A 55633-nucleotide genomic window follows, 5' to 3' on the forward strand; every position below is an offset into this window, starting at 1 on the left:
CGCCGCAGGTCGGGGTGAGCGCCCAGGTGTTCGCGGTGGACGTGACGGGGCACCCGAAGGCGGTCACCGTGCACGGCGCCTTCGTGCTCTGCAACGCCACCGTGGTGGAGGCGAGCCGCTGGAAGGCCGGGCGGGAGGGCTGCATGTCGGTGCCCGACCTGACCGGCGACGTTAAGCGGGCCAGCCGCCTGGTGGTCGAGGGCGTGCTGCCGGGCAGCGGGGACCCGGTGCGGCTGGTGACCGACGGGTTCGAGGCGCGGGCGCTCCAGCACGAGATCGACCACTGCGCCGGCCTGCTCTTCCTCGACCGGGTGGCCGGGGCGCACGCGGTCTACCAGCGCAAGGTCTACCTCTGACCGGCCGTGGTCCGGCGGTGCCTGTCGGTGACCTCCGCCGTCCATTGTGGACCCGGGAGGGGCCGGGGCGAAGGGCCTCCGGCGCGTCGCGCCAGCGGGCCGGGCGTCGCGCCGTTACGGTGAACGCATCATGCGTATGACGGTCGGCCCGCTGCCTCCCGCCGTGTACTGGCGGCGTCGAGCCGTCGTCTTCGGAGCCGGGCTGCTTTTCCTGATTGTCCTGCTCTATTCGTGCACCGGCCCCGACCGGAACTCCGGCGCCCCCACGGGCAACCCGGGTGGGTCCCCGTCGGCCGCCGCGCCCGGCCCGACCGGTTCGCTGCTGACCCCGCAGTCCGGCAGCCCGTCGCCCACCCCGGGCGACTCGGGCGGCGGCAGCGGGACGAACGGCGGCAGCGGGACGAACAGCGGCGGCACGGGCACCGACAACGGCGGCGGCACGAGCGACGGTGGCGCGCCGGCCGCCCCGGTGGTCGACGACGGCACCTGCGCCGACTCGGAGCTCCAGGTGACCCCGGTGGCGGTGCCGGCCACCGCGCAGCGCGGCACGGTGGTCACCCTGCGCCTCAAGGTCAAGAACGTCTCGGAGCGCACGTGCAACCGGGACGTCGGGGCCGACCTCCAGGAGCTGTACATCAAGGCCGGCGCGAACCGGATCTGGTCCTCCGACACCTGCGGCACCGGCAAGGGCTCGGACCCGCAGTCGTTCACGCCGAACTTCGAGCGCTCCTACGAGCTCGGCTGGAACGGCAAGCTGGACAGCCGCTGCGCCAACGGGGTGGCCAACGGCCAGTTCGCGCCGATCGGCACGTACCAGGTCTTCGCCCGGGTCGGCACCAAGCTCAGCGAGCCGGTGAAGCTGACGATCACCGGCTGACCGGCTCAGACGTACCGCTCCAGGATGGACGCCTCGGCGAGGCGGGACAGCCCCTCGCGGACGCCCCGGGCGCGGGCGTCGCCCACCCCCTCGACGGCCTGCAGGTCCTCCACGGTGGCGCCCAGCAGCCGCTGGAGGCTGCCGAAGTGCACCACGAGCCGGTCGACCACGGCCGCGGGCAGCCGGGGCACCTTGGCCAGCAGGCGGAACCCGCGCGGGCTCACGGCGGCGTCGAGCGCGTCGGAGGCGGACGGGTAGCCGATGGCCTTGGCCACGGCGACCAGGTCGATCAGCTCGGTGGCGCTGAGCAGGTCGAGCTCGACCAGGGCCTCGTCGAGGGTGCGCGACTTCCGGCCCACCGGCAGGTAGTCCCGGATGACCAGGGTGCGGTCGGCGTCCACGCCCGCCATCAGCTCGTCGAGCTGGAGGGCGAGCAGGCGGCCGTCGGTGCCCAGCTCAACGACGTAACCGGCGATCTCGTCGGCGATCCGGCGGACCATCTCCAGCCGCTGCACCACGGCCACGGCGTCGCGGACGGTGACGAGGTCCTCGATCTCCAGGGCGGAGAGCGTGCCGGAGACCTCGTCCAGCCGGAGCTTGTAGCGCTCGAGGGTGGCCAGCGCCTGGTTGGCCCGGGAGAGGATCGCCGCCGAGTCGTCCAGCACGTGCCGCTGGCCGTTGACGTAGAGGCTGATGATCCGCATCGACTGGCTGACCGAGATCACCGGGTAGCCGGTCTGCCGGGCGACCCGCTCGGCGGTGCGGTGCCGGGTGCCGGACTCCTCGGTGGGGATCGACGGGTCGGGCATGAGGTGCACCGCGGCCCGGACGATGCGGGTGCCGTCGCTGGAGAGCACCACGGCGCCGTCCATCTTGCACAGCTCGCGGACCCGGGTCGCGGAGAACTCGACGTCGAGCGGGAAGCCGCCGGTGCAGATCTGCTCGACGATCTTGTCGTAGCCGAGCACGATGAGCGCGCCCGTGCGGCCGCGCAGGATGCGCTCCAGACCGTCGCGCAGCGCGGTGCCCGGCGCCATGAGAGCGAGGTTGGCCCGCAACGGGTCGCCGCCGGCCCCGCCGACGCTTCCGGTGACGCTCACGCTGATGGCACGGGCGGGGGAGCCCACGGCGCCGGTGCGGGCGTGCGGCGTCGTCGCGGCGGGCTTGGTGGCATCGCGGTCGATCGGCACGGGCACAGTCTACGGACTGCGGTGCGGTGGGTGCTCTCGTGGTTACTGTGATGTGTCACGATGTCCGGCTCCCCCGGTCGTCGACCCGCTGCGCCGGCTGTCCGGAATCGCCCGGCCGGTCCCGCCCCACGCCTACCGACCGTCACTCCGCCGACGCGCGGGCGGCAGCCTGAAGGGCGGCACGGACATCGGTGACCTCCGTCACCCGCATGTTCTCCGGGGCCACGCCACTGCTGCCCGGGCCGCAGCCGGGCGGTACGAGGGCCTGCCGGAAACCGAGCCGGGCCGCCTCGGCCAGCCGCCGCGGCACGGCACCCACGCGGCGTACCTCGCCGGTGAGACCGACCTCGCCGATGGCCACGAGCTGCGGGTTGAGGGCCAGGTTGAGCCCGCCGGAGGCGACCGCCAGCGCCACGGCCAGGTCGGCCGCCGGCTCGACCACCCGGATGCCGCCCACCGTGGCGGCGAAGACCTCGCGGTCGTGCAGCGTCAGCCGCTCGGTGCGGCGCTGGAGCACGGCGAGCACCATGGCCAGCCGGGCGCCGTCCAGCCCGGAGACCGTGCGCCGGGGGGAGCCGGCGACCGTGGCGCCGATGAGCGCCTGCACCTCGGTGACCAGGGCCCGCCGGCCCTCCATGGCCACCGTCACGCAGGTGCCCGGCACGGGCTCGGAGTAGCGGGTCAGGAAGAGGCCGGACGGGTCGGCAAGGCTGCTGATGCCGCCCTCGTGCATCTCGAAGCAGCCCACCTCGTCGGCCGCGCCGAACCGGTTCTTCACCCCGCGGACCATGCGCAGCGAGGAGTGCTTGTCGCCCTCGAAGTGCAGCACCACGTCGACCAGGTGCTCGAGCACCCGGGGGCCGGCGACCTGGCCGTCCTTGGTGACGTGCCCGACCAGCACGGTGGCGATGCCGCGCTCCTTGGCGACCGCGACCAGCGCTGCGGTGACCGCCCGGACCTGGGTGACCCCGCCCGGCACGCCCTCGGTGCCGGTGGTGGAGATGGTCTGCACCGAGTCGAGGACCAGCAGGCCCGGCTCGACCGCGTCGAGGTGCCCGAGGACCGCCGACAGGTCGCTCTCGGCGGCCAGGTAGAGCCGGTCGTGCAGGGTGCCCATCCGCTCGGCGCGCAGCCGCACCTGGCTGACCGACTCCTCGCCGCTCACCACCAGCGACGGGCTGCCCGCGTTGGCCGCCCACTGCTGGGCGACGTCGAGCAGCAGGGTCGACTTGCCGACCCCCGGCTCGCCGGCGAGCAGCACCACGGCGCCGGGAACCAGGCCGCCGCCGAGCACCCGGTCGAGCTCGCTGACCCCGGTGGCCCGGGCCCGGGCCGGCGCGGCGCTGATGGTGGCGATCGGGCGGGCCGGCTCGGCGGGCATCCGGGAGCTGACCACCCGGCCGGAGACCAGCGGGCCGGTCACCGTGCACTCGACCACCGAACCCCACTCGCCGCACTCGGGGCAGCGCCCGACCCACTTGGGGGGCTGGTGGCCGCAGGCGTCGCACTCGTAGGCCGGGCGCGGCTCGCGGGCGGCGGCGCGGCCGCGGCCGGCGGTGGCGCGGGGGGAGGTCGATCGGGACGTGCTCACCCCAGGACGCTAACCGGACCGTACGACGAAAGCCCACCCGGAAACGGCGACACCGCCGGCGTGGCGTCGGCCACGGCGGCGGTGCCGTCGAAAGAGTGGTCGGGCGGTCAGCTGTGGCCGCCGCCCTCGCTGCCGCCCTCCTCGAGGCCACCGGGGTGGCCGGCGCCACCCTCCTCGCGCGGCTGCACCACGGGCGAGGGCGGCGCGGCCGGGGTCAGCGGGACGCCGACGGCCGCACCGGTCCTGATCACCTTGCCGTCGCCGAAGTCGAAGGTCAGGTTGACCGGCTGGCCGACGCGCAGGGCCTGGTTCAGGCCGACGAGCCGGAGAGCCTGCGGGCTGCTGGCGGTGAGCTGGACGTAACCCAGGGCCGGGATCTCGAACCGCGCCGGCTGGCCGGCCGGGGCCGAGCTCTCGGACGGCGACGGGTTGGCCGAGGCGGAGCCGCTGGCCGAGGGGGAGCCGCTGCCGGACGGCGACTCCTCGGTGCCGAGCGACTGGCTCGGCGAGGCGCTCGGGTCGGTCGCGGTGGGTGACGCGGAGGCCGGCTCGGTCGGCGAGCCGGTCGGGGTGGCCCCGCCGCTGCCCGCACCGGCGCCGCTGAGGACGACCTCCCGGGCGCTGTCGGTGGTGACGGTCACGGTCACCGGCTCGCGGCTGTCGTTGTAGAGCACGACGTTGACCTGCGCGTCGGCGCCGGCCTTGTAGCCCTCCGGGCCGGGGAACTCCAGGTAGAGACCGCGCACCTTGTAGAGGTTGTCGGGGGTCTGGACGTTGATGCCCTGCACCGACGGGATCTTGTTGGCCGTCTCGGCCACCTGGCCGGCGCCACACCCGGTCAGCAGCAGGCTCGCCGCCGCCGCCGTACCGGCCAGCAACAGGGCCGCCCGCCGGGAACCCCTGATCGAGCGCGTCACGTCGGTCCTCCTCGTCACGATCCCCACCCGGCCGGACGCCGGACACGGGGTGGCCATACCCGCGCAGACCGCGCTCCAGGGTAGTTGGAGCTGATCGAGGCCCGCACGCCGACCCGGTAATGCCACCTGCGAGGGGAAGGGTCAGACCACCCGACCGCTCGCCACCAGGAGCACCACATCGATCAGCGCCACCACCATCACCGCCCGGAAGGCGGCCACCGGCCGGGCGCCGGCCCCGGTCGCCGTGCGTCCGGCGTACCAGCCGAGGGCCGGCACCCCGACGGCGGCGGCGACCGCCGCGAGCCCGGCCCACGACGGCCGCCCGGGCGGCCCGACGACCAGCGCGACCGTGGCCGCGAGGAGCAGCCCGGCGGCGGCCACCCGGCTGCCCGCCGCCCCCAGCCGGTGGGGCAGCCCCCGCACCCCGGTCCGCGCGTCGTCGGCCAGGTCCGGCAGCACGTTGGCGAAGTGCGCCCCGGCGCCGAGCAGTGCCGCGGCGGCGACCAGCCACACCGGGGGCGCGGGTGCGCCCGGCAGCGCCAGCACCACGAAGGCGGGCAGCGCGCCGAACGAGACCGCGTAGGGCAGCACCGAGACCGGGGTCGACTTCAGCGGCCAGTTGTAGAGCAGTGCCGAGACCAGGCCGAGAGTGGCGCAGAGCGCCGCCGCCGGACCGGTGGCCAGCGCCAGCAGCGGCGTGGCCACGGCGGCCGGCACGGTGGCGCGGGCCAGGACCTGCCGCGAGACCGCGCCGGTGGTCACCGGCTTGTCGGTACGCCCCACCGTGGCGTCCCGGTCGGCGTCGATCAGGTCGTTGCTCCAGCCCACGGCGAGCTGGCTGGCCAGCACCGTGAGCGACACGGCGGCGACCCCGCCCGGCCCGTGCCCCACCGCCCGGGCGAGCAGCCCGGCCACCACGGTGACCGCGGCGGCCGGTTCCGGGTGGCTCGCCCTGACCAGCCCTAACACCGACATCGACATAAGGGAAGTCTGGTCGTTACCGGGGAGTCGTGCCACGCTCGGTCCATGCGAGACGCGGCCCCGGTGTCCACCCCGCCCCGGGTGCTGCCGCCCAACGATCCCCGCCAGTACGACGACCTGGCCGGCGAGTGGTGGCGACCGGGCGGCGCGTTCGCGATGCTGCACTGGCTGGCCCGGGCCCGCGCGGCCCTGGTGCCACCGGCGTCCGAACCGGACGATCTGCTGGTCGACCTGGGCTGCGGCGCCGGGCTGCTCGCCCCGCACCTGGCCGGCAAGGGCTACCGGCACGTCGGTGTGGACCTGACCCGTTCGGCCCTCGACCAGGCCGCCGAGCACGGCGTGACGGTGGTCCAGGGCGACGCCACCGCGGTTCCCCTCCCGGACGGCTGCGCCGCCGTGGTCTCCGCCGGCGAGCTGCTGGAACACGTGCCGGACTGGCGACGCGCGGTGGCCGAGGCGTGCCGGCTGCTGCGGCCCGGTGGCCTGCTGGTGCTCGACACCCTCAACGACACCCTGCTGGCCCGGCTCGTCGCCGTCGAGCTCGGCGAGCGGCTGCCGACCGTGCCGCGCGGCATCCACGATCCACGGTTGTTCGTGGACGCCCGTGCGCTGGTCGCCGAGTGCGCCCGGCACGGCGTGGCGTTGCGCCTTCGCGGGATCCGCCCCGAGCTGGGTGGCACGCTGACCTGGCTGCTGCGTCGGCTGAGCGGCGCCGACCGTCCCGTCCGGACGGAGCCGCGCATCGTGCCGACCTGGTCGACCGCGGTGCTCTACCAGGGCCGCGGGCACCGGAGCGGGTAGCGGGGGCCGCCCGGGGTAAAGGGGACGCCGAGAAGGGGGCTACATGACTGTGCACGCGCTGGAGGCGGCCCGCAGGCTGGCGCCGCGACTGGCCGCCCGCGCGGCCGACCACGACCGGGACGGCTCGTTCCCGGTCGACGACTTCGCCGACCTCCGGGAGGCCGGCCTCTTCGGGCTGATGGTGCCGCGCGAGCTGGGCGGCCTGGGTGCCAGCTTCGCCGAGTACGCGGCCGTCGCCACCGAGCTGGCCCGCGGCAACGGCGCGACGGCACTGGTGTTCAACATGCACGCCTCGGTCACCGGCGCGCTGGGCGCGGTGACCGAGGAACTGGCCGAGGCGCTCGGCGTACCGGACGAGGCGCTGGCCGCTCGGGACCGGCTGCTCCGCGCGGCGGCCGAGGGCGCCTGGTACGCGGTGGCCATGAGCGAGCGTGGCGCCGGCGCTCGGCTCTCCCAGCTCAGCACGGTCTACGAGGCGGTCGAGGGTGGCTGGCACCTCAAGGGCAGCAAGACGTTCTGCTCCGGCGCGGGCCACCCGGACGGCTACCTGGTGGCCGCCCGCAGCGCCACCGACCAGTCGGTGGTCTCCCAGTTCCTGGTCCCGGCCGGCGAGGGGATCACGGTCGAGCCCACCTGGGACTCGCTGGGCATGCGCGCCACCTCCTCGCACGACCTGCACCTGGACGTGACCGTCCCGGCCGACCGGCTGCTCGGTGGGGTGGAGGGGTTGGCCCTGGTGGTCGCCCAGCTCATGCCGCACTGGCTGGTGGCCAGCTACGCGGCCGTCTACGTCGGGGTGGCCCGGGCCTCGATCGACGCCGCCGCCGAGCACCTGAACGCGCGCAACCTGGCCGGCCTGCCCGCGGTCCGGGCCCGGCTGGGCCGGGCGGACGCGGCCGCCGCGGCGGCCGAGCTGGTGGTCGCCGAGGCCGCCCGCCGGGTGGACGAGGCGCCCGGCGACGCGGAGACCAACCGCTGGGTGTGGCGGGCCAAGCTGCTCGCCGGCACCACGGCCGCCGACGTGGCGGCGTCCATGCTGGAGGCCGCCGGCACCTCGGCCACCCGGCGGGGGCATCCGCTGGAGCGGCTCTACCGGGACGCCCGGTGCGGCTCGCTGCACCCGGCCACCTCGGACGTCTGCGCCGACTGGCTCGGCATCGCCGCTCTCGGCGGCGACCCGGACCGCGACGGCTCGACGCCTCGTTGGTGAAGCGTGGGGTTGGGGGACGAGAGGTGGGGGACGTGGGGGACATGGGCGTGCCGGTGATCGCGGGCCTGGGCACGGCGCAGCCGCCGTCCGCCGCGCAGGACGAGCTGTGGGCGGGCTTCTTCGCGAAGCACTTCTCGGGGACCACCCGGGCGCTGGCCGAGCGGATATTCGCCAACTCCGGCGTGTCCCGCCGGCAGGCGGCCGTGAACCCGCTGCTGGAGGACGTCTCGGAGTGGCCCACCGAACGCCGGATGCGGCGCTACCAGGTCGAGGCGTTGCCGCTGGGCAAGGAGGCGGTCGGCCGGGCGCTGACCGCCGCCGGCCTGGACGCCGGTGACGTGGGCCTCTTCGTGGTCTGCTCCTGCACCGGCTACGCGACGCCCGGGCTGGACATCCTGCTCGCCCGGGACCTCGGCATGGCCCCGGACACGCAGCGCATGTTCGTGGGGCACATGGGCTGCTACGCGGCCCTGCCCGGGCTCGGCGCGGCGAGCGACTTCGTCACCGCCCGGGGCCGCCCCGCGCTGCTGCTCTGCGCGGAGCTGACCAGCCTGCACATCCAGCCGCCGGGCGCCCGGGTGGACACCCAGCAGATCGTCTCCCACGCGCTGTTCTCGGACGCCGCGGTCGCCGCCGTGGTCGTCCCCGGTGGCCGGGGGTACGCGCTGCGCGAGGTCACCTCGGTCACCGACACCTCGACGGCCGACCACATGACCTGGGACGTCACCGACACCGGCTTCCGTATGGGGCTGTCGCCGAAGGTGCCGCAGGTGCTCTCGCACCACGTGCGGGGCCTGGTGGACGACCTGCTGGCCCGGCACGGGTGGCACCGCGGCGAGGTGGACGGCTGGGCGGTGCACCCGGGCGGTCCCCGCATCCTCAACGTCGTGGAGCGGGAGCTGGCGCTGCCACCGGCGGCGCTCGCGGCGTCCCGGGCCACCCTGGACGAGCACGGCAACTGCTCGTCCCCGACCGTGCTGCTCATCCTCGACCGGCTGCGCCGGGCGGAGACGCCCCCGGAGCGGGTCGTGATGCTGGCCTTCGGGCCGGGCCTCACCCTCTACGCGGCCCTACTGGAGCACACCACCTGACGGGACGGTGGCCGCCGCCCGGCGCCGATACGCTCTGCGCGTGGCTTCCGACGAGCGGATCCGGCGTGCGCTGCTGGCCGGGCTGACCGTGGTGGCGCTGGCGGTCGGCGCGGGCTGGTGGCGGGCGGCGGCGCCCACCCTCGGCCCGACCGCACCGGATCCCACCCCGTCGGCCGACGCCTCCCTCCAACCGGGCATCCGGGTGGTTGACCCGCGGACCGGGCAGGTGCTTCCCGGGCCGGAGGCCGACCCGGGCGAGGCGGTGGTCATCCACCAGGAGCCGGGCGACCCGACCGTGAGCGTGGTGTCCGACGTCCTCTGGCACGACGGTTCCCACCTGCGCCCGGGGGACCTGGTGGAACGGCAGATCAGCGCGTCGCCCGGCCAGCGGTACCTGCTGACTGTCGGCTGCGCCGGCGCCGGCGCCGGCGCACTCACGGTCAGGTGGTCCGGCACGGACGAGGACGACCAGGGGCTCGAGGTGGCCTGCGGGACACGTGTGGACCACCCGCTCACCGCGGGCGGCGGGCCACTGCTGGTGCGGTTCACCGCCACGGGTTCGGCGGTGGACCTGGACGCCCGGCTGGCGTGGCAGTCCTGAGCGGCGGTCAGCCGGCCAGCCGGGCCAGGTCGTCGCGGTAGTCCGCCACCGGCCCCAGCTCGGGCACCATCCGGACGAGGGTGCCCTGCCGGTCCACCAGCAGGGCGGCGGCCGTGCCGGGGTGGGCGGAGAGGTGCAGGTAGGAGCGGAGGCCGCCGGCCGGGTCGGCGAGGGGGCGTACCCCCGGCGCCGTGGCGGAGGCGGCGGTGCGGTCCTCGGTGACGGTGACCACGGTGACCCCCGGCGGCGCGGCGGCGGCCGCGGTGCTGACCTGCTCCGCGCAGGAGCACGCGTCCACCAGGACGATCATGGCGGGCAGCAGGCTGCGCAGTGGCACCGGCGCGTCGTCGGGGCCGACCAGATCGAGCGCGGGCAGCGGCCCGACGGGTGCCGTCGGGTACGGCAGCACGGTGGGCGCGCCCCCGGAGCGGCTCGACCGCGGCCAGGTGACCGCGGCCAGCCCCGTGAGGGTGACCAGCAGGGCGACCAGCAGGACCAGCACCGGCAGCCCGACCGAGGGCCAGGCGGCTCCGGCGGGCCGCCGCCGGCCGGCGGCCGGCCGGCGGGCCTGGCGCAGCTCGCGGCGGACCTGGCGGGCCTCCTCGGCCAGCGCCGAGGCGTCGTCGGGGACGACCACCCGACCCCACTCCGGAGGCAGGTCGGGCAGCCCGTCCGACGGCCCGTGGCCTTCAGCGTCAGGCATGCCCATCGGACCCCCAGGAGCCGTCTCGGTGAGCGGACGTCAGTCCCTCTCCAGCGTCCCGCACCGGTCGTCGTACCGCCACACCTGGGCGCACGTGGAATTCCGGAGCTACCATGGAAGGAGCGCATAGCCCTAGATATGAACGCTTCCGTCACTCTTACCGGGTTGTCATCCGCTGGTCACGGAGCGTGTCGAAACCATCGGCTTGACCGCCTGTCAAGCTGAAGAAATACCTCTCACAGGGCCCCTGAGCTGCGCCAACGGTCAGGACAGCGGTGAGACATCGGTGCCTGAGCGTGTTACCCTAGACACAGCGAAAGGGGTTTCGAACCTATGGTTTTCAGTGTCGGCGAGACCGTTGTTTACCCCCACCACGGGGCCGCACTCATCGAGGCAATCGAGACTCGGGTCATCAAGGGCGAGCCCAAGCAGTACCTCGTCCTGAGGGTCGCGCAGGGTGACCTGACGGTCCGGGTGCCCGCTGAGAACGCCGAGATCGTGGGTGTGCGAGAGGTGGTCGGCGAAGAGGGCCTGGGCAAGGTCTTCGACGTGCTCCGTGCACCGCACACCGAGGAGCCGACCAACTGGTCGCGGCGTTACAAGGCGAATCTGGAGAAGCTGGCCTCCGGTAACCCGCTGAAGGTGGCCGAGGTCGTCCGCGACCTGTGGCGCCGGGAGCGGGAGCGGGGTCTCTCCGCGGGTGAGAAGCGCATGCTGGCCAAGGCGCGCGACATTCTCGTCGGCGAGGTCGCGCTGGCTGAGAAGAGCACCAAGGACGAGGCGGAGACGCTGCTCGACAAGGTGCTGACCGAGGCCTGATCCGCACCAGGTCGTCGTACCCAGCCCGTAGCAAACGAATCCGAGGACCGCGACGTGACCGCGCAGCTCAATCCGCGCGGTGACGTCGCGGTCCTTGTTCCTGCGGCCGGAGCCGGGGTACGCCTCGGCCCGGGCGCTCCCAAAGCCCTCCGGCCGCTCGCCGGCGAGCCCCTGCTCGTGCACGCGGTCCGCCGCATCGCCGCCGCGCCCTCGGTGCACACGATCGTGGTGGCCGCCCCGGCCGCCGACGTCGGGTCGGTCCGGCGGATGCTCGCGCCGGTGGCCCCGGTGACCGTGGTCCCCGGCGGCGCCGAACGCCAGGCGTCGGTGGCCGCCGCGCTGGCCGCCGTCCCCGCCGGCCCGGAGATCGTCCTGGTGCACGACGCGGCCCGGGCCCTCACCCCGCCCGAGCTGGTCGAATCGGTGGCCGCAGCGGTTCGCGGCGGCCACGACGGGGTGATCCCGGTGCTGCCGGTGGTCGACACCGTCAAGGAGGTCGACGCCGGCGAACGGGTCCTCGGCACGGTCGACCGGGCCGCCCTGCGCGCCGTGCAGACCCCGCAGGGCTTCCGCCGGTCGGTGCTGACCGCCGCCCACGAGGCGGCCGGCGACCCGCTCACCGACGACGCGGGCCTGGTCGAGAAGATGGGCGTCCCGGTGGTCTGCGTGCCGGGGTCGGACCTGGCTTTGAAGATCACCCGCCCGTTCGACCTGGCCCTGGCCGAGCACCTGCTGAGCACCGGCGCCTGACGCGTACGCTCGGGTCATGATCGTTCCTCGGGTGGCCATCGGCACCGACGTGCACGCCTTCGCGCCGGGCCGGCCCTGTTGGGTCGCGGGCCTGCACTGGCCGGGCCAGGACGGCCTGGCCGGCCACTCGGACGCCGATGTCGCCGCGCACGCCGCCTGCAACGCCCTGCTCTCCGCGGCCGGCCTGGGCGACCTGGGCGCCAACTTCGGGGTCGACCAGCCGGAATGGGCGGGCGCGTCCGGGGTGGCCCTGCTCACCGAGAGCGCCCGGCGGGTGCGGGCGGCCGGCTTCGAGATCGGCAACGTGTCGGTGCAGGTGGTGGGCAACCGGCCGAAGATCGGCCCGCGCCGGGACGAGGCGCAGGGGGTGCTCTCCGCGGCCGTCGGCGCGCCGGTCACCGTTTCCGCCGCCACGACCGACGGCCTGGGCTTCACGGGCCGCGGCGAGGGGCTCACCGGGATCGCCGTGGCCCTGGTCTACGAGGCGCCGGCGGCGTGACGCGGCGACCGGGGTGGCCCGGTCGCCGCACCCGATCAGTCGACGTCCGTGCAGACGTTGTGGGTCGTGCCGTGGAGCATCGTGATGGTCTTCTCGAAGGTGGGCGTGAACTCCACGGTGAACTGGCCGTCGACGATCCACAGCCCCTTCGGCAGCGAGCCCGCGTTCTCCCGGAAGCCGAGCAGCACCGGCCCGGTCACGTACCAGGTCATCGACCCGTCCGTGCCGTAGACGACCAGGGACGTGCCGCTCGCGTCCGCCGTGGAGGTGGCGCCGGTCTCCAGGTTGGTCACCCGGTCGATCAGCGCGCCGGTGAACAGCTCCCGCCTCGGCGAGCCGTCCGGGTACGTCGCCAGGGTCAGCTTCCGGACCTCGTCGACGATCGGTTCGACCCGCACCGCGAAGTCACATCGGGCCCCGGCGGGCAGCTCGAACGCCTCCTGCGGGGCCGGCTCCCAGGCGCCGGGGGCGATGTCGCCGCTCGCGGCGGACGCCGAGCCGGGCAGGGCCGTGACGATCGCGGCCACGACCGACGCCACCGCGACGCTCATCTTGAAACGCATGGTCACTCCATCCGTGCTTCTGGTCAGGGCCGGACCAGGATCACCAGCCCCGCTCACCACGGACTCACCACTCGTCCAGCCGGAGTCGGGCCGAACACGCCCCGGTGCCGGGCCGGTCGCCGCGGCACTCACCATCCGCTCACCCCCGGATGACAACCGGCGGGCCGCCCTAGCCTGTCCTGTTCGTATGGAGTTCCGCCTGCTCGGACCCTTCGAGGCCCGCCACGAGGGCCGGCCGGTCGAGGTCGGCAGCCGCCGCCAGGAGCGCTGCCTGCTCGGTGTCCTGCTGCTCGACACGGGCCGGGTGGTCCGGACCGACCGCCTCATCGATCTGCTCTGGAACGGCCGGCCGCCGGCGTCGGCGCGCGGTGCGGTGCAGACGTACATCGGTCGGTTGCGGGGGGCGTTGACGCCGTACGGGGTGCGGATCAGCACCCGGGCCGAGGGTTACCTCGTCGAGGCGGACGGGCACCGCGTCGACGTCGACGAGTTCGGCGAGCTGGTGCGGGCGGCCGGCGCCGCCGCCGATCCCGCCGAGCGGGTGCGGCTGCTCGACCGGGGGTTGGCCCTCTGGCGAGGCCCGCTGCTCGTCGACGCGGCCGACGGCGAGCTGCGGGACCGCCTGCACGGCACCGTCGAGGAACTCCGGCTGGTCGCCGTCGAGCTGCGCGCCGAGGCCCAGCTCGCGCTGGGCCAGCACGCCCGGGCGATCGCTGAGCTGATGCCCCTGGCCGCCCGCCACCCGACCCGGGAACAGCTCGTCGCCGTGCTGATGACCGCGCTGTACCGGGGCGCCCGCCAGGCCGACGCGCTGCGGCTGTACCGGACCACCCGGCAGCTGCTCGTGGACGAGCTGGGCGTCGAACCGGGGCCACGCTTACGGGAGGTGCACCGCCGTATCCTGCGCGGCGACGACCGGCTGGACCGGCCCGGGCGGCCGGTGTACGAGGTCCGGGTCCGCGACGAGTGCCTGCCCTGGAGCGTCGGGGGCCACCCCGCGTTGGACTTCTGCAACACCTTCGCCGGGTGGGGGCACGAACCACCGTTGCCCGGCGCCGAGTGGCTGCGCGGCTACCGCACCCTGGCCGTGTGGGCCGGGCACGTGGGGCTGGTCGACGACGTCTCGGTGAGCCGGCTGCTGCACCTGTGCCGGCGTGACCCGGACCAGGCCGAGGCGGTGCTCGCCGAGGCCCGGAGCCTGCGGTACGCGCTGTACGGATGCCTGACCGAACCAAACGACCGGCACGCGTTCGACGTGGTCGCCCGGTACGCGGAGACCGCCGCCAGGGAGCTGGTGTTCCGGCGCGAGACCGACGGTCGCGGGCGCTGGTGGCCGGAGCTCGCGGCCGGACTCCGGATGCCCCTGCACGCGGTCGCGTGGAGCGCCGCCCAACTGCTCACCGACCCGCGCCGGCTCACCCTCCGGACCTGTCCGGACGAGCGGTGCGGATGGCTCTTCCTGGACGGGAGCGGGCTGCGGCGCTGGTGCAGCCTGGGCACCTGCGGGCGCTCGCTGGACCGGCCCCGCTGCCACAGCGCCTGACCGGCGTTCGCGCCAGGCGGCGGAGGCAGCGGCCGGCGGTTACGCTCGCCGGGATGCCGAACGACGCCGCCCCCGACCAGTCCGCCGCCGACGGCTACGTCCAGCGCGCGCAGCTCCTCGCCGAACTGGGCCGGTACGACGAGGCCGCCGAGGAACTCGACGCCGCGCTCTCCGCTCATCCGGGCAACCCCGAGGCGTTGACCATGCTGGCCCGGGTGCACCTCGCCGCCGACCGGCCCGCGGCGGCGCTGCCGGCCGCCGAGGCCGCCGTGGCCGCCGCTCCGGGCGCCCTGTCGCCGCTGGTGGCGCGCGGCCTCGCCCTGATCGACCTGGGCCGGTGGAAGGCCGCCGCGAGCACCGGGGACCGGATCCTGGCGCTCGGCCCGGCCGACGCGTACGCCCAGCGGAGCGCCGCCGCGATCCTGGCCGGCGCCCGCAACGGGCAGCCGGCGCTCAACGCCGCCTGGCGCGGTGTGGAACTCGCCCCGGACACCGCGCAGGCGCACCTGGTGCTCGGCCTGGTCGCGGCGCGGCTGGAGCTGTACGACCTGGCCGAGCGGGCCTACCGGGAGGCGTTGCGGCTGGACCCGGAGGTGGCCGGGGCGCAGCACGACGTGGGCGTGATCCGGCTGGAGCAGCGCCGTTACGCGCAGGCGCTGGAGCACCTGGCCGGGGTGGCGGCCCTGGAGCCGGACGCCCGCGACGCCGGCCGGACCGTCGCCGACGGGGTGCACCGGCTGGTCCTCCGCGGCGCGGGCTGGTCGCTGCTGGCCGGCGTGCTCGTCGCCGTCCTGGCGCCGGTCGCGCCGGGACCGTCCCGGCTCCTCGCGGTGCTGGCCGCGCTCGGCGGGGCGGTGCTGGTCTGGCGGTCCGCCGCCCGGGTGCCCGGCCTGCGGGACACGGTCCTGCCCGGGCTGTTCCGCGCCGACCCCAGCCTGGCCCTGGCCGTGTGCGCGGTGGCCGCCGCCCCGGCGCTGCTGGTGCTCTACGCGCTGGTGGGCGGCCCGTGGCCGCTGGTCACCGGGATCGCGCTGACGCTGGTGGCCGGGTTCGTCGTGCTCGCCCGCACCGGCCACCAGCCCCGGCGCTAGGCCCGGCGCGCCCAGGTCCAGGCGTACGCGTCGTCCTCGCAGGCGGTCGCGGCGTCGCAGAGGTCGAGCGGGCGGAAGGTGTCGACCATGACCGCCAGCTCGTCGAAGAACTCCGCACCGATCGACCGCTCGGCGGCACCCGGCTGGGGGCCGTGGGTGAAACCGGACGGGTGCAGCGAGATCGAGCCCTGCTCGATGCCGGAGCCGCGCCGGGCCTCGTAGTTGCCGCCGGTGTAGAAGAGCATCTCGTCGGAGTCGACGTTGTGGTGGTTGTACGGCACCGGGATGGCGCCCGGGTGGTAGTCCACCTTGCGCGGAACGAACGAGCAGACCACGAAGTTCGGGCCCTGGAAGGTCTGGTGCACCGGTGGCGGCTGGTGGATCCGGCCGGTGATCGGCTCGAAGTCGTGGATGGAGAACGCCCACGGGTACATGTGCCCGTCCCAGCCGACCACGTCGAACGGGTGGTTCGCGTAGACGTACCTGGTCCACCCGCGCCGGTGCCGGACCAGCACCTCCACGTCGGTCTCGTCGACCAGGAGCGGCGTGTCCGGCCCGCGGACGTCGCGCTCGCAGTAGGGGGAGTGCTCCAGGAACTGGCCGCGCACCGAGAGGTAGCGCTTGGGCGGGCCGACGTGGCCGGCGGCCTCGATGGCGAGCAGCCGGGTCGGCTCGTCGCCGGTGGGCACGAGGCGGTGGATGGTCGAGGTGGGGATGATGACGTAGTCGCCGGCCACCGCTTCGAGCACGCCGAACGGCGACTCCACCCGCAGCGTGCCGGACTCCAGGTAGAGGCAGTGGTCGCCGGTGGCGTCCCGGAACAGCGGTGAGGGCCGGTCGGCCAGCACGTACGCGATCCGCACGTCGTCGTTGGCGAGCAGGTACTGGCGGCCGAGCACCGGGTCCGCGCCGGCGCCGTCGAGCTTGTGGGTGCGCAGGTGCCGGGGCTTGAGCGGCAGGTTGGGCACCCGGGTGAAGGCGGGCGGGGTGAACTCCTCGGCGGCCACGATCGCGGTGGGCGCGTGCCGGTGGTAGAGCAGCGAGGAGTCGGAGGAGAAGCCTTCCTGGCCGACCAGCTCCTCGGCGTAGAGCGTGCCGTCGGGCTGGCGGAACTGGGTGTGGCGCTTGCGGGGCACCTCGCCGACGCTGCGGTAGTACGGCATCTCGCCTCCCGATATGTCCCGTTCTCCGGCCGGGAACGTCCGATAATCGGACGCAGTTGTCCGTTCCTTGTAGCGTCCCGTAGATTCTTGTCTCGTGTCAACGCAGGTGCCCCGCCTCTTCGCCGGCCTGGTCGACGACGCGGCGGTCTTCCCGCCCGGCAGCGCCGCGCTGCCGGACGCCGTGACCGCCCATCACCGGCACCGGGCCGGCTGGTACGCCGACCTCGTCGGCCCGCTGCTGCTGCCCGCCTCGACCCTGCCCGACCTGCCCGACCTGCTCGCCGCGGAGGCGACCCTGGCGGTCGGCGTGATCGGCGACGTGCCGGTCGGCCGGCTGGAGGAGTCCCTCGCGGAGGCGGACGCCCGGCTCGCCGTCCGCCAGGTCGAGGCGCCCGTCGCCAAGCGCGGCGAGGACCCGCAACCCGGCCTGGCCGACCTGCTCAAGCTCGCCGAGCGCCTCGGCGGCACCACCGTCTACGCGGAGGTCCCGCTGACCTTCGGGCTGATGGGCGCGCTGGACGCCCTCGCCGAGGCGCGGGCCGGCGGGCTGCCCGTGGCCGCCAAGTTCCGCACCGGCGGGCTGGCCGCCGAGCTCTTCCCGACCCCGGTCGAGCTGGCCGCGGTGATCTGCGCCTGCCGCGACCGGGAGCTGCCGTTCAAGCTGACCGCCGGGCTGCACCAGGCGATCCGGCATCGGGACCCGGAGACCGGCTTCACCCACCACGGGTTCGTCAACGTGCTGGCGGCGACGCTGGCCGCCACCGGGGGCGCCGAGGTGGCCGGCGTGGCCGAGCTGCTCGGCGCCACCGACCCGCTCCGGGTGGTCGAGCCGGCCCGGTCGGAGCGGGAGGCCGAGCGCCCGCTCTGGGTCGGCTACGGCTCGTGCAGCATCTCCGAACCACTGACCGATCTGATCCGGCTGGGGCTGGTGAACGGGGGCTATGAGGAATGAGCGAGCGCAGCGAGCGAATCAGCAGGCTCAGCGCGATGGTGCCTCATGGCGCCACGGAGCGAAGCGGAGTGGCGGCATGAGCTGGGTGTCGGGTGCGGCGGGTTCGCCGTACGGGGTGAGCAACCTGCCCTACGGGGTGTTCCGGCAGGGCGACCGCGAGCCGCGGATCGGCGTGCGCATCGGTGACTTCGTGCTGGACCTGGCGGGCGCGGAGGCCGCCGGGCTGGTGCTGGCCGCCGGTGCGCTCGGCCGGCCCACCCTCAACGACTTCATGGCGCTCGGCCGTCCGCAGTGGACCGCCGTGCGACAGCGGGTCACCGAGCTGCTCACCGACCCGGCGCACCGGGCGGCCGTGGAGCCGCTGCTGGTGCCGCTGCGCGAGGTGGAGCTGCTGCTCCCGTTCGAGGTGGCCGACTACGTCGACTTCTACTCGTCCGAGCACCACGCGTCGAACGTCGGGCAGATCTTCCGGCCCGGCCAGCCGCCGCTGCTGCCGAACTGGAAGCACGTGCCGATCGGCTACCACGGCCGCGCCGGCACCGTGGTCGTCTCGGGCACCCCCGTCGTCCGCCCCACCGGCCAGCGGGCCACCGCGCAGGGCCCGACCACCGGCGCCTCCGTACGGCTGGACATCGAGGCCGAGGTCGGCTTCGTGGTCGGGGTGCCGAGCCGGCTCGGTGACCGGGTCTCCGTCGCGGACTTCGCCGACCACGTCTTCGGGGTGGTGCTGGTCAACGACTGGTCGGCCCGGGACATCCAGGCCTGGGAGTACCAGCCGCTCGGGCCGTTCCTGGGCAAGTCCTTCGCCACCTCGGTCTCGGCCTGGGTCACGCCGCTGGACGCGCTGGCCGACGCCTTCGTCCCCGCGCCCGACCAGGACCCACCGGTGCAGGACTACCTGCGCGACACCCCGCACCTCGGGCTGGACCTGAGCCTGTCGGTGGAGTGGAACGGCGAGCGGGTCGCCGAGCCGCCCTTCGCCACCATGTACTGGACGCCGGCCCAGCAGCTCGCCCACCTCACGGTCAACGGCGCCTCGCTGCGCACCGGCGACCTCTACGCCTCCGGCACCGTCTCCGGGCCGGAGCGCGGGCAGGTCGGCTCGTTCCTGGAGCTGACCTGGGGCGGAGCCGAGCCGGTGAAGTTCGCCGACGGCGCCGCCCGGACCTTCCTGGAGGACGGCGACACGGTGACGATCACCGCCACGGCACCCGGCCCGGACGGCACCACCGTCGCCCTGGGCGAGGTCACCGGGAGGATCCTTCCGGCCCGCTGAGTCACCCTGTTCACTCTCCGTCCCCGGTCGCACCCGCTGTGCGACCGGGGACGTTTCCTTCGCCGTTGATCGTCGCGGATTGCGTACGCCCCGGCGGTGCGGGCCGGGGCGCACCCGAGTGCAACAGAAAGGACAGTGGCGATGACCGAGTTGACCGGCGCCGTCTGGCGCACCAGCAGCCGCTCCAACGATCAGGGCCTCTGCGTCGAGGTGGCGACCAACGTGGTCGCCGCGCACGGCGTGGTGGGCGTACGCGACTCGAAGGACCCCCAGGGTCCGGCGCTCGCGGTCAGCCCACCGGGCTGGACGGCGTTCGTCGCCGCGATCCGGGGTGACGCCCTCCGTCCCTGACCGCTCGCCGCGCCCGGTGCCCCGGTCGGGGCACCGGTGGTGGAAATGTCACCGCAAGGCTCCCCTTACCCGGTGACGGCCCGTACCGTGGACGACACGGGAGGTGCCATGTCGACGGTGACGGTTTCCGCATTCATCGAAGCGCAGGACGTCGACGTCTGGCGGCTCCTCACCGACCTCCCGGCGCGGGCCGACTGGTTGTCCGCGGTCGGCGCGGTCGACGTCCTCAGCCCCGGCGACCTCGGGCCCGGCACCGCCTGGCGGGAGACCCGGGTCCGGCCCGACGGCGTCGCCGAGGCGGAGGAGTTCCTGGTGGTCGAGGCGGTCGCCCCCGCCCGGCTGGTGCTCATCTCGAGCGGCGCGGGCGCGGACTACCGGATCACCTGGACGCTGCGCACCGTCGAGCGCCGGCGGCGCGGCTGCACCGAGGTCACCGTCGAGCACGAGGCCGTGCCGACCCGACCGTACGGGCGGGTGCTGGCGCTGATCCTCGGTGGCCTGGCCGCCCGTGCGGTGGAGGGCGCCCTCCGCCGTGACCTGGCCGACCTGGCGCTCGCCGTCGGGCCCACCCGGTCCGCCGAGGCCGCCTGAGCCGAGCGGGCCGCCGCCCGTCCCCGGCCCGGCGCACGTGACGCCGCGCGGCGTCCGGGAGCCGCCGCTGGGTAGGGTGCCGGGCGGAGGTGCGGCATGGGCAAGCCCGCGGGGCGGCGGATCCTGGTGGCGGTCGTGGCGGTGCTGGCCGTCGCGGCGTCGGCCGCCGTGGTCCTCCGGGTCCTCGCGCCCGCCGAGGTCGAGACGGTCGCCCGGGGCGCGTACCCGGCCGCGCCGAGCCCGCCGGTCGGGGTGATCGGCCGGCTGCCGGTGGCGCCGCTGGTTGTGGACGGCCGCCTCCGCGTCTACGCGGGCGCCCGGCAGGTGTACGCGGACCAGCCGGTCTCCGGCAAGCACCGGGTCACCCCGTTCTGGTCGTACCGCCGCTGGCCGGCCAAGCTGGTCGGGGTGCTCGCCGACGGCACCACGGTGGTCAGCCGCTGGTCCGACGGGAAGCTGGTGGCGCTGGACGCGCGTACCGGACGGGTCGCCTGGCGGGCCGACGGGCCGGAGCCGGGCGCGGTGCCGAAGCCCCGCCGCACCTACGCCGCCACGGTCTGGGACCCGGCCGGGCTGCATGTCACCCGCGCCGCCGACGGCCGTACCGTCCTGGTCGCCGCCGGCCCCGGCGCGGTCGGCGGGTACGCGCTGGCGGACGGCCGCCCGCTGTGGCGGTCGGCGGTGGTGCGTGGCTGCCGCACCGACGTGGGCACCACGGCCACCGGTGAACTGGTCGGGGTGGACACCTGCGCGGGGCCGGCCGCGGTCGAGTTCCGCGACGCCGCGACCGGCGCGGTACGGACCCGCTGGCGACCGCCGGACGCCCCGGACCGGCTCGTGGTGACGCCGGTGGGCTGCCGGGACGGGCACTCGGCGTGCCGCGGGCTGCGCACCTCGGGGCAGGGCGACGAGACCGGCCGGGGCTGGCTGGTCGGCGCGGGCGAGCCGGTGGCCGCCTCCGCCCTGGACGGCCCGGACACCGAGCTGGACGGCGAGCACGCGGTGTCGGCGGCCGGTGGCGTGGTCATCGGAAGGTCCGCCCGGACCGGGGAGGAGCTGTGGCGCCGGGCCGACCTCGGCACGGTCCGGATCCTCGCGACCGAGCCGGGCCGGGTGCACCTGCTGACCGAGCGGCGGGAGCTGGTGACGCTGGACCCGACCACCGGGGCGGAGCGATCCCGGTTCGTCCTGGACATCGGCCGGGACGGGACCGGCTGGCAGCCGGGTCGGGCGCATGCGGTGGACGGCTACGTGGCGGTGGAGCGGCTACGCGAGGAGGCCCGGCCGGACGACGACGACCAGGGGTACTTCCTCATGGCCGAGCCGGTGCTCCTCGCCGCGACCTGAGCCGGTAACTCGACAAAACGGACAAAACCCCCTATACTTCCTACATCCCGCCGGTCGAGGCGTCCGGGGCCGGTCCGTAGGGGGTTGACGGACCGGCCCCGGACCTGCGCGGTCAGGCCAGCGCGGCCTCGGCGGCGGCCAGGAAGGCGTCGTTCTCGGCCGGCGTGCCGATGGTGACCCGCACGCCGTCGCCGGGGAACGGCCGGACGATCACACCGCGCGCCTCACACGCCCGGCCGAACTCGACGGCCCGGTCGCCCAGCGGCAGCCAGACGAAGTTGGCCTGGCTCTCCGGCACGTCCGGGACGAACTTGCGCAGCGCCTCGGTGACCCGGTCCCGCTCGGCGACCACCAGCGCGCAGCGCCGCTCGACCTCGGAGGCCTGCGCGAGTGCCGCCAGCGCGCCGGCCTGGGCGGCCATGCTGGTGGAGAAGGGGGTGACCACCTTGCGCACGGCAGCGGCCACGGTCGGCTCGGCGACCAGCCAGCCGATCCGCAGGCCGGCCAGGCCCCACGCCTTGGACAGGGTGCGCAGCACCGCCACGTTCGGCCGGTCCAGGTAGCTCAGGCCGTCCGGCACCTCGGGGTCGGTGACGAACTCCCGGTACGCCTCGTCGATCACCACGAGCACGTCGTCCGGCACCGCGTCGAGGAAGCGGTCCAGCTCGGCCTCGCGGACCGCCGTGCCGGTCGGGTTGTTCGGGTTGCAGACCAGGATCATCCGGGTCCGGTCGGTCACCGCCGCCGCCATCGAGGCGAGGTCGTGGCCGTGGCCCGCGTCGTTCGGCACCCGCACGCTGGTCGCGCCGCTGGTCGCCGCGATGATCGGGTACGCCTCGAACGACCGCCACGAGTAGAGCAGCTCGTCGCCGGGGAGGCAGGTGGCCCGCACCAGGTGCTCGGCCAGCGCCACCGAGCCGCAGCCGGTGGCGATCCGGTCGGCGTCCACGCCGTACCGCTCGGCGAGGGCCTGCCGCAGCGCCACCACGCCCATGTCCGGGTAACGGTGCGAACCGGCCACGGCCTCGGCGACCGCCTCCACGACGCCGGGCAGCGGGCCGTAGGGGACCTCGTTGCTGGCCAGCTTGATCGCCTCGGGCAGGCCCAGCTCGCGGGCCAGGTCGGCCGGGCTCCGCCCGGGCACGTAGTTGGGCAGCGCGTCCAGGTCGGCGCGGGTGAGCCGCAGCGGAGGCTGGTGACGTCCGGTGTCGGTCATGGGGTGTCTCCCGGAGGGTTGGCGCGGTCGCGCGGGGTGGTACGGGTGTCGGGCCGGGTGCGGGGGAGCTGGACCACCACGGTCTGCGCCCGCTTGTCGTGCAGGGCCTGGCGCAGCGGCTGGTCGAAGAGCGGGGAGACCGCGTCGACGAACTGGAGCAGCAGGCCCAGGCCGCAGCAGTACCAGAGCAGGGTGGGCAGGCCGAGGGTGCTCCAGCGTCGGGTGGCCCGGCCGAAGCCGAGTGGCTGGTCCGCCTCGACCGGCAGGGCGCGGATGCCCACCAGCCGCTTGCCGAAGGTCTGCCCGCGGGCGGCCATCGAGGGCACCTCGTAAGCGAACCAGAGCGCGGTGGCGATCAGCAGGATGGCGATCTGGAGCCCGGCGGCCTGCTCGCCCGGCTGGGGCAGCCCGTCGGTGGAGGTGTCCCCGGCCAGCGACCGGCGCACCGACTCGCGCAGGTACGGGGAGATCTCCTCGATGTAGCGCCAGACGAACCAGCCGTTGACCACGGCGTTGAGCAGGAATACCACGCCGAAGTCGATGAGCCGGGCGACCAGCCGGGCGCCGTACGAGGCGAGCGGCAGCCCGTGCGGGCGCGGGGCCGGCGGCCGCCCGGGCCACCCCGGGTACGGCCAGCCCGGCGGCGGCCCCTGCTGGCCGGGCTGTCCCGGCCAGGGGCCGGCCTGTCCCGGCTGTCCCGGCCAGGGGCCGGGCTGGGTCGGCTGTCCCGGCCACGGCTGGCCGTGGCCACCGGCCGGCGGGCCCGGGAACGGCCCGACGGGGGGACCGCCCGGGGCGGGCTGGGCCGACTGCGGCGCGGCCGCGGCGGGGGCCGGTACGGGGGCGGGAGCCGCCTCGGGCGGCGGTGGTCCGTCGGGCGGGGTGGCGTCGACCGGGATCGGCGCGCCGATCCACCCCTCGCCGTCCCAGTACCGGCGGGTCTCGGGATCGGCGGGGTCGACGTACCAGCCGGGCTGCACACTCACGGCACAACCTTAACGACGACCGTTCCGGCGAACTTGTCGTGCAGGGTCTGCTGCCAGGGCTTGTCCCAGAGCTGCCAGAACCCGTCGAGGTAGTTGGCGAAGGGCACCAGCGAGCCGGCGACGAACTCCACCAGGTACCGCCGGCCGAGGACGCCCCGGGTCAGCGGCGCGGTCGGGTCGAGCGGGACGATCCGCAGCTTCATGGCCTTCTTGCCGAGCGTCTGGCCGGTCCGGCGGGCGTATTCGACGTGGTAGAGCCAGTAGAAGACGAACATCACCAGCAGCAGACCGGCCTCGGCGAGCAGGACCGGCAGGAAGAAATCGGTCAGCACCGTGGCCGGGTCGGGCTGGGGAACCGTCCCGTCCGGGCCCACCGCCATCATGTCGCTGAACATCCGGAACCAGAGCCAGAGGAAGACCGGCAGGAAGAGCACCATGGCCACCGCGCTCGCCACCGCGGTGTCGATCAGCCAGGCCACCAGCCGCTCGCCGAACCCGGCCAGCGGCTGCCCGTTGGGCGCCAGGGTGGGCGGCACGAAGGCGGGGTGCGGGGCGTACCCCGGGGGTGGCGGCGGGTAGCCGGGCAGTCCGGCGTACGCCGGCGGGGTGTGCTGGCGTGGCGGCTGGTACGGCCCGGACGGCGGCGCGAAGCCGCCGCCCGCGGGCGGGGGCCCGGCGGGCGGCGGAGACGCGGGGGAAGGCTCGGTCACGCGGACAGTGTTACAGGTTGCCGCGCTTCTCCTGCTCCCGCTCGATGGCCTCGAACAGGGCCTTGAAGTTGCCCTTGCCGAAGCCGAGCGAGCCGTGCCGCTCGATCAGCTCGAAGAAGACGGTGGGGCGGTCCTGCACCGGCTTGGTGAAGATCTGGAGCAGGTAGCCGTCCTCGTCCCGGTCGACCAGGATCTTGCGGGACTGGAGCTCCTCGATCGGCACGCGCACCTGGCCGATGCGGGCGCGCAGCTCCGGGTCCTCGTAGTAGGAGTCCGGGGTGTCCAGGAACTCGACGCCGGCGGCCCGCATGGCGTCGACGCTGGCCAGGATGTCGTTGGTGGCCACGGCGATGTGCTGGGCGCCCGGGCCCTGGTAGAACTCCAGGTACTCGTCGATCTGCGACTTCTTGCGGGCGACGGCCGGCTCGTTGAGCGGGAACTTCACCTTGCGGGTGCCGCTCGCGACCACCTTGCTCATCAGCGCCGAGTAGTCGGTGGCGATGTCGTCGCCGATGAACTCGGCCATGTTGCTGAAGCCCATGACGCGCTTGTAGAACTCGACCCACTCGTCCATCCGGCCCAGCTCCACGTTGCCGACGACGTGGTCGACGGCCTGGAAGAAGCGCTTCGGCTGGATGCCGGCGTCGATCATCGGCTGCCGGTCCACGATCGGGCCGCGAGCCACGAAGCCGGGCAGGAACGGCCCGGTGTAGCGGGACCGGTCGACCAGGGTGTGCCGGGTGTCGCCGTACGCGGCGATGGCGGCCATCCGCACGGTGCCGTGCTCGTCGCTGAGGTCGTGCGGCTCGACCAGGCCGGTCGCGCCCTGGGCGGTGGCGTGGGCGTAGGCGGCGTCCACGTCCGGGACCTCCAGCGCGATGTCGGAGACGCCGTCGCTGTGCTTCGCCACGTGCTCGGAGCCCTCGGCGTCCGGGCGGACCGCGCCGGTCAGCACGAAGCGGGCGGAGCCGCTGGTGAGCACGTACTGGGCGTGGTCCCGGTAGCCCTGCTCCGGCCCGCGGTAGGCCACGCAGGTCATGCCGAAGGCGGTGGAGTAGTAGTGGGCGGCCTGCTTGGCGTTGCCCACCAGGAAGTGCACGTGGTCGAGGCCCTTGACCGGGAACGGGTCGCGGGTGATGTCGTGGTCGACGGCGCCGACGAGGGCGTCGACGTCGACCTCCTCGGTCGACTGGGGTCGGTCGATCGCCTGGGTCATGGTGGCCTCCCTTGCGCACCGGCCGGCCTCGTGGGCCGCCGTTGGTCTGCTGTTGTGGCGAGGATCGCTGCGCGGCCGCCCGTTGGGCAACAGTTGCCGAAAATGCTGGTCAGGTTGTGCATTCGGTAAAGTGAAACCCCATGAACACTGGTCAGGATGCACAGCTCGATGCGCTCGACGCCCGCTTGATCGATCTGCTCGCCGAGGAACCCCGGATCGGGGTGCTGGAGTGTTCGCGGCGGCTCGGCGTGGCCCGGGGCACCGTGCAGGCGCGGCTCGACAAGCTGGTGGAGCGGGGAGTGATCGCCGGGTTCGGGCCGGACATCTCGCCGGCCGCCATCGGCTTCGGGGTGACCAGCTTCGTGACGCTCGAGATCAGCCAGCGGCACGGCCACGACCCGGTGACCGCGCACCTGGCCGCCATCCCCGAGGTGCTGGAGGCGCACACCATCACCGGCTCCAGCGACCTGCTCTGCCGCATCGTGGCCCGGTCGAACACCGACCTCCAGCGCGTCATCGACCAGATCGTCGCCTCGGAGGGCATCCGCCGCGCCTCCACGATCATCGCCCTGGCCGAGCAGATCCCCTACCGCACCCTGCCCCTGGTCCGGTCGGCCGCGCGCGGCGCATAACACGCCGGCCGACCGAGAAAGCGGCGCGACACGGCCGTTCGGGGGGCCGGCGTGGCCGTGGTCGTCGCTACCGTGTGCGGTGTGAAGGGCCTTGGCGTACGCGGCTGGTTGCTGCTGGGGCTCATCACCGTGGTCGTGCTCGCCTCCACCGGGGTGTGGAACCCGTTCCCGGCCCTGTGGGACTGGGTCGACCGGAGTCAACCGCTCTCCGAGCCGGAGCCGGTCTGGCAGCAGCGGGTCGGTGGCACGCCGAAGAGCGTCACCATCGCCGGCGACACGGTGATCGTCGAGCAGCGCACCCGGGTCGAGGCGCGCAGCCTGGCCACCGGCACGCAACTCTGGGAGCGCAAGGCCGACTGGGCGGCGGTGGCCGGCAGCGACCGGGCCCCGGTCGTCGCCGTGGGCAGGCTCCTGGACAAGGGGTACGAGGTGCTCGACCCCGCCACCGGCGTGGTGCGCCGCCGCGACGAGCGGGCCATCGCGGTCTGGACCTACCGGAACCTGCTGCTCGACGCATACTGCGTGCGGTCCACCGACTGCACGCTGCGCGCCTGGGACCCCCGGGGGAGCAGCCCGCTGTGGAGTTCCTTCCTGCCCGGCGTGAACAGCGGGGTGCTCGCCGACAACCCGGAGCTGCTGGGCACCCGGCGGCTGGGCGCCCCACGGATCGACGGCGGGGTGGCCGGGCCGGAGTCCGTCCCGCCGCTGCTCGGCTTCCCCGTCGACGACCGGGTGCACGTGGTGGACACCGCCACCGGCCGGGTGCTCCAGAACGTCGAGCCCGGCCGCGAGGAGCGGCTCGCGGTGGTCGGCGGCCGGCTGCTCCGGATCGCGGCCACCTCCCGCGACGGGACCTGCCAGTTCGTCCTCACCGCCGTCGACCCGGCCACCGGGCAGCAGGTGTGGCGGCGCAACGGCGTGAACCTGCGGACCGCCGACTACGCCGGCTGCGTCCAGCGGGAGGACCCGCAGGGCGCCCGGAACGTGCTGATCGGGGTCGCCCCGGACGGGCGCGAGGCGGTGCTCGACGGGTACGACGGCCGGCTGCTCCAGGTGGGCGCCGAGGGCGAGAAGCTGCTCGCCGTCGACGACCGCTACGCGCTGGTGCGCAGCGCCGACAAGGGCTCGATCATCGGCCGGGAGCTGTCGGCCGACCGCACCCGGTGGACCCGTCCGGCCGGCGGCAAGACCGGCGCGGCGCTCACCCCGTACGCGGCACTCATCGCCGAGGAGAAGCCGTCGCGGCTCATCGCGGTCGAGCCGCGCAGCGGCCGGGAGCTGGTCCTGCTGCGGACCTCCGCCAACGCCCTGGCGGTCGGCCCGAACGGCATGATCATCGGCGAGGGCCGGGAGATCGGGTACGTCCGCTGGGGCGCCGGCGCCGCCGGGGTGCCCCCGCCGGACGAGGGCGCGGTGCCCGCGCCGGACCCCGGCGACACCTGGCGCCCCCCGGCCGGCCAGGGCAGTTGCGGCCCGAAGAACGAACTCTGCGCCGACGGCAAGTGACGCCGGGTGAGAGCGGCGTCCCAGGACGCACCCGGCGGGTGCCACCGATCGACGGCTCTGCCCTAGGCTTTTCCGTCATGAGCAGTGCCGCCGCCTTCTCGTACGCCCCCCTGCTGCCGACCGGACCCGACCAGACGGAGTACCGCCTGGTCACGGATGAGGGCGTCGACGTCGTCAACGGCCCCGGCGGCCGTCGGTTCCTCACCGTCGAGCCCGCCGCGTTGACCGCGCTGACCGCCGAGGCGATGCACGACATCGCCCACTTCCTGCGCCCGGCCCACCTGGCCCAGCTCCGGTCGATCATCGACGACCCGGCGGCCTCGCCGAACGACCGGTTCGTCGCGCTGGACCTGCTGCGCAACGCCAACATCGCCGCCGGCGGCGTGCTGCCGATGTGCCAGGACACCGGCACCGCGATCGTCATGGGCAAGCGCGGCCGGCACGTGCTCACCGACGGCACCGACGCCGAGGCGATCTCCCGCGGCGTCTACCAGGCCTACACCCGGCTCAACCTGCGCTACTCGCAGCTCGCCCCGCTGACCATGTGGGACGAGCGGAACACCGGCAGCAACCTGCCCGCCCAGGTCGAGCTCTACGCCGAGGACCCGGACGGGCACCCCGACGCCTACAAGTTCCTCTTCATGGCCAAGGGCGGCGGCTCGGCCAACAAGTCCTACCTCTACCAGGAGACCAAGGCGCTGTTGAATCCCACGCGGATGATGCAGTTCCTGGAGGAGAAGCTGCGCCTCATCGGCACTGCGGCCTGCCCGCCCTACCACCTGGCGATCGTCATCGGCGGCACCTCCGCCGAGTACGCGCTGAAGACCGCCAAGTACGCCTCCGCGAAGTACCTGGACGCCCTCCCCACGCAGGGTTCGATGAGCGCGCACGGCTTCCGCGACCTCGAGCTGGAGGCCGAGGTGCTGGAGCTGACCCGCAACTTCGGCATCGGCGCGCAGTTCGGCGGGCGCTACTTCTGCCACGACGTGCGGGTGGTCCGGCTGCCCCGGCACGGCGCGTCCTGCCCGGTGGCCATCGCGGTCTCCTGCTCGGCCGACCGCCAGGCCGTCGCCAAGATCACCCCGTCGGGCGTCTGGCTGGAGCGCCTCGAGACCGACCCGGCGCGCTACCTGCCCGACGTCACCGAGGCCCAGCTCGACAATTCCGAGGTGGTCCGGGTCGACCTCAACCGGCCGATGGACGAGATCCGCGCCGAGCTGTCGAAATACCCGGTGAAGACCCGGCTGTCGCTGACCGGCCCGCTGGTGGTGGCCCGGGACATCGCGCACGCCAAGATCGCCGAGCGGCTGGACGCCGGCGAGCCGATGCCGCAGTACCTGCGCGACCACGCCGTCTACTACGCCGGCCCGGCCAAGACCCCCGAGGGCTACGCCTCCGGCTCGTTCGGCCCGACCACGGCCGGCCGGATGGACGCCTACGTGGAGAAGTTCCAGGCGGCCGGCGGCTCGATGGTGATGCTGGCCAAGGGCAACCGCTCCGCCCAGGTCACCCGGTCCTGCCAGACGCACGGCGGCTTCTACCTCGGCTCGATCGGCGGCCCGGCCGCCCGCCTCGCCCAGGACTGCATCAAGCACGTCGAGGTGCTCGAATACCCCGAGCTGGGCATGGAGGCGGTCTGGAAGATCGAGGTGGAGGACTTCCCGGCCTTCATCGTGGTCGACGACAAGGGTGAGGACTTCTTCGCCGAGGTCACCAAGCCGGTGCTCACCGTCGGGCGGCGCTGAGTTCCGACGTACGTGAAGGGGCGCCGGGTGGGATCCCACCCGGCGCCCCTTCTTCGATGTCGTCGGTCAGGTCGGGTTCGCCACGGGGAACCAGTACACGCCCTCCCCGGAGGTGATGCCGGAGTCCGTCCGGCTGGAGAGGTACAGGTAGTTGTCACCCGCCTCGGTCGGGGTGAGGGTGATCGTGGCGGTGCCGTCCGGGCCCACGGGGACCGTCTTCTCCTCGGTGCCGAAGCGGTAGACGAACTCGGTGCTGCCGGGCACGTGAGCGGTCAGCGTGAAGGTGCCGGCCACCCCCGGACCGCCCGCCTCGCCGCTGGACGGGTAGTCGTCGCTGGTCACCGTCGGGGCGAGCCGGCCGATGACCACGGCGTACTCGGTCTCGTCGGAGACGATGTCACCGATCTTCTCGCGCACCTTGAGCCGCACCCAGCCTCGGGTGTCGGCCGGGTACGACTGCGGCGTCCAGCTGATGGTGGCGCTGCCGTCGGCCGCCGCCGCGACGTTCCGCGGGCCGTCACCGAAGTCGTAGACGTACCCGGTGACGCCCTCGCCCGCCGGACGGAAGGTGAACTGGCCGGTGACACCGGGGCCGCCGGCCTCCTGGTACATCGGGTAGTCGGTCGAGCTCACCTCGGGGGCGTGCGAGAAGACGATGAAATAGCCGGAGGCCGTCTCCGACTCGTCACCCTCGGCGGTGCGGCTGAACACCTCGATCCACTGGAATCCCGCCTCGGTCGGGATGTAGGTGACGGTGGCCGTCCCGTCCTCCTTCGCGGCCACCGTGTGCTGCTCGCCGCCGTTGACCGACCAGACGTACTCCGTGACGCCGGGCATGCCGGGGGCGAAGGTGAACGTGCCGGTGGTCCCGGCGAGTGCGCCCGACCCGTCCTCGCGCATGAAGTCCGGCGAGGAGATGGTCGGCGTGCTGGCCAGGTAGAAGTAGTACTCGGCGGTGCCGCTGGGCAGGTCGTCCGAGGTGCGGCTGGTGACGTGGACCGTGTTGGCGCCACCCCGGCGCGGGGTGACCGTCACCGTCGCGGTGCCGTCCGCGCCGGCCGGCACGGTCGCCGGATCGCCGTCGTTTAGCCGCCAGGTGTACTCGACCACGTTGTCCATGCCCGGCGCGAGGGTCAGCTCGCGCGGCTCGCCGATCGCGCCGGACGGGTTCGCGTCGGTGACCAGCGGCGCGGTGTTCCGGACCCAGAACTCGTAGATCGTGGTGGGCGAGTGATTGCCGGTGCGGTCGATGCTCTCCACCTCGAGTCGCTGGTAGCCGGCGCTCTTCGGGGTGTAGGTGAGGGTCGCCGTGCCGCCGGCGCCGGCGGAAACCCTGCCCGCGCTCCCGGTCCAGCTCCAGTACTCGTAGCTCACGACGTCGTCCGAGCCGTTGGGCGAGAAGGTGAACGTACCGGGAATGCCGGGGCCGCCGGAGTTCGGCTGCTCCGGTGCGGCCGGGTAGTCGGTGGAGGTGACGACGGGCCGTGCCGGCACCCGGGTGTCCACGGTGAACCGGCACTCCGGCGACCACGCCGAGGCGTCGCCGTACTGGTCGGTGGCGCGGGCGCTGAACGCGTACGTGCCGCCGTCGGTCATCACGCCGTCCGGGACGGTGTACTGGAAGCGTGACCCGTTCGACAGCGGGTAGGAGAACTCGAACTCGGTCCGCTCGCCGGGCCGGTCCGCCGGCCACCAGGCGAAGGTCGCCTTCAGCTGGTCGCCCCCACCGGTCTCGGTGACGTCCGGGTCGCTCACCACGGCCTGGAGCTGCGGACGGGTCGTGCCGATGAACAGGTTGTCCCGGCAGGCGACGCCACCGGCCGCGAGCTGGGTGGGGACGTTCGGCGCCCGGTTGTGCTCCAGCGACACGGCGAGCGTGTCGACACGCCGGCTCCACTGGAGGCCGTCCTCGTGCTCGCCGATGCGGAGCATGAGCGTGAGCTTGTCCTGCTTCGCCGCGATCGCCCTGGTCACCACGTCCGTGATCGCCGTGCTCAGATAGCGGGCGGGGCAGGCCGGGCCGGACACGGTGAGGTCGGCGAGCTTCTCGACGGCCCTGGGGGCGTCCTTCCAGGTGGGCGCGGCTGCGGGAGCCTCGGTCCGCCAGAGCTGGAGCTCGCGCGGCTTGTCGCAGTTGGCTACCGACCGCTCGCCGGTGACAGTGCGGGCGCTGATGATCCGCTGCCCCTGGTAGGGGGCGAGGTCGAAGGTGAAGTACGCCCGGGAGGTGTGCTTGTCGCCCGCGGCGTCCTGCCAGGTGCCGACCGGCAGGGTGCCGTCCTCGGCGGGGAAGGAGCGGGTGGGCTGGGCGTTGTCCGTCCAGGTCGTCTGGACGGGCCGGACGAAGTTCTGCGCGGCCGACGCCGGCTGGCCGGTGGCGGTCAGCGCGCCCGTGGTGGCGAGCAGGGCCGCCAGGGCCGTGCCGACAAGGCGGCGCGGTACGCGCCGACGGCGTGCCGTGGACACGCCGGTGGTACCCCCGTTGAGTTGCAAGGTGGCTGCCTCCGAGGAGTGGGGTCGAATGTCATCCACGTCAGCGAATGCCGGGGCGCGGACGTTACGCGTCCCGGTGGCGGCGGGGCACCGACATCGGTGCGCCCGCCCGGGCGCGAGGCTCGGGCGGGCGCACCGCCCCCGTCGGATGCCGTCGCCGGCAACCGCGCCCAGTGTCCGGGCCGGTGCTGTCGATCCGCTATCACCTCGCTATCGTCTGCCCGAGGCGATCCGTGACCGTCGGGCTACGCTGCTGGAAGTTGCACAGGAAGGCGTGCGGGGGCGCAGATGCGGTTCGCGATTCTGGGGCCGCTGCGGGTAGGCGGCGGCGAGGTGACCATCACCGCGGGTCGGGACCGGACCGTGCTCGCCATGCTGCTGCTGCGTGCGGGCCGGGTCGTGCCCGTCGAGGAGCTGATCGACGCGGTCTGGGAGGACCGGCCGCCGGCCACCGCGCGGACGCAGCTCCAGATCTGCGTGTCGCGACTGCGGCAGCGTCTGGCGACGCTCGGGCCGCCCGGCGAGATCATCATCACCGACCCGGTCGGCTACGGCGTCCGGATCGAGCCCGACGACCTCGACGCCGAGGTGTTCGCCCGCGAGGTGGAGGCCGGCCGGGCCGCGGTCGGCGCCCGCAGACCAGTGGAGGCGCGCCAGCACTATCGCGCGGCGCTGGCGCTGTGGCGTGGCCCGGCGCTGGGCGGGGTCGCCAGCCGGAGCGTACGCAGGCGGGCGCAGGCCCTCGACGAGCAGCGACTCGCCGCCCTGGAGGAGTGCGTCGACGTCGAGCTGCGGCTGCGGCAGGCGGCCGACGTGATCGACGAGCTGACCGAGAGCGTGGAACGCAATCCGCTCCGCGAGCGGCTGCGGGGTCAGCTCATGCTCGCCCTCTCCGCAGTGGGCCGGCAGGCGGACGCGCTCGCCGTCTACCGCGAGGGCCGGCGCATCTATGCACAGGAACTGGGCATCGAGCCGGGCACCGCGTTGCAGGAGCTGCACCAGCGACTGCTTGCCGGTGACCTGGCGCTGGGCGGCCCGGCGGCCCTGCCGGTCGTTCCGGTGCGCGCGCTGCCGCGGGCGATCAGCGACTTCACCGGCCGGCAGCAGACGATGGCCCGGCTGGTGAAGGAGATCGAGGAGGGCGGCGTCCGGGTCCAGCTCATCGACGGGATGCCCGGCAGCGGTAAGACGACCCTGGCCGTGCAGGTCGCGACCGCCCTGGCCGGCCGCTACCCGGACGCGCAGCTCTTCGTCGACCTGCACGGGCACAGCGAGCGGACGCCGTTGCCGCCGAGCGCGGCGGTGGCCACCCTGCTGCGCCAGCTCGGTGTCCCGGCGGAGCGGGTGCCGCCGGACGTCGACGACCGCCTCGCCCTCTGGCGCAGCGAACTGGCCGGCCGGCGGGCCCTCGTGGTGCTCGACAACGCCGCGAACGCCGCCCAGGTGGCACCGCTGCTGCCGAACGGCCCCGACTGCCTGGTGTTGATCACGAGCCGCCGCCGGCTGGTCGGGCTGGACGAGGGCCGTCCCTCGTCGCTGCCCGTGCTCGACCTGGAGGAGGCGGTCGAGCTGCTCGGCCGGGTTGTCGGGGCCGATCGGGTCGCCGCCGAGCCGGCTGCCGCCGCCGAGGTGGCCGAGCGGTGCGGATGCCTGCCGCTCGCGATCCGGCTCGCCGGTGCCCGGCTGGCACACCGCCCGCTCTGGCGTGTTGCCGATCTGGCGCAGAGGCTGGCCGACGCGCGGGATCCGCTGGCCGAGTTGGCGGCCGGTGAGCGCTCCGTCGGCCACGCCTTCGCCCTCTCGTACGCCCAGGTGTCACCGCCGGCCCAACGTCTGTTCTGGCTGCTCGGGCTCCACCCCGGTGTGCGCATCGACGGCCGGGTGGCGGCGGTGCTCAGTGACCTGTCGCTGCCGGAGGCGCAGGACCTGCTCGACGAGCTGGTCGATGCGCATCTGGTGGAGGAGGTGGAACCGGGCCGTCACCGCCTGCACGATCTGTTGCGGACGTACGCCCGCCGGCTGCTGGCCGAGCCCGAGCGCGCCGGTGAGCGGCGTGCTGCCCTGGAGCGCCTGCTCGACCACCACCTGCAGGTCGCGGCGGCCATCGCGCTCATCGTGGAGACCAAGCCGAGCCCGCTGGCGCGACTGACCCTTCCGCCGCCACGCCGTCCGGACCTGCTCCTCGGCCAGGAGCGGCAGGGCCCGGCGTGGTTCGACGAGAACCGTTCCGCGCTGACCGCCCTGGTCCGCATCGCCGAGTCCGAGGGCCTCCTCCGGTACTGCTGGCAGCTGACCCGGGCGTGCTGGTGGTCCAACTACGAGGGCGGGCACCTCGACGAACTCATCGAGACACACACCGTCGCCCTGCGGGCCGCGAAGACGTTGGGTGACGACGAGGCTGTCGCCATCACCATGAACTACCTCGCCTCGGCGAACTTCCGACTGGGCCGCTACTCGGAGGCGATCCGGCAGATGGAAGCGGTCGTCGACCGCCACCGCCGGCTCGGGCGGCGTCGCGAGAGACTGCAGACGCTCGGGAACCTCGCCGCCGCGTGTTTCGGCGGCGACGAATACCGTCGTTGCGTGGAGTGCGTCGACGAGTCGCTGCGGGTCAGCCGTTACCCGGACGAGGTCGGCGTGATGGCGAGCGCGTTCAACATGTTGTCGATCGTCATGCTCTTCCGCGGCCGGTACGGTTCCGCCCTGCGGGCTGCGCGCCGGCATCTCCTCCTGGCCAGGGAGTGCGGTGACCTGCGGCACACGGCGAACGCGATCGGCCACCTCGGCATGATCAGGCACCGGCTGGGTGACCTGGAGCCGGCCCGCCGCCTGCTCCGGATGGCACTGCACCTGAAGCGTTCCACCGCCAACAGGTTCGGGGAAGGGGAGTTGCTCAACGAGATCGGGATGATGGAACGGGAAGCCGGCCGCCCGGACGAGGCCGCCACCCGGCACCGTGAGGCCCTGGTCGCGATGACCGATGCCGGAGACCGGATCGGGGAGTGTGCATCGCGCGACCTCCTGGCCCGTGCCCTCCACGACCAGGGAGACGTCGACACGGCGCTCGACCTGCATCGCCGGGTGCTGCGGGATGCGACAAGGCTCGGACTGCGCTACGCGCAAGCCCGTGCGCTGGACGGCGCCGCCCGCTGCCTGCGCGACACCGATCCGGGCCAGGCCCGGGCGCACGCCCGCCGGGCACTTGCCCTCTTCCGGCAGGTCGAGTCCCCGGACCAGCGGGCGACCGCGGACCTGCTGGCCGAGCTGGACTGAAGCCGGACCGGCTTTCCCTGCGGACCGTCGACCAGCGCGGCAGGATGGTACGCGTGACGACTCCAGAGGCGACCGGCTACCGGATCGAACGCGACTCGATGGGTGAGGTGGAGGTGCCCGCCGAGGCCCTGTGGCGGGCGCAGACCCAGCGCGCGGTGCAGAACTTCCCGATCTCCGGGCGGGGCATCGAACCGGCCCAGATCAAGGCTCTAGCGCAGATCAAGGGGGCGGCGGCGCAGGTCAACGCCGAGCTGGGGGTGATCGGCGCGGACGTGGGCGAGGCGATCGCCACCGCTGCCGCGCACGTGGCCGACGGCGGATACGACGACCAGTTCCCGGTCGACGTCTTCCAGACCGGCTCGGGCACCTCGTCCAACATGAACACCAACGAGGTGATCGCGACCCTGGCCGCCCGCGAGCTGGGCCGGAGCGTGCACCCGAACGACGACGTGAACGCGTCCCAGTCCAGCAACGACGTCTTCCCGTCCTCGATCCACCTGGCCGCCACGCAGGCCGTGGTGGAGGACCTGCTGCCCGCGCTCAAGCACCTGGCCGGCGCGCTGGAGGAAAAGGCCGCCGAGTTCGAGACCGTGGTGAAGGCGGGCCGTACCCACCTGATGGACGCCACTCCGGTCACCCTCGGTCAGGAGTTCGGCGGCTACGCCGCCCAGGTCCGCTACGGCGTCGAGCGGCTGGAGGGCGCGCTGCCCCGGCTGGCCGAGCTGCCGCTCGGCGGCACCGCCGTCGGCACCGGCATCAACACCCCGCTGGGCTTCGCCGCGCGGGTGATCGAGAAGCTGCGCGCCTCGACCGGGCTGCCGCTGACCGAGGCGCGCAACCACTTCGAGGCGCAGGGCGCCCGGGATGCGCTGGTGGAGACCTCAGGTCAGCTCCGCACCGTCTCCGTCGGGCTCTACAAGATGGCCAACGACATCCGCTGGATGGGCTCCGGTCCCCGCGCCGGCCTGCGCGAGCTGCGCATCCCCGACCTCCAGCCCGGCTCGTCGATCATGCCCGGCAAGGTGAACCCGGTGGTCGCCGAGGCGATGCGGCAGGTGTGCGCGCAGGTGATCGGCAACGACGCCGCGGTGGCGTTCGCCGGCTCGCAGGGCGACTTCGAGCTGAACGTGATGCTTCCCGTGATGGGCCGCAACCTGCTGGAGTCGATCCGGCTGATCTCCGCGGCGAGCCGGCTCTTCGCCGACCGCCTCGTGGTCGGCCTGGTCGCGGACGCCGAGGTCTGCCTGGCGTACGCCGAGGGCTCGCCGTCGATCGTCACCCCGCTCAACCGTCACCTCGGGTACGACGAGGCCGCCTCGATCGCCAAGGAGGCGCTGGCCAAGCAGGTCTCCATCCGGGAGGTGGTCATCTCCCGCGGGCACGTCGACTCCGGCAAGCTCAGCGAGACCCAGCTCGACGAGGCCCTGGACCTGCTCCGGATGACCCACCCGTGAGCACGCCTGACGTCCACCCGCGGTGCCGGGGGTGCGTCAGGAGTGGGCCGCCGCCTTGCGGGCGCGGTAGGCGCTGACCGCCGCCCGGTTGCCGCAGCCGGCGTCGCAGAACCGGCGGGACCGGTTCTTGGAGAGGTCGACCAGCACGTTCTCGCAGTCGGGGTGGTCGCAGAGGCGCAGCCGGCTGAGCTCGTCCATCCGGACCAGGTCGGCCAGCGCCATGGCGGCCTCGACAGCCATCCGGGTGGCCAGCGGCGCGTCCCGCGGCACGGCATGCAGGTGGTACGGCTCGTCGTCGTGCCGGACGAGCTGGGGCAGGGCGTGCGACTCCCGCAGCAGTCCGTTGACGACGGCCACCACCTCGTCGGTGTCCGCGTGCCAGATCCGGCGGAGCCGGGGTCGCAGCGCACGGACCTCGCGCAGCTCCGCCTCGGTGTGCTCGTGCCGGCCGGTCCACCCGTACGCCGTGAAGAACTCGTCGAGGGCCGTCACGTCCGGCAGCCCCTCCCGGTCCGGGCCGGTCGTGTTGACCAGCGCCGCGGTCGCGACCAGGCCACACTCGGTGTCATGAGCAAATAGCAACTTGACTCCTGTCGGGGTGCCCGCCTAGCGTCATCAGCATAACCCCGATTGACTCATGTCCGGTCGACCCAAGGAGCTGTCGATGCGTGAACGGCCCGGCGTCGGCCTCGGCCTGGCGCTGCTCTCCGCGCTCACCTTCGCCACCTCGGGCACCTTCGCCCGACCGCTGATCACCGGCGACTGGTCCGCCGAGGCGGTGGTGCTCGCCCGGGTCGGCATCGCCGCGCTGGTGCTCGCCGTGCCCGCGCTGCTGGCACTGCGTGGCCGGTGGCCGGTGCTGCGCCGCAACGCCGTCACGCTCGTGGTGTTCGGGCTGCTCGGGGTGGCCCTGGCCCAGGCCTGCTTCTTCAACGCGGTCCGCTACCTGCCGGTCGGCGTCGCGCTCCTGCTGGAATACCTGGGCATCGTACTGGTGGTCGGCTGGATGTGGCTGGTCCACGGTCAGCGGCCCCGGCTGCTGACCGTGGCCGGTTCCCTGACCGCCCTGTGCGGGCTGTTCTTCGTGCTGGACGTGACCGGTGCCGGCAGCCTCGACCTGGTCGGCGTGCTCTGGGGGCTCGGCGCCGGGGTCGGGCTGGCCGGTTACTACGTCATCGCCGGCCGCGTCGACCCCGCGCTGCCGTCGGTGGTCATGGCCAGCGGCGGCATGGCCGTCGGCGCCCTGGTCCTGCTCCTGCTCGGGCTGGTCGGGGCGCTCCCGCTGCGCGCCGGCACCGCCGACGTCAGCTTCGCCGGGCACGAGATGAGCTGGCTGATGCCGATCGCCGGCCTGTCGCTGATCGCCGCGGTGGTCGCCTACCTCACCGGCGTTGCCGGAGCCCGGCTGCTCGGCGCGCGGCTCTCCTCCTTCGTCGGGCTGACCGAGGTCATGTTCGCGGTGCTGATCGCGTGGCTGGTGCTGGACGAGCTGCCCACCGCCGTGCAGTTGCTCGGCGGGGCGCTCATCGTGGCCGGTGTGGCCCTGGTCCGGGTGGACGAGCTGCGCTCGGCGCCGGAGGCCGCTCCGTCCGCCGGGGCCGAGCCGGCCCTGGCCGCTGAACGGTGAGCGGACCGCGCTCCGCCGTCGTCTTCGACGCCGACGAGACCCTGGTCGACCTGCGCCCCGCGGTCACCGGCGCGCTGGCGGCCGTACTCGAGGAGATGCGGCGGTGGAACCCGGCGGCCGGCGTGTCGCTCGCGGACCTGGAGGCGGACTGGGGCGCGGTGTTCGGGGCGCTGAGTGCCGCGCCGGTGCAGGAGATCCGGCGGGCGGCGCTGGCCCGGTCGCTGGCCCGCGCCGGGCTGGACGCGCACCTGGACGAGTTCGCCGCGCTCTTCTTCGCCCGCCGGTTCGCGCTGACCCGGCCGTTCCCGGACGCCCTGCCGGCGCTGGCCGCGCTGCGCCCCCGCCACCTCCTGGGCTTCGCCACCAACGGCAACAGCCGGGCCGAGCGCTGTGGCCTGGCCGGCGAGTTCGCCTTCGAGCTGTACGCGCACGAGAACGGCCTGCCCAAGAAGCCGGCGGCGGAGTTCTACGCGGCCGTGTTGGCGGCCGCCGGGCTCCCCGCCGAGCACGTCGTGTACGTGGGGGACTCGCCGGAGCACGACGTGCGCGCGGCCCAGCGCGCCGGGCTGCGGGCGATCTGGCTGAACCGGGGCCGCCTGCCCCGCCCGCCGGGGCTCGCTCCCGACGCCGAAGTGTCCACCCTGGCCGAACTGCCCGACGCGCTCGCCCGTCTCGAACCCGCGAAAGCCTGATTGCGGTCTGTACCGGACAGCCGTCTGGCGAAGTGCTGGCGGAGGACGAGGTCTCCACCGACACCGCGATCGCCGCCGTCACCGCGGCGGGCGGCGCGATGGCCTCCCACACCGACGACGTCGGTCGCATCCAGGTCACCAGCACCCGGGCGGACTTCGCCAGCCGGGCCACCGCCGCCGGCGTACTGCTCGGAGTCGCCGAGCAGAAGGCCATCGGGCGCAAGCCCAAGTCGGACCGGGTCGAGCAGGAGCACCTGCTCCGCACCCGGTGGCTGGTTCCGCGACGGCTTCGGCACCGACACGTACCGCACCGACGCCAACGAGGGACGCGGCCCGGAGTCCGGCCGTAACACCCAGTTCCCCGACGTGGCGGTGTCCGGTGCCCCCGGACGCCGCCACGTCGGCGTTCTGGTGCTGCGTGGCGGTGTCTGGAGGTCGCGGCCGCCGCCACGAGGGCGTTCCGGGCGCGCCCCTGGCGGTCGCCGAGGTTCCCGGAGCCGCCATGTCGGCGTCGGGCCCGGCCTCACGGCCGCCAGCCCCGGCCTCACGGCCGCCAGCCCCGGGCCACCAGCGCCGCGCGGATCTCGCGGACCAGCGCCGGGAACTCCCGGTGCAGACGGCGACCGGTCACGTGCAGCACCAGCCAGCCCGCCGCGACGAGCTGGTTGAGCCGGTAGCGGTCCCGAGCCAGCTGATCCGGGTCGGCGTGCCACTGGCCGTCGTACTCGACGGCGACCCGGAACTGCGGCCAGGCCAGGTCGGGGTGCAGGACAAGACCCGAGGGGCCGCGCACCGGGTGCTGCGCCACCGGGCGGGGCAGGCCGGCCAGCACGAGCCGGACCCGCAGGTGCGACTCGGGCGGGGACTGCGCCCCCGGATCCGCCAGGCCGAACACCCACCGCGCCCGCCGGCCGCCCGGTCGTCCGGCGCTCCGGTCCGCCACGTCGGCCAGATCCGTCCGGCCGACCAGGCCCATCCGGAGCAGGGCGTCGATGATCCCCACGGCCTGCACCGGGTCGGACCAGACGGCCGTCTCCCAGGCGCAGGCCGCCGGCGCGGTACGCAGCAACCTGCCGGCCCCGGCCGACATGCCGGACCCGCCGCCCACTGCCACGGGACCACCGACCGCCGATCCGGCAAGCGCCTTCGGTCCGGTGGCCGTGCCCTCTCCGGTGGGCATGGTGCGCCACAGGCCGCTGCCGTGGCCGTCTCGACCCGGAGTGATGTTCGCCGAGCCGATGGTGAGGCGGTCCGGGCCGGGGATGGCGCCGGCCGGGCTGTTCGGGCCGGGGCCGGGGCCGGGGCTGGCCGGGCTGTTCGGGCCGAGGCGGGGGCTGGCGGGGCTGTTCGGGCCGGGGCCGGGGCTGGCCGGGCTGTTCGGGTTGAGGCCGGGGCTGGCCGGGATGTTCGGGCCAGGGCCGGGGCCGGGGCCGGGGCTCACCGGGCTGTTCGGGCTGAGGCCGGCGCTGGGCGAGCAGGCTGCGACGGCGGCCGGGACGAGGAGACCGAGTCGCTGGGGCGACGACGGGGCCTGGTGCACCCGGACGCCGGGCTGGGCATCGGCCCGGACCGTCGCCGGCAGCAGGACGTGCACGTCGTCCCGGAAGCCGGCGGCGTGCTCGACCCCGTGCAGGTACGCCGCCGACGGCCCGGCGAGCAGCGTTCCCGGGGGCAGGCGGAGCAGTGCGCCGCGGCAGGCCAGCGCGTGGTCACGATCGAGGCGGGCATCGGCGTAGACGTCCTGCCGGAGCCGGACCCAGGAGGCCCCCCGGAGCTGGTGTCGGGTCAGCAGGCCACGCCGGATCACATCCGAGCCGCGGAAGACCTGCCAGGCCAGTTCGGGTGGTCGATGGGGATGAGGTGGCATGCCGACCAGCCTGGCGGCGACTCACCGTCGCGGGGCACCCCTGTGGACAACCCACGGGCACCCTCGACCGGGGGCCTGTGGACAACCATCACCGCCCTCGGCCGCTGTGCTAGTGGCAGGGGGCTGACGAACGAGCGCTGCCGCCAACAGGGCATCGCCACCGTGCTCGTCGACGGCGGGCGGGGCGGAGATCCGCACCGCCGCCACAACGACGAGCGCTCTTGCTCGGGCATCGTCGCCAGCTCGCCGATCTGGCGGTGTCCGCCCTGGTCCAATGCCGGTACCTCAGCGAGCTGCTGCCGGGGCGCAATGGGGGTGCCGCGGCGCAGGGGCGTTACGCGCAGCGGCCGGTGGTTGGTCATCTCCAGCTCGCCGATGTGGCGGTGTGGGCCTCGGTCTGATACCGCCAGCTCGGGGAGCTGGTGCCCGGGGCGTGGCCGGGGCTGAGCACGGCGGCAGCGATTCGCGCCGGGCTCGATCCTGGCGTTGGTCGTCGCCAGCTCGCCGATGTGGCGGTGTCCGCTAGCCGCCGATACCGCCACATCGCCGTGCTGGCGCAGACGGACCGTCGGACCGGCGGCGGCCGTCTCAGGACAGTGCCGCGGCGATCGACTCGGCGGCGGCGGCGACCTGGGTGCCGACCTCGGTGACGTCCAGCGGGGTCAGCGACACCACCCCGACGCTCGCCTCCAGCCCCGGCACCCCGAGCACCGGCGCGGCCACCCCGTACGCTCCGGACTGCAGTTCGCCGCTGGTGCTCACCGGGGCGGCGGCGCCCGCGCGGCCGGCCAGGATGGCCCGTCCGGCCGCGCCCCGCTCCAGCGGGTGCCGCGATCCGGTCCGGTACGCCACGTGGAACGAGGTCCAGCTCGGCTCGACCACCGCGAGGGCCACCCCCTCACCGCCCTCGACCACGGTCAGGTGGGCGGTCGCCCCCGCCTGCTCGGCGAGCCGGCGCAGTGCGGGCAGTGCCCCCTCGGCGAGCAGCGGCTGGGCCCGGCGGGCCAGGTGCAGCACGCCCGCGCCGAGCCGGAGCCGGCCCTCGCCGTCGCGGCGCAGCATGCCGTGGTCGGTGAGCGCGCCGACCAGCCGGTAGACCGCCGCCCGGCCGATGCCGAGCCGGTTCGCCGCCTCGGTGACGGTCAGCCCGCCCGGCGCGTCGGCGACCAGATGCAGCAGGCGCAGCCCCCGGTCCAGGGTCTGCGCCGTCTCTCCCGCCCGTGCCGCCGTGTCCACAGCACGCAGCGTACGACCCGGCTCCGGGGCACCTCGATATGCACGGACGGCTACCCTTGTACGGTGACGCTACGCCTGTATGACACCGCCACCCGTTCGGTGCGGGACTTCGTCCCGCGGGAAGCCGGCAAGGTGGGGGTCTACCTGTGTGGTCTCACCCTCCAGGCTCCGCCGCACATCGGTCACCTTCGTTCCGGTGTCAACTACGACGTGCTGCGCCGCTGGCTCACCGCCTCCGGTTTCGAGGTCACCTTCATCCGCAACCTGACCGACATCGACGACAAGATCCTGGTCAAGGCCACGGAGCAGGAGCGGCCGTTCTGGTCGATCGCGTACGACAACGAGCAGATCCTGGCCGCCTCCTACCGGGCACTGAACGTGCTGCCGCCGACCTACGAGCCGCGGGCCACCGGGCACATCCCGGAGATGCACGAGCTGATCGCCCGGCTGATCGAGACCGGGCACGCCTACCCGGCCACCGACGGCTCGGGTGACGTCTACTTCCACGTGGCCTCCTGGCCGGCCTACGGGTCGCTGTCCGGCCAGTCGCCCGAGGACATGCAGTCCGCCGGTGACGCCCCGGAGCGGGGCAAGCGCGACCCGCGCGACTTCGCGCTGTGGAAGGGTGCCAAGCCGGACGAGCCGGCCGACGCCTACTGGCCGTCGCCGTGGGGCCGGGGGCGGCCCGGCTGGCACATCGAGTGCTCGGCGATGTGCTGGCGCTACCTGGGGCCGGAGTTCGACATCCACGGCGGCGGGCTCGATCTCACCTTCCCGCACCACGAGAACGAGATCGCCCAGTCCCAGGCCGCCGACCTGCCCTTCGCCCGCTACTGGGTGCACCACGGCCTGCTCGGCATCGGCGGCACCAAGATGGGCAAGTCGCTGGGGAACACCCTCGACCTCGACTACGTGGCGTCCCTCGGGGTGCGCCCGGTGGAGCTGCGCTACTACTACGCCGCCGCCCACTACCGGTCCCGCATCGACTACTCCGAGGACGCACTGCGCGAGGCCGCGGTCGCCTACCGGCGGATCGAGGGCTTCGTGCAGCGGGCCGCCGAGCGGGTCGGCGCCGGGCACCTCGGCGAGCTGCCGGGCGGCTTCGTGGCGGCGATGGACGACGACCTCAACACGTCGGCCGCCCTGGCCGTGCTGCACGAGGTGGTCCGCGACGGCAACACGGCGCTGACCGCCGGCGATGATGTGACCGTCCGCACGACGCTCGCCGCCACCCGGGCGATGCTGGATATCCTCGGCGTCGACCCCCTGGATCCGGCCTGGACCGGCGGCGGCCGCGCGGACGACCTGCGCGGCGTGGTGGACTCCCTGATCGCGCTCGCCCTGGAGCAGCGCGCCCAGGCCCGCAGCCGCAAGGACTGGGCCGCCGCCGACGCCGTACGCGACCAGCTCAAGCAGGCCGGCGTGGTCGTCGAGGACACCGCCCAGGGCCCGCGTTGGACTATTGGAGAGCAGGACTGATGGCCGGCAACTCGCAGCGCCGTGGCCGGCGACTGACGCCGAAGGCGGGCGCCCCCAAGGGCTCCGGCGGCAAAAACAAGGACTCCCTCGCCGGGCGGGGCCGCACCCTGCCCGCCGACGAGCGGCCCTGGCACAAGGCCTACTCGGGCACCGAGAAGCTGCCCCAGCGCACCGCCTGGAAGCAGGAGAAGGAGCGCCGCGCGGCGGCCGAGGAGGGGCGCGCCCCCAAGATCGGACAGCCGGGCAGCAAGGACACCACCTGGGGCAAGGGCGGCGGTCGGGGCGTTCCGGCCGCGAAGGGCCGGGGCGGCAAGCCCGCCGGCCGGTCCGGGCCGCGGGTCGCCCCCGGCCGCAAGGCGAACCCGGCCAAGGACAGCCCGGAGCTGCTGGTCGGGCGGAATCCGGTGCTGGAGTCGCTGCGCGCCCAGGTGCCGGCGACCGCCCTCTACACCGCCCAGGGCATCGACATCGACGACCGGGTCAACGAGATCGTCCGCACGGCCGCCGACCGGGGCATCGCGATCCTCGAGGTCAGCCGGGCCGAGCTGGACCGGATGACCGGCGGCGTCCTGCACCAGGGTGTCGGCCTCCAGGTGCCGCCGTTCGCCTACGAGCCGTTCGAGGACCTGATGGCGGCGTCGCTGGAGCAGGCCGCCCCGCTGCTCGTCGCCCTGGACGGGGTCACCGACCCGCGCAACCTCGGCGCCGTGATCCGGTCGGCCGCCGCGTTCGGCGCGCAGGGTGTCTTCGTACCCGAGCGGCGGGCCGCCGGGATCACCGCGACCGCCTGGCGGACCAGCGCCGGCGCGGCGGCGCGGGTGCCGGTCGCCCAGGTCACCAACCTGACCCGGTCGCTGAAGGCGTGCAAGGACGCCGGCTTCATCGTGGTGGGCCTGGACGCCGACGGGCAGACCGACCTCTACGACCTGGAGGCCGCCGTCGGCCCGCTGGTCGTGGTGGTCGGCTCGGAGGGGCGCGGCCTGTCCCGCCTGGTGGGGGAGACCTGCGACCTGACCGTGAGCATCCAGATGGTCTCCGACGTCGAGTCGCTCAACGCCAGCGTCGCCGCGGCGGTCACCCTCGCCGAGGTCGCCCGCCGCCGCTCCGTCGAGGCGTAACGACGACACGAGAAAGGGGCGGTCCGCCACGGCGGACCGCCCCTTTCTCTGCGTACGTCAGATCCGGTTGCCGGTGGCGGCGTGGAAGACGTGGCTGCGGCCCTGGCGCGGCTTGACGAACACGGTGTCGCCCATGTTCGGCATCGTGCGCCGGTCGGTGCGGACCACGAACCGCTCGTTGTGGCCCTCGAGCGCGGCGTGCCCGTAGACGTTGGCGTCGGAGCCCAGGTCCTCGACCAGCTCGACCACGACCGGCATGCCGCCCTCGGTCGGGCTGACCAGGTCGCAGTCCTCCGGACGGAAGCCGACGGTCACCTTGCCGTCGCCGCCCTCGGCGCGGGCCGCCTCGACCTGCTCGCGGGTCAGCGGCACGTTCAGCTCGGCGAACGAGGCGCCGTTGTCGGTCAGCGGCACGGTCTTGATGTTCATGGCCGGGGAGCCCATGAAGCCCGCGACGAAGACGTTGGCCGGGGTGTCGTAGAGCGCCCGCGGGGTGTCCACCTGCTGGAGGACGCCGTCGAGCATGACCGCGACCCGGTGACCCATGGTCATGGCCTCGACCTGGTCGTGGGTGACGTAGACCGTGGTGACGCCCAGCTTGGCCTGGAGCGACGCGATCTGCGTACGGGTCTGCACCCGGAGCTTCGCGTCGAGGTTCGACAGCGGCTCGTCCATGAGGAAGACCTGCGGCTCGCGGACGATCGCGCGGCCCATGGCGACACGCTGGCGCTGACCGCCGGAGAGCGCCTTCGGCTTGCGGTTGAGGAACTCCTCCAGCTGGAGCAGCCCGGCCGCCTCCTTGACCCGCCGGTCGATCTCCGACTTCGAGGTCTTGCGCAGCTTGAGGGCGAACGCCATGTTCTCGTACACCGTCATGTGCGGGTAGAGGGCGTAGTTCTGGAAGACCATCGCGATGTCGCGGGCCTTCGGCGGGAGGTGGGTGACGTCCCGGTCGTCGATGTAGATCGCGCCGTCGTCGACGTCCTCCAGGCCGGCGAGCATCCGGAGGCTGGTGGACTTGCCGCAACCCGACGGGCCGACCAGGACGAGGAACTCCCCGTCGCCGATCTGGAGGTCGAGCTGGTTGACCGCGGGGCGTTCGGTGCCCGGGTAGATCCGGGACGCCTTCGCGTAGGTGACCGTAGCCATGGTGGAGCGCTTCCTTTCACCGGCAGGAACGTGCCGGACGATCCGAGTGGAAGGAGCGACCGGCACCCAAGGTGCCGGCCAACGGGCGGTCGACCGGGCAGCCGAGGCCAACCGGAGTGTCGTCCGTGTCACTGCACCGTAAACGTGTTTCGCGAGCCTGCCAAGACAGGAGACGGCCGGTGGGACGGAGCGCATACGCATATCGGTCAGGCGGACACGGCAGGGCATCAATCCCCTCGGCCGCAGGCCGGCACGGGCGTCGATCCGTCGGGCTGCTGGTCGGGAAATTGACGTTTTCCGTGCTCGGGAGGCCTGCTGAGCGGGATTTCCGGCCGTCAGTCGTTATGCTGACCCCGGACCACGCGCCCCTGTAGCTCAGCTGGCCAGAGCACTCGCCTTGTAAGCGAGATGTCGCCGGTTCGATCCCGGCCGGGGGCTCCAATTCCATCAGGTGTTTCGCGGCGGTGGCCGCCGCGAGACGGCCCGATGACAGCAACGCGATTCACGACAGCCGTCGTCAAATGTGGTGGCACCAGGCCACGTTTGTCTGTCGCGGGTCAGACCGTTGAGTCGGTGTTCAGCGAGGCCAGGATGCGCAGCTTCTCCGCGCTCTCGGTGCCCTGGTCAGGGTAGTAGAGCACCAGGATCACCTCGCCGGCCGGCAGCTTGTCCCGGTTGAGCCGCAGGGTGCCGACCACCGGATGGTTCACAGTGATCGAGCCGCCCTCCAGTTCGCTGACGTCGTGGCGGGCCCAGAGCCGCCGGAAGCGCTCGCTGGCCAGGGAGAGCTCGCCGACCAGTTCGACGATGCGGGCGTCGTCGGTCGCGTCGCCGATGGACTTGCGGAAGGCAGCGACGAACCCGGCGGTGGACGCCTCCCAGTCCTGGTGGAACGCCCGCTCCTCGGGGTCGAGCAGCAGCGAGCGGAGCCGGTTCTCGCCCGGTCGCAGGCGCGGTGACAGCGCGACGGCCAGCGGGTTCGAGGCCAGCACGTCGAACGAACGACCCTCGATGAAGGCCGGCACGTCGATGGCGGCCAGCAGGTGGTGCAGCCGGGCCGGAACGCGTTCCGGTGGGCGGCGGCGCGGGCGGGCGCGTGGCCGGGTGGTGCTGAGGCCGAGCAGGTATTCGCGTTCGACGTCGTCCAGCTCGAGCACCCGGGCCAGCGCCTCGAGGACCTGCCGCGACGGGTTCTTGTCACGGCCCCGTTCCAGCCGCAGGTAGTAGTCGGGGCTGATGCCGGCCAGCAGCGCCACCTCCTCGCGGCGCAGGCCCTTGACCCGGCGGTTGGCGCCGGCCGGGATACCCGCCCGTTCCGGCGTGATCAGCTCGCGCCGGGCCCGCAGGTACGCCCCGAGCCGACTGGTCGCGTCGTCACCGCTCACGAAAATCACGGTAGCCCGAGGCCAGGGGCCGGAAGGGGGTCCTGCCGCACCCCTGGATCAGCGGAGCCTGCCCAGCCGTGGCGATCCGGCTGGAGTGTGGATCGCATGGACATGACGAATCGCACGGTTTTCATCGTCGGCGGCACCTCCGGCATCGGGCTGGGCCTGGCCCACCGCTTCGCCGCCGCCGGCAGCACGGTCATCGTCGGCGGGCGCCGGAACGACCCGGTCGACGGCCTCGCCACCATCGAGGTCGATGTCACCGACCCCGAGTCAGTGCTGCGGGCCCGCGACCGGGTGCTGGCCGACCACCCGGACCTGGACGTCGTGGTCACGATGTCCGGCGTCATGCTCACCGAGGATCTCCGCGACCCGACGCACTTCGCCAGCGCCGAGACCATGATTGCGACGAATGTGCTCGGTACCATCCGGGTGATCGACGCGTTCACCCCACACCTCATCGAGCGCGGCGTCGGCACGATCATCACGGTCAGCTCGGGCATCGCCTTCCTGCCGTTCCCGATCGCGCCGACGTACGGCGCGTCCAAGGCGGCTGTGCACGCCTACTCGGAGGCCCTCCGCGCTCAGCTCCTCGGCACCGGCGTCGAGGTCGCCGAACTGGTGCCGCCGGCCGTGGCCAGCCATCCGGACATCGCGAGCAGGAACCCGCACGCCCTGGACCTCAACGACTACCTCGACGAGGTGGTGGGCCTGCTGTCCGAGCAGCCCACCCCGCACGAGATCCTCGTCAAGGGCGTGCTGATGCATCGCTGGGCCGAGCGCGACGGCACCTACGCCGAGTTGGTCGCCCAACGCTCGAAGGCGCTGGCCGGCCTCCCCGGCCGCTGATCCCGACTCGCCGGCACCTGCTCGTCGACGCGAGCCGCCAGCAGCTGGCACCGCCGCTCGACGTAGCCGTCCACGAAGGTCAGCCGGCAGCTTGAGTCCGCAAACCCGGCGGGGATGCTTCGGAACTCAGGAGGCAGCCGGTTCTCCACCGGCCCGTTCGCGGGCGCGTCTGATGCTGGCGATCTCGCCCTTGATCGGCCACCAGTAGAACGGAACGAACGCGGCGAGCACCGCAATGCCGAGGACGGGGTGCCATGCGCCCAGGAGGGTCCCGACGGCGATCCAGACGGGCGCCGGCCGGAAGCGCCTGCTGATCGCCGCCGCAGCGGCCGCGTCGGTGGCCGGATCCACCAGGCGGCGGCCGCGCCGCGCGTACTCCCAGATGACGTTGAACAGGATCGCCGCCACCTCGTAGGCGATCCCGTAGAAGAGGACGGCGGTTCGCTCGCCGTGGCCCGACTCGAACGCGCTGGCCAGCACGGCGGAGGCGAACGGCAGGAACGCGATCTGCATCAGGAGGAGGGTGTTGAGGAGCAGTACCAGGCGATCCGCGGAGCGGATGTGGTCGAACATGACGTGGTGGTTCACCCACATCTGTCCGATGAGCAGGAAGGTGAGGAAGTACGCCGCGTAGGAGGGCCACAGCTCGCGGAGGCCCTGCCAGAGGTGCCGGGTGTCCTCGGGCGGGCGGATCTCCAGGACGAGCAGCGTGACGGCGATGGCGATGACCGCGTCACTGAACGCGACGACTCGCTTCGGGTCTCGCTCCGCACCAATCGGAGTGCTGCGTCGCTCCTCCCGGTCACCAGCGTTCGAGGTGCTGCCGGCCGCGCGGAACCAGGGCATGCGTTCCGGCTTCCCCTCCGTCACAGGCGACAAACCCGCCGTTCGGCGCGGACGCCGATCCGGCGGGATCGCTCACCCGGTCGCGGGGGAGCCGTCGAGCGGCAGGCCGCGGGGTGGCTGCTCCGGCAGCGCGCCGGCGTTCGGCACGTGCAGCCCGTCGAGGGCCAGCTCCAGGTAGCGGCGCCAGGCCTGCGGCTGGTCCGCCAGCAGGGGCGCCGCCGTCTGATGGATGCCGCCCAGCAGCAGCACGATGTCCGTCCCTGTGACGTCGTCGCGGACGGCGCCCTGCTCGCGGGCCCGGGCCGTGAGCGCCTCGGCGGCGTCGCAGAGGTGGTTGATCGCCGCGCGTACGTCAGGGTTCTGCAGTGACGGGCGCCCGACCACCTCGCAGAACGCGCGGTCGGCGGCGAGCGCCTCGACGCCGTTGGTCATGAACTCCCGGAGCGCGGCCGCCGCGTCGTCGGCCTGACGGAGCCGGTCGGCCGTGCCGGTGAGCCGGTCGAGCAGTTGCAGCATGATCGCGGCGAGCAGGTCCTCCTTCGAGGCGAAGTGCCGGAACACCGTGCCCTTGGCGAGGCCGGCGCGCTGGGCGATCTCGCCCATCGACACCTCCACCCCACGCTCGGCGAAGGCCGCCGTCGCGGCCCCGAGCAGGAGCCGCCGGTTGCGCACCATGTCGGCTCGCTGGCCGGCGGCCGTCGTCTCGCTCACGCGCGCCCTCCCTCCCTGTGAAGCCTAGCACAACATGACCGGCCGGTCAGGTTAGCTGCTACGGTCAAGATGACCGAGCGGTCATTTTCACGAACGCGGGAGGAACACCGTGGGGAACACACTGGAAGGGAAGGCCGTCCTGGTCACGGGCGCGTCCTCGGGCATCGGCCGGGCCACGGCCCTTGCCCTGTCGGAGGCGGGCGCCCGGGTCGCCGTCGGCGCTCGGCGGGCCGACCGGCTGAAGGCCCTCACCGAGGACGCCCCCGGCGAGATGCTGGCCCTCGACCTGGACGTCACCGACCCTGAGTCGGTCCGGGACGCCGTCGCGGCGACCGTGGCGCGCTTCGCAGCACTCGACGTGCTCGTGAACAACGCGGGCGTCATGCTCAGCGGCCCGATCCTCGGAGCGGACACCGCCGAGTGGACGCGCATGGTCGAGACGAACCTGCTGGGATCGATGTACGCGGTCCATGCCGCCCTGCCGCACCTGCTCGCGTCCCGGGGCGCGGTCGTGCAGATCTCCTCCACCTCGGGCCGCACCGCGTCGGCCGCGAGCGGGGTCTACGCCGCCACCAAGTTCGGCGTCAACGCGTTCGCCGAGGCGTTGCGGCAGGAGGTCACCGCCCAGGGCGTACGGGTCGTCGTCATCGAGCCCGGCTTCGTCGCGACCGAGCTGGCCAGCCACCTCACCGACCCGGCCATGCGGGCCGCGGCGCGGACCATGGCGGACTCCATGCGGACCCTCCGGGCCGAGGACGTCGCCGCCGCGGTCCGGTACGCGCTCACCCAACCCGAGCACGTCGCCGTCAACGAGATCCTCATCCGGCCGACCGACCAGACCCGCTGAGCGTGCCCGCGCGGGGCGGCGGTGCGCACAGCGTCGCCCCGCGCGGGTCGCCGGTCAGCCCCAGTTCTGCGGGGCCGGCTGCCGGGTCGCGGCGTTGATGCGGTTGAAGAAGTTGGTGGTGGCGATCCAGAGCACGAGCGCCGCCAGTTCCTTCTCGCCGAAGTGCCGGGCCGCCTCGTCCCACACGGCGTCCGGCACGGCGTCGCTCCGGTCGGCGAGCCGGGTCGCGTGCTCGGCCAGGGCGAGCGCGGCCCGCTCGGCGTCGGTGAAGTACGGCGTCTCCCGCCACACGGCCACCGCGAAGAGCCGCTCCTCGGTCTCGCCGTTCTTGCGGGCGTTCCGCGCCCCGGAGTCGACGCAGGCGCTGCACCCGTTGATCTGGCTGGCCCGCAGGTGGACCAGCTCCAGGGTGGTCGCCGGCACGCCCGCCGAGTGCGCCGCCTTGTAGAGGAGGTTGACCGCCTTCACGGCGTCGGGGAGGAGAGCCGCCGGGTTCTGGATGCGAGCCTCGAGAGACATCTTGGGTCCGTCCTGTCCTGTTAGGCTGGCCGGCGTTCGCCCGCGCGGCCGCTGTCGTCGTCCGTCACCCGGTTGTCGAGGGCCGGACCGGCGGCGTGACAGATGTGACGGTGGTCACCCGGAGGCCGTGGGGATGGCGAGACCGTGAGCGACACCGACCTGTTGGTCCGCAGCTTCGAGGAGCAGCGCCCCCGCCTCCGGGCGGTGGCCGAACGGATGCTCGGGTCCGCCGCCGAGGCCGACGACGCCGTGCAGGACACCTGGCTCCGCCTGAGCCGCGCCGACGTCGGCGCCATCGACAACCTGCCCGGGTGGTTGACCACTACCGTCGGCCGGGTCTGCCTGGACCGGCTGCGGTCGGCCGGCGCCCGGCGCGAGGAGGCCACCGGCGAGGCGGGGGACGGGCCGGCGGGCGAGGCGGCCGGCGGCCGGGATCCGGAGCAGGAGGCCCTGCTCGCCGAGTCGGTCGGCCGGGCGCTGGAGGTGGTGTTGACCACCCTCGGCCCCACCGAGCGGCTGGTGTTCGTGCTGCACGACATGTTCGCCGTCTCCTTCGAGGAGATCGCGCCGGTGGTGGACCGCAGCACCCCGGCGGTGCGGCAGATCGCCAGCCGGGCCCGCCGCCGGGTGCAGGACCGGTCGGTCGACCCGGTCACGGACCCCGCCCGCCAGCGCCGCGTGGTCGAGGCGTTCCTCGCCGCGTCCCGGGAGGGTCGCTTCGACGACCTGGTCAGCCTCCTCGACCCGTACGTGGTGATGCGCGCCGACGCCGCCGCGGTGCGGATGGGTGGCACCCCGGAGGCGCGTGGCTCCTCCGCGGTGGCCGACTTCTTCAACGGCCGGGCGCAGGCCGCCGTCCCCGCGTTCGTGGACGGGCTGCCCGGTGCCGTGGTCGTCGTTGACGGCCGGATCCGCCTCGCGCTCAGCTTCACGGTCACCGACCGGATCATCGGTATCGAGACGGTGGCCGACCCCGAGCAGCTCCGCGCACTCGAGCTGGTGGTGGGGTGAGCCGGGCCGTCGAGGAGTCGAACCGGGCCATGCTGCGCGCCCGGGACGCCATGGACCGGGCGTACGCGGAGCCGCTCGACGTGCCGGCGCTGGCCGGCATCGCGCACGTCTCGGCGGCGCACTTCATCCGCACCTTCCGGGCCACCTTCGGCGAGACACCGCACCGCTACCTGCAGCGGCGGCGCGTCGAGCGGGCCATGTACCTGCTGGTGCAGACCGACCAGCCGGTCACCGAGATCTGCCATCTGGTCGGCTTCGGCAGCCTCGGCACGTTCAGCCGGACCTTCCGCGACATCGTCGGCGAGTCACCGTCGGCCTACCGGCGGCGCAAGGCGGTGGCGGTGGACGTGCCGAGTTGCTTCATCAAGGCCTGGACGCGGCCGAGCGCGACGGCGGAGGAACCTGTCACTTTTGGATAAGCACCAGGTCAGCGCCTTGCTCTAGCGTTCCAGGCATGACGATGACCTCGATTTCCCGCTCCCAGATCTACGTCCTCGACCAGGACGAGGCGCTCGACTTCTACGTCGGCAAGCTCGGCCTCGAGGTGAACACCGACCAGGACCTCGGCTTCATGCGGTGGCTCACGGTCAACGTGCCGGGCGACCCGGAGCACGAGATCCTGCTGGAGAAGCCCGGGCCCCCGGCCCTCGACCCGGCCACCGCCGAGCGGGTCCGTGAACTGCTGACCAAGGGCGCGATGAGCGGCTGGCTCTGCCTCACCACGGACGACGCGCGCAAGGCGTACGAGGACCTGGTGGCCAAGGGCGTGGACGTCACCGACGAGCCGACCGAGCGGCCGTACGGGATCGACTTCGGGATCCGCGACCCCTTCGGCAACCGGATCCGCATCGGCCAGATGAACCCCCGCGCCTGACGAGCGGGCCCCCGGGGTCGGGAACGGGCGACTAGTCTCGCCTTTCGTCCCGACCCCGGAGGTGCCCCGGATGCCCAGCCGCCTGCTCTACCTGGTCCGCCACGGCGAACAGGACCGGCCGGAGGAGGAGGCGGACACCGGCCTCTCGGCGCGTGGCCGCCGACAGGCGACGCTGCTGGGCGAGCGGCTGCGCGGCACCCACTTCGCGGCCGTTCACCACGGGCCGGCACGCCGCGCCGCGGAGACCGCCGCGCTGGTCGCCGCCGCACTGCCGGGCGTTCCCGTGTACTCCGACGACCGGGCCGGGGACCACATGCCGCACGACACCGACCCGGCCGGCCTGCCCGAGCGGTACGCGACCTTCCTCACCGGCTTCACCGAGCGCGAACGGCTCGACGGGCCGCGCGTGACCGCCGAGGCCGTGGCCCGTTTCGCGACACCGCCCGACGAGGGCGACGTACGTGAGCTGATCGTCACGCACAACTTCCTGGTCGGATGGCTGGTCCGCCACGCCCTGGAGGCCCCCGAACGGCGCTGGATCGGCCTGAACCACCAGAACGCCGGCCTGACCGTCATCCGCTACACCCCGGGCCTCCCGCCGGCGTTGATCGCCCACAACGACGTCGCCCACCTCCCCCCGGAACTCCGCGCCACCGGCCTCCCGGAGCACTACCTCATCTGACCCGGATCAGCCCGTCGCCTGCGTGAGCAGGTCGACCACGGCCGCGGTGGCGGGCGGCGGGGTGAGCTCCGGCGGGCAGTCCACGTAGCTCGTGGTGGTCGGGCCGACGGTGAGCCGGTAGCTGAACGCGTCCGCGCACATGGTCGCCGGGATGGTGGCGGTGGCCTCCGCGACCAGCCGCGAGTCGCTGGCGAGGCGCCGCAGCCGGTCGAGGTCGGTGTCGCTGAGCCGGCCGGTGCGGGAGGCGCCGGCCCGGTCGACCCGGGTCCACCGGCCGTCGGGCTCCACCGTGACGGTGTCCTCGAGCCCGACGATGCCGCCGGACTTCGTCAGCACCACCGGCACGGCGGGCGCGGTGGTGGCCGAAGCCGCGCTGTCGGGCGCGGGCCTGCCGCCGTTCTGGGCGCAGCCGCCGAGCGGGGCGAGGAGCGCGGCGAGGAGGGTCGCCGCGACAGGGGTGGCTCTCATGCCGATCGGACGCACGGCGAGGCCACCCGGTTCCGACACGCTCCGTCGCATCGTCCGAACGGACAGTGTCTCCGGCAGGAAAGCGCTCGCACCCTTTCACGTTCTTCGATGTATCGCTATATCTACATCAGTGACTACCCCCGTCACAACTTCCCCCCTTCAGGAGGGCCCGTGAAAAGATCCCTCGCCGCCGTCAGCGCAGCGCTGCTCACCAGCGGCGTGCTGGCCTGCGTCACCACCACGGCGCACGCGGCAACCCCGAGCGCCCCGTCCCCCGAGTCCGCCGCCGCAACCCGGGCGGAGAGCCTGCTCCGCGCCAACCCCGGTGCCGTCCAGGGCGCCGCCGGGGAGGCGTACCAGGCCGTGCGCACGAGGGTGGACGCCTCCGGGGCCACCCACACCCGCTACGCCCGGACCTACCACGGCCTGCGCGTCTACGGCGGTGACTTCGTCATCCACACCGCCCCGAACGGCACGCTGGCCGGCACCTCCGTCGGTCTGGCCGCACCGCTCACGCTGGCCACCACCGCCAAGGTGGGTGCGGCCGCGGCCAAGGCCAGCGCGCGCAAGGCGTTCTCCGGCTCGCTCACCTCGGTGGGCACGCCGGAGCTCTTCGTCGACGCCAGCTCCGGCCGGGGTCGGCTGGCCTGGGAGACCGTCGCCACGGGCTGGCAGGCGGACAGGCAGACGCCGTCGAAGTTGCACGTCGTCACGGACGCGACCACCGGCGCGGTGATCGGCTCCTACGACGAGATCGTGACGGTGGTCGGCAGCGGCCAGGGCATCTACACCGGCACGGTCAGCATCGACACGACGCTCTCCGGCAGCACCTACCAGATGGTGGACCCGTCCCACGGCAACGGCCGTACGTGCGACATGAACAACAGCACCGGCGGCACCTGCACGACCTTCACCGACCCCGACAACAACTGGGGCAACGGCACCAACTCGAACCGGCAGTCCGCCGGTGTCGACGCCCACTTCGGGGCCGCGAAGACGTTCGACTACTTCAAGAACGTGCACGGCCGCAACGGCATCTTCGGCAACGGCGCGGGCGTGCCGAGCCGGGTGCACTACGGCAGCAACTACGTCAACGCCTTCTGGGACGGCTCCCAGATGACCTACGGCGACGGCTCCGGCAACTCCCGCCCGCTGGTCTCGCTCGACGTCGCCGGCCACGAGATGAGCCACGGCGTCACCGAGGCGCTGTCCGGCCTCGTCTACTCCGGCGAGCCGGGCGGCCTCAACGAGGCCACCAGCGACATCTTCGGCAACATGGTGGAGTTCTACGCCGCCGCGCCGAGCGACCCGGGCGACTACCAGGTCGGTGAGAAGATCAACATCAACGGCAACGGTACGCCGCTGCGCTACATGTACAACCCGTCGCTGGACGGCTCGTCCGACTCCTGCTGGAGCACCAGCACGAAGAACAAGGACGTGCACTACTCCTCCGGCGTGGCCAACCACTTCTACTTCAACCTGGCCGAGGGCACCGGCTCCACCGCGTACGGCACGTCGCCGGTCTGCGGCTCGGCGCCGGCCGTGACCGGCATCGGTCGCGCCAAGGCGGAGAAGATCTGGTACCGGGCGCTCGACGTGTACTTCACCTCGAACACCTCGTACGTCAACACCACCACCCCGTCGAACACCGCCCGGGCCTACACCCTGAAGGCGGCGACCGACCTGTACGGCAACTGCTCCACCGAGTACAAGACCGTCCAGGCGGCGTGGACCGCGGTGAACGTGGCCGGCAACGACGCGCCCTGCGGCTCCACCGGC

At 73.7% G+C, this 55633-nt stretch carries 54 protein-coding genes and 1 tRNA gene (2 of these 55 running past the window's edge); 34 read left to right on the forward strand and 21 right to left on the reverse strand.

Going from position 1 to position 55633, the window contains the following annotated elements; translation table 11 throughout:
* Both GA0070214_RS21830 and GA0070214_RS21835 read left to right on the forward strand, forming a co-directional pair.
* Positions 1 to 356 carry the 3' portion of a peptide deformylase gene (locus tag GA0070214_RS21830; protein WP_091267119.1) on the forward strand. The gene continues 208 nt to the left of window position 1, outside the view, so 356 of the gene's 564 nt are visible here — the last part of the coding sequence; its start codon lies beyond the left edge, outside the window; its stop codon occupies positions 354 to 356.
* Positions 357 to 486: 130 nt separating this feature from the next.
* Positions 487 to 1233: a hypothetical protein gene (locus GA0070214_RS21835; RefSeq protein WP_091267122.1), complete on the forward strand. Its 747-nt coding sequence runs from the start codon at positions 487 to 489 to the stop codon at positions 1231 to 1233.
* A 5-nt stretch (positions 1234 to 1238) separates the two neighbouring features.
* On the opposite strand, the gene disA is transcribed toward GA0070214_RS21835, so the two are convergent.
* The 4 genes from disA to GA0070214_RS21855 form a co-directional block, all read right to left on the reverse strand.
* Entirely contained in the window at positions 1239 to 2423 is a 1185-nt protein-coding gene (disA, locus tag GA0070214_RS21840; protein ID WP_091267634.1) for a DNA integrity scanning diadenylate cyclase DisA, read from the reverse strand.
* Positions 2424 to 2565: 142 nt separating this feature from the next.
* The gene (radA, locus tag GA0070214_RS21845; RefSeq protein WP_091267125.1) at positions 2566 to 4014 is read right to left on the reverse strand and encodes a DNA repair protein RadA; all 1449 of its coding nucleotides are present in this window, start codon (positions 4012 to 4014) and stop codon (positions 2566 to 2568) included.
* 107 nt (positions 4015 to 4121) lie between these two features.
* Positions 4122 to 4931, reverse strand: a complete 810-nt coding sequence (locus tag GA0070214_RS21850) for a hypothetical protein (RefSeq protein ID WP_091267128.1) — start codon at positions 4929 to 4931, stop codon at positions 4122 to 4124.
* Between the two features lie 141 nt (positions 4932 to 5072).
* Positions 5073 to 5912 (reverse strand): UbiA family prenyltransferase, encoded by an 840-nt coding sequence (locus tag GA0070214_RS21855; RefSeq protein WP_091267132.1) that lies wholly within the window; start codon positions 5910 to 5912, stop codon positions 5073 to 5075.
* 45 nt (positions 5913 to 5957) lie between these two features.
* Here GA0070214_RS21855 and GA0070214_RS21860 point away from each other — a divergent pair, with 45 nt between their 5' ends.
* The 4 genes from GA0070214_RS21860 to GA0070214_RS21875 are packed head-to-tail and all read left to right on the forward strand — an operon-like array spanning position 5958 to position 9615.
* A complete protein-coding gene (locus tag GA0070214_RS21860; RefSeq protein ID WP_091267135.1) occupies positions 5958 to 6713 on the forward strand; it encodes a class I SAM-dependent methyltransferase in 756 nt (251 codons plus the stop codon).
* A gap of 43 nt (positions 6714 to 6756) precedes the next feature.
* Entirely contained in the window at positions 6757 to 7923 is a 1167-nt protein-coding gene (locus tag GA0070214_RS21865; protein WP_091267142.1) for an acyl-CoA dehydrogenase family protein, read from the forward strand.
* A 41-nt stretch (positions 7924 to 7964) separates the two neighbouring features.
* Positions 7965 to 9014 carry a type III polyketide synthase gene (locus GA0070214_RS21870; RefSeq protein WP_091267143.1) on the forward strand — a complete coding sequence of 350 codons (1050 nt, stop codon included), beginning with the start codon at positions 7965 to 7967 and terminating at the stop codon, positions 9012 to 9014.
* A gap of 40 nt (positions 9015 to 9054) precedes the next feature.
* Positions 9055 to 9615 carry a hypothetical protein gene (locus GA0070214_RS21875; RefSeq protein ID WP_139141888.1) on the forward strand — a complete coding sequence of 187 codons (561 nt, stop codon included), beginning with the start codon at positions 9055 to 9057 and terminating at the stop codon, positions 9613 to 9615.
* A 7-nt stretch (positions 9616 to 9622) separates the two neighbouring features.
* Here the strand turns inward: GA0070214_RS21875 and GA0070214_RS21880 are convergent, their stop codons facing one another.
* Positions 9623 to 10324 carry a hypothetical protein gene (locus GA0070214_RS21880; RefSeq protein WP_091267148.1) on the reverse strand — a complete coding sequence of 234 codons (702 nt, stop codon included), beginning with the start codon at positions 10322 to 10324 and terminating at the stop codon, positions 9623 to 9625.
* 327 nt (positions 10325 to 10651) lie between these two features.
* Here GA0070214_RS21880 and GA0070214_RS21885 point away from each other — a divergent pair, with 327 nt between their 5' ends.
* The 3 genes from GA0070214_RS21885 to ispF are packed head-to-tail and all read left to right on the forward strand — an operon-like array spanning position 10652 to position 12386.
* Positions 10652 to 11137, forward strand: a complete 486-nt coding sequence (locus GA0070214_RS21885; RefSeq protein WP_007073334.1) for a CarD family transcriptional regulator — start codon at positions 10652 to 10654, stop codon at positions 11135 to 11137.
* A gap of 54 nt (positions 11138 to 11191) precedes the next feature.
* Positions 11192 to 11887, forward strand: a complete 696-nt coding sequence (gene ispD, locus GA0070214_RS21890; protein ID WP_091267150.1) for a 2-C-methyl-D-erythritol 4-phosphate cytidylyltransferase — start codon at positions 11192 to 11194, stop codon at positions 11885 to 11887.
* A gap of 16 nt (positions 11888 to 11903) precedes the next feature.
* Complete coding sequence (gene ispF / locus GA0070214_RS21895) at positions 11904 to 12386, forward strand: 2-C-methyl-D-erythritol 2,4-cyclodiphosphate synthase (RefSeq protein ID WP_091267152.1); 483 nt, start codon at positions 11904 to 11906, stop codon at positions 12384 to 12386.
* A 35-nt stretch (positions 12387 to 12421) separates the two neighbouring features.
* Here the strand turns inward: ispF and GA0070214_RS21900 are convergent, their stop codons facing one another.
* Positions 12422 to 12949 (reverse strand): hypothetical protein, encoded by a 528-nt coding sequence (locus GA0070214_RS21900; protein WP_091267155.1) that lies wholly within the window; start codon positions 12947 to 12949, stop codon positions 12422 to 12424.
* 187 nt (positions 12950 to 13136) lie between these two features.
* Between GA0070214_RS21900 and GA0070214_RS21905 the strand changes: the two genes are divergently transcribed.
* Together GA0070214_RS21905 and GA0070214_RS21910 are read left to right on the forward strand one after the other, a co-directional pair.
* Positions 13137 to 14492 (forward strand): AfsR/SARP family transcriptional regulator, encoded by a 1356-nt coding sequence (locus tag GA0070214_RS21905; RefSeq protein WP_091267158.1) that lies wholly within the window; start codon positions 13137 to 13139, stop codon positions 14490 to 14492.
* A gap of 53 nt (positions 14493 to 14545) precedes the next feature.
* Positions 14546 to 15583, forward strand: coding sequence for a tetratricopeptide repeat protein (locus tag GA0070214_RS21910; RefSeq protein ID WP_091267160.1), 1038 nt, complete (start codon positions 14546 to 14548; stop codon positions 15581 to 15583).
* On the opposite strand, the gene GA0070214_RS21915 is transcribed toward GA0070214_RS21910, so the two are convergent.
* Complete coding sequence (locus GA0070214_RS21915) at positions 15580 to 16746, reverse strand: homogentisate 1,2-dioxygenase (RefSeq protein WP_091267163.1); 1167 nt, start codon at positions 16744 to 16746, stop codon at positions 15580 to 15582. The genes GA0070214_RS21910 and GA0070214_RS21915 overlap by 4 nt on opposite strands.
* Before the next feature lie 94 nt (positions 16747 to 16840).
* Here GA0070214_RS21915 and GA0070214_RS21920 point away from each other — a divergent pair, with 94 nt between their 5' ends.
* From GA0070214_RS21920 to GA0070214_RS21940, 5 genes are all read left to right on the forward strand, one after another.
* Positions 16841 to 17698 carry a hypothetical protein gene (locus GA0070214_RS21920; RefSeq protein ID WP_091267166.1) on the forward strand — a complete coding sequence of 286 codons (858 nt, stop codon included), beginning with the start codon at positions 16841 to 16843 and terminating at the stop codon, positions 17696 to 17698.
* Positions 17699 to 17774: 76 nt separating this feature from the next.
* Positions 17775 to 18974: a fumarylacetoacetase gene (gene fahA, locus GA0070214_RS21925; protein WP_091267169.1), complete on the forward strand. Its 1200-nt coding sequence runs from the start codon at positions 17775 to 17777 to the stop codon at positions 18972 to 18974.
* Positions 18975 to 19115: 141 nt separating this feature from the next.
* The gene (locus tag GA0070214_RS21930; protein ID WP_091267172.1) at positions 19116 to 19325 is read left to right on the forward strand and encodes a DUF397 domain-containing protein; all 210 of its coding nucleotides are present in this window, start codon (positions 19116 to 19118) and stop codon (positions 19323 to 19325) included.
* Between the two features lie 108 nt (positions 19326 to 19433).
* Complete coding sequence (locus GA0070214_RS21935) at positions 19434 to 19916, forward strand: SRPBCC family protein (protein ID WP_091267175.1); 483 nt, start codon at positions 19434 to 19436, stop codon at positions 19914 to 19916.
* Positions 19917 to 20012: 96 nt separating this feature from the next.
* A complete protein-coding gene (locus GA0070214_RS21940) occupies positions 20013 to 21263 on the forward strand; it encodes an outer membrane protein assembly factor BamB family protein (RefSeq protein ID WP_091267178.1) in 1251 nt (416 codons plus the stop codon).
* A gap of 112 nt (positions 21264 to 21375) precedes the next feature.
* Here GA0070214_RS21940 and hisC read toward each other — a convergent pair whose 3' ends face one another.
* Genes hisC through hppD form a run of 4 tightly spaced genes read right to left on the reverse strand, consistent with a single transcriptional unit; the run spans position 21376 to position 25391 of the window.
* Entirely contained in the window at positions 21376 to 22479 is a 1104-nt protein-coding gene (hisC, locus tag GA0070214_RS21945) for a histidinol-phosphate transaminase (protein WP_091267180.1), read from the reverse strand.
* Entirely contained in the window at positions 22476 to 23465 is a 990-nt protein-coding gene (locus GA0070214_RS21950) for an RDD family protein (protein ID WP_091267182.1), read from the reverse strand. The genes hisC and GA0070214_RS21950 overlap by 4 nt, the downstream gene beginning before the upstream one ends.
* Positions 23462 to 24175, reverse strand: a complete 714-nt coding sequence (locus tag GA0070214_RS21955) for an RDD family protein (protein ID WP_091267186.1) — start codon at positions 24173 to 24175, stop codon at positions 23462 to 23464. The genes GA0070214_RS21950 and GA0070214_RS21955 overlap by 4 nt, the downstream gene beginning before the upstream one ends.
* Before the next feature lie 10 nt (positions 24176 to 24185).
* Complete coding sequence (gene hppD / locus GA0070214_RS21960; RefSeq protein ID WP_091267189.1) at positions 24186 to 25391, reverse strand: 4-hydroxyphenylpyruvate dioxygenase; 1206 nt, start codon at positions 25389 to 25391, stop codon at positions 24186 to 24188.
* A 140-nt stretch (positions 25392 to 25531) separates the two neighbouring features.
* On the opposite strand from hppD, the gene GA0070214_RS21965 reads away from it, so the two are divergent.
* The 3 genes from GA0070214_RS21965 (at position 25532) to GA0070214_RS21975 (ending at position 29274) form a co-directional block, all read left to right on the forward strand.
* Positions 25532 to 26023, forward strand: coding sequence for an Lrp/AsnC family transcriptional regulator (locus GA0070214_RS21965; RefSeq protein WP_091267193.1), 492 nt, complete (start codon positions 25532 to 25534; stop codon positions 26021 to 26023).
* 72 nt (positions 26024 to 26095) lie between these two features.
* Positions 26096 to 27529 carry an outer membrane protein assembly factor BamB family protein gene (locus GA0070214_RS21970; protein WP_091267636.1) on the forward strand — a complete coding sequence of 478 codons (1434 nt, stop codon included), beginning with the start codon at positions 26096 to 26098 and terminating at the stop codon, positions 27527 to 27529.
* 77 nt (positions 27530 to 27606) lie between these two features.
* Positions 27607 to 29274: a fumarate hydratase gene (locus GA0070214_RS21975; protein ID WP_091267196.1), complete on the forward strand. Its 1668-nt coding sequence runs from the start codon at positions 27607 to 27609 to the stop codon at positions 29272 to 29274.
* Between the two features lie 66 nt (positions 29275 to 29340).
* On the opposite strand, the gene GA0070214_RS21980 is transcribed toward GA0070214_RS21975, so the two are convergent.
* On the reverse strand, positions 29341 to 31740 hold the full coding sequence (locus tag GA0070214_RS21980; protein WP_139141889.1) for a hypothetical protein: 2400 nt from the start codon (positions 31738 to 31740) through the stop codon (positions 29341 to 29343).
* A 315-nt stretch (positions 31741 to 32055) separates the two neighbouring features.
* Between GA0070214_RS21980 and GA0070214_RS21985 the strand changes: the two genes are divergently transcribed.
* Together GA0070214_RS21985 and GA0070214_RS21990 are read left to right on the forward strand one after the other, a co-directional pair.
* The gene (locus GA0070214_RS21985) at positions 32056 to 35040 is read left to right on the forward strand and encodes an AfsR/SARP family transcriptional regulator (protein WP_091267202.1); all 2985 of its coding nucleotides are present in this window, start codon (positions 32056 to 32058) and stop codon (positions 35038 to 35040) included.
* Positions 35041 to 35084: 44 nt separating this feature from the next.
* Positions 35085 to 36494 carry a class II fumarate hydratase gene (locus GA0070214_RS21990; RefSeq protein WP_208602858.1) on the forward strand — a complete coding sequence of 470 codons (1410 nt, stop codon included), beginning with the start codon at positions 35085 to 35087 and terminating at the stop codon, positions 36492 to 36494.
* A gap of 36 nt (positions 36495 to 36530) precedes the next feature.
* Here the strand turns inward: GA0070214_RS21990 and GA0070214_RS21995 are convergent, their stop codons facing one another.
* Complete coding sequence (locus GA0070214_RS21995) at positions 36531 to 37076, reverse strand: CGNR zinc finger domain-containing protein (RefSeq protein ID WP_091267209.1); 546 nt, start codon at positions 37074 to 37076, stop codon at positions 36531 to 36533.
* A gap of 82 nt (positions 37077 to 37158) precedes the next feature.
* On the opposite strand from GA0070214_RS21995, the gene GA0070214_RS22000 reads away from it, so the two are divergent.
* The 3 genes from GA0070214_RS22000 to GA0070214_RS22010 are packed head-to-tail and all read left to right on the forward strand — an operon-like array spanning position 37159 to position 39163.
* Positions 37159 to 38121 (forward strand): EamA family transporter, encoded by a 963-nt coding sequence (locus tag GA0070214_RS22000; protein WP_091267213.1) that lies wholly within the window; start codon positions 37159 to 37161, stop codon positions 38119 to 38121.
* Positions 38118 to 38813 carry an HAD family hydrolase gene (locus GA0070214_RS22005; protein ID WP_091267216.1) on the forward strand — a complete coding sequence of 232 codons (696 nt, stop codon included), beginning with the start codon at positions 38118 to 38120 and terminating at the stop codon, positions 38811 to 38813. The genes GA0070214_RS22000 and GA0070214_RS22005 overlap by 4 nt, the downstream gene beginning before the upstream one ends.
* Before the next feature lie 32 nt (positions 38814 to 38845).
* On the forward strand, positions 38846 to 39163 hold the full coding sequence (locus GA0070214_RS22010) for a hypothetical protein (RefSeq protein WP_244167801.1): 318 nt from the start codon (positions 38846 to 38848) through the stop codon (positions 39161 to 39163).
* Between the two features lie 194 nt (positions 39164 to 39357).
* Here GA0070214_RS22010 and GA0070214_RS32140 read toward each other — a convergent pair whose 3' ends face one another.
* Both GA0070214_RS32140 and GA0070214_RS22025 read right to left on the reverse strand, forming a co-directional pair.
* Positions 39358 to 40680 (reverse strand): hypothetical protein, encoded by a 1323-nt coding sequence (locus GA0070214_RS32140; protein WP_091267220.1) that lies wholly within the window; start codon positions 40678 to 40680, stop codon positions 39358 to 39360.
* A gap of 588 nt (positions 40681 to 41268) precedes the next feature.
* Positions 41269 to 41916: an IclR family transcriptional regulator gene (locus GA0070214_RS22025; RefSeq protein ID WP_091267228.1), complete on the reverse strand. Its 648-nt coding sequence runs from the start codon at positions 41914 to 41916 to the stop codon at positions 41269 to 41271.
* Between the two features lie 63 nt (positions 41917 to 41979).
* Here GA0070214_RS22025 and cysS point away from each other — a divergent pair, with 63 nt between their 5' ends.
* Positions 41980 to 43395 carry a cysteine--tRNA ligase gene (gene cysS, locus GA0070214_RS22030; RefSeq protein WP_091267232.1) on the forward strand — a complete coding sequence of 472 codons (1416 nt, stop codon included), beginning with the start codon at positions 41980 to 41982 and terminating at the stop codon, positions 43393 to 43395.
* Positions 43395 to 44513, forward strand: coding sequence for a 23S rRNA (guanosine(2251)-2'-O)-methyltransferase RlmB (gene rlmB / locus GA0070214_RS22035; RefSeq protein WP_091267235.1), 1119 nt, complete (start codon positions 43395 to 43397; stop codon positions 44511 to 44513). The genes cysS and rlmB overlap by 1 nt, the downstream gene beginning before the upstream one ends.
* Before the next feature lie 57 nt (positions 44514 to 44570).
* On the opposite strand, the gene GA0070214_RS22040 is transcribed toward rlmB, so the two are convergent.
* Positions 44571 to 45662: an ABC transporter ATP-binding protein gene (locus GA0070214_RS22040; RefSeq protein ID WP_091267239.1), complete on the reverse strand. Its 1092-nt coding sequence runs from the start codon at positions 45660 to 45662 to the stop codon at positions 44571 to 44573.
* A 364-nt stretch (positions 45663 to 46026) separates the two neighbouring features.
* Here GA0070214_RS22040 and GA0070214_RS22045 point away from each other — a divergent pair.
* Positions 46027 to 46103: transfer RNA gene (locus tag GA0070214_RS22045), tRNA-Thr, on the forward strand.
* Between the two features lie 116 nt (positions 46104 to 46219).
* On the opposite strand, the gene GA0070214_RS22050 is transcribed toward GA0070214_RS22045, so the two are convergent.
* On the reverse strand, positions 46220 to 47047 hold the full coding sequence (locus tag GA0070214_RS22050; protein ID WP_091267639.1) for a helix-turn-helix transcriptional regulator: 828 nt from the start codon (positions 47045 to 47047) through the stop codon (positions 46220 to 46222).
* A 105-nt stretch (positions 47048 to 47152) separates the two neighbouring features.
* Between GA0070214_RS22050 and GA0070214_RS22055 the strand changes: the two genes are divergently transcribed.
* Positions 47153 to 47896, forward strand: a complete 744-nt coding sequence (locus tag GA0070214_RS22055) for an SDR family oxidoreductase (protein ID WP_091267242.1) — start codon at positions 47153 to 47155, stop codon at positions 47894 to 47896.
* 126 nt (positions 47897 to 48022) lie between these two features.
* On the opposite strand, the gene GA0070214_RS22060 is transcribed toward GA0070214_RS22055, so the two are convergent.
* Together GA0070214_RS22060 and GA0070214_RS22065 are read right to left on the reverse strand one after the other, a co-directional pair.
* Positions 48023 to 48742, reverse strand: a complete 720-nt coding sequence (locus GA0070214_RS22060; protein ID WP_244167802.1) for a TMEM175 family protein — start codon at positions 48740 to 48742, stop codon at positions 48023 to 48025.
* 72 nt (positions 48743 to 48814) lie between these two features.
* Positions 48815 to 49453 (reverse strand): TetR/AcrR family transcriptional regulator, encoded by a 639-nt coding sequence (locus GA0070214_RS22065; RefSeq protein WP_091267245.1) that lies wholly within the window; start codon positions 49451 to 49453, stop codon positions 48815 to 48817.
* 109 nt (positions 49454 to 49562) lie between these two features.
* Here GA0070214_RS22065 and GA0070214_RS22070 point away from each other — a divergent pair, with 109 nt between their 5' ends.
* The gene (locus tag GA0070214_RS22070) at positions 49563 to 50300 is read left to right on the forward strand and encodes an SDR family NAD(P)-dependent oxidoreductase (RefSeq protein WP_091267247.1); all 738 of its coding nucleotides are present in this window, start codon (positions 49563 to 49565) and stop codon (positions 50298 to 50300) included.
* A gap of 54 nt (positions 50301 to 50354) precedes the next feature.
* Here the strand turns inward: GA0070214_RS22070 and GA0070214_RS22075 are convergent, their stop codons facing one another.
* Positions 50355 to 50819: a carboxymuconolactone decarboxylase family protein gene (locus GA0070214_RS22075; RefSeq protein WP_091267250.1), complete on the reverse strand. Its 465-nt coding sequence runs from the start codon at positions 50817 to 50819 to the stop codon at positions 50355 to 50357.
* A 144-nt stretch (positions 50820 to 50963) separates the two neighbouring features.
* On the opposite strand from GA0070214_RS22075, the gene GA0070214_RS22080 reads away from it, so the two are divergent.
* The 4 genes from GA0070214_RS22080 (at position 50964) to GA0070214_RS22095 (ending at position 53386) form a co-directional block, all read left to right on the forward strand.
* On the forward strand, positions 50964 to 51830 hold the full coding sequence (locus GA0070214_RS22080; protein WP_208602859.1) for a sigma-70 family RNA polymerase sigma factor: 867 nt from the start codon (positions 50964 to 50966) through the stop codon (positions 51828 to 51830).
* On the forward strand, positions 51827 to 52249 hold the full coding sequence (locus GA0070214_RS22085; RefSeq protein ID WP_208602860.1) for a helix-turn-helix domain-containing protein: 423 nt from the start codon (positions 51827 to 51829) through the stop codon (positions 52247 to 52249). Before GA0070214_RS22080 ends, GA0070214_RS22085 begins: the two co-directional genes overlap by 4 nt.
* Before the next feature lie 35 nt (positions 52250 to 52284).
* Positions 52285 to 52704, forward strand: a complete 420-nt coding sequence (locus GA0070214_RS22090) for a VOC family protein (protein WP_091267252.1) — start codon at positions 52285 to 52287, stop codon at positions 52702 to 52704.
* A gap of 70 nt (positions 52705 to 52774) precedes the next feature.
* A complete protein-coding gene (locus tag GA0070214_RS22095) occupies positions 52775 to 53386 on the forward strand; it encodes a histidine phosphatase family protein (RefSeq protein WP_091267255.1) in 612 nt (203 codons plus the stop codon).
* Positions 53387 to 53392: 6 nt separating this feature from the next.
* Here the strand turns inward: GA0070214_RS22095 and GA0070214_RS22100 are convergent, their stop codons facing one another.
* Complete coding sequence (locus GA0070214_RS22100; protein ID WP_139141890.1) at positions 53393 to 53854, reverse strand: hypothetical protein; 462 nt, start codon at positions 53852 to 53854, stop codon at positions 53393 to 53395.
* Positions 53855 to 54025: 171 nt separating this feature from the next.
* Here GA0070214_RS22100 and GA0070214_RS22105 point away from each other — a divergent pair, with 171 nt between their 5' ends.
* A protein-coding gene (locus GA0070214_RS22105; protein WP_091267261.1) for a M4 family metallopeptidase crosses the window boundary here: on the forward strand, positions 54026 to 55633 show its 5' portion. Its footprint extends 792 nt past the window's final position; the window shows 1608 of its 2400 coding nt (coding positions 1-1608); the start codon lies at positions 54026 to 54028; the stop codon falls past the right edge of the window.

Origin of the sequence: Micromonospora chaiyaphumensis, assembly GCF_900091435.1 — a bacterium.
Lineage (GTDB): Bacteria > Actinomycetota > Actinomycetes > Mycobacteriales > Micromonosporaceae > Micromonospora > Micromonospora chaiyaphumensis.

Bases quoted from the DNA above. Each gene is read 5' to 3' on its own strand.
- GA0070214_RS21835 (WP_091267122.1), top strand. From the start codon at position 487: ATGCGTATGACGGTCGGCCCGCTGCCTCCCGCCGTGTACTGGCGGCGT.
- GA0070214_RS21855 (WP_091267132.1), bottom strand. From the start codon at position 5,912: ATGTCGATGTCGGTGTTAGGGCTGGTCAGGGCGAGCCACCCGGAACCG.
- GA0070214_RS21860 (WP_091267135.1), top strand. From the start codon at position 5,958: ATGCGAGACGCGGCCCCGGTGTCCACCCCGCCCCGGGTGCTGCCGCCC.
- GA0070214_RS21865 (WP_091267142.1), top strand. From the start codon at position 6,757: ATGACTGTGCACGCGCTGGAGGCGGCCCGCAGGCTGGCGCCGCGACTG.
- GA0070214_RS21870 (WP_091267143.1), top strand. From the start codon at position 7,965: ATGGGCGTGCCGGTGATCGCGGGCCTGGGCACGGCGCAGCCGCCGTCC.
- GA0070214_RS21880 (WP_091267148.1), bottom strand. From the start codon at position 10,324: ATGGGCATGCCTGACGCTGAAGGCCACGGGCCGTCGGACGGGCTGCCC.
- GA0070214_RS21885 (WP_007073334.1), top strand. From the start codon at position 10,652: ATGGTTTTCAGTGTCGGCGAGACCGTTGTTTACCCCCACCACGGGGCC.
- ispF (WP_091267152.1), top strand. From the start codon at position 11,904: ATGATCGTTCCTCGGGTGGCCATCGGCACCGACGTGCACGCCTTCGCG.
- GA0070214_RS21900 (WP_091267155.1), bottom strand. From the start codon at position 12,949: ATGCGTTTCAAGATGAGCGTCGCGGTGGCGTCGGTCGTGGCCGCGATC.
- GA0070214_RS21905 (WP_091267158.1), top strand. From the start codon at position 13,137: ATGGAGTTCCGCCTGCTCGGACCCTTCGAGGCCCGCCACGAGGGCCGG.
- GA0070214_RS21910 (WP_091267160.1), top strand. From the start codon at position 14,546: ATGCCGAACGACGCCGCCCCCGACCAGTCCGCCGCCGACGGCTACGTC.
- GA0070214_RS21915 (WP_091267163.1), bottom strand. From the start codon at position 16,746: ATGCCGTACTACCGCAGCGTCGGCGAGGTGCCCCGCAAGCGCCACACC.
- fahA (WP_091267169.1), top strand. From the start codon at position 17,775: ATGAGCTGGGTGTCGGGTGCGGCGGGTTCGCCGTACGGGGTGAGCAAC.
- GA0070214_RS21930 (WP_091267172.1), top strand. From the start codon at position 19,116: ATGACCGAGTTGACCGGCGCCGTCTGGCGCACCAGCAGCCGCTCCAAC.
- GA0070214_RS21935 (WP_091267175.1), top strand. From the start codon at position 19,434: ATGTCGACGGTGACGGTTTCCGCATTCATCGAAGCGCAGGACGTCGAC.
- GA0070214_RS21940 (WP_091267178.1), top strand. From the start codon at position 20,013: ATGGGCAAGCCCGCGGGGCGGCGGATCCTGGTGGCGGTCGTGGCGGTG.
- hisC (WP_091267180.1), bottom strand. From the start codon at position 22,479: ATGACCGACACCGGACGTCACCAGCCTCCGCTGCGGCTCACCCGCGCC.
- hppD (WP_091267189.1), bottom strand. From the start codon at position 25,391: ATGACCCAGGCGATCGACCGACCCCAGTCGACCGAGGAGGTCGACGTC.
- GA0070214_RS21965 (WP_091267193.1), top strand. From the start codon at position 25,532: ATGAACACTGGTCAGGATGCACAGCTCGATGCGCTCGACGCCCGCTTG.
- GA0070214_RS21975 (WP_091267196.1), top strand. From the start codon at position 27,607: ATGAGCAGTGCCGCCGCCTTCTCGTACGCCCCCCTGCTGCCGACCGGA.
- GA0070214_RS21985 (WP_091267202.1), top strand. From the start codon at position 32,056: ATGCGGTTCGCGATTCTGGGGCCGCTGCGGGTAGGCGGCGGCGAGGTG.
- GA0070214_RS21990 (WP_208602858.1), top strand. From the start codon at position 35,085: ATGGTACGCGTGACGACTCCAGAGGCGACCGGCTACCGGATCGAACGC.
- GA0070214_RS22000 (WP_091267213.1), top strand. From the start codon at position 37,159: ATGCGTGAACGGCCCGGCGTCGGCCTCGGCCTGGCGCTGCTCTCCGCG.
- GA0070214_RS32140 (WP_091267220.1), bottom strand. From the start codon at position 40,680: ATGCCACCTCATCCCCATCGACCACCCGAACTGGCCTGGCAGGTCTTC.
- rlmB (WP_091267235.1), top strand. From the start codon at position 43,395: ATGGCCGGCAACTCGCAGCGCCGTGGCCGGCGACTGACGCCGAAGGCG.
- GA0070214_RS22040 (WP_091267239.1), bottom strand. From the start codon at position 45,662: ATGGCTACGGTCACCTACGCGAAGGCGTCCCGGATCTACCCGGGCACC.
- GA0070214_RS22055 (WP_091267242.1), top strand. From the start codon at position 47,153: ATGGACATGACGAATCGCACGGTTTTCATCGTCGGCGGCACCTCCGGC.
- GA0070214_RS22060 (WP_244167802.1), bottom strand. From the start codon at position 48,742: ATGCCCTGGTTCCGCGCGGCCGGCAGCACCTCGAACGCTGGTGACCGG.
- GA0070214_RS22075 (WP_091267250.1), bottom strand. From the start codon at position 50,819: ATGTCTCTCGAGGCTCGCATCCAGAACCCGGCGGCTCTCCTCCCCGAC.
- GA0070214_RS22090 (WP_091267252.1), top strand. From the start codon at position 52,285: ATGACGATGACCTCGATTTCCCGCTCCCAGATCTACGTCCTCGACCAG.
- GA0070214_RS22095 (WP_091267255.1), top strand. From the start codon at position 52,775: ATGCCCAGCCGCCTGCTCTACCTGGTCCGCCACGGCGAACAGGACCGG.
- GA0070214_RS22100 (WP_139141890.1), bottom strand. From the start codon at position 53,854: ATGAGAGCCACCCCTGTCGCGGCGACCCTCCTCGCCGCGCTCCTCGCC.